We start from the raw sequence: 57,671 nt of genomic DNA, 5'->3' as shown, positions 1-57,671 counted from the left end.
CGGTCCGGTCGCGATCTATCATGCCCTTGTCGACGATTGGGGGCTGTTGTCGGAAGCCTTGCTGGTCACCTTGCAGATCACCGGCCTGGCTTTCGTCTGCGCCGTCCTCGGCGGGGGTCTGATCGCCGTGCTGTTCAGCCTGTCCCGGTCGGTGGAGACAACCTTGTTTCCCTATGCGGTCATCATGCAGGTGACACCGGTGGTCGCCATTGCACCCTTGCTGATCATCTGGATCGACAATGTGCGACTGGCCCTGCTGGCCTGCGCCTGGCTGGTGGCATTCTTTCCGATCCTCTCGAACACGACAGTCGGCCTCAACAGCTCCGATCACAACCTCAGGGACATGTTCCGGCTTTACGGTGCAACAACGCGCCAGACACTGTTCCGGCTGCGCATGCCCTCAGCAATGCCATACTTCCTCACCGGGGTGCGCATATCGGGTGGCCTGTCGCTGACCGGTGCAGTCGTTGCCGAATTCGTGGCCGGAACCAGCGGGCAGGGTTCGGGTCTCGCCTACCGTATCCTTGAGGCCAGCTATCAATTGCAGACACCGCGCATGTTTGCGGCCCTGCTGCTGATCTCCCTGACCGGCGTGCTCATCTTCCTTGCGACCAGCTTCATATCCCAGCGCATCCTGGGGCGGTGGCACGAAAGCGCCATGGAGCGCGAGAAGTAGTGCCCGGTCTGGTCGAATATATCGAAGCCAACGCGAGCGGGTTCCGGCTATGCCGGGCCCGCATTCCGGCCGATATGCTGTCGGTGCCAGTGGGGACACCTGTCGCGGCGGATGGCATGACGCTGGTCGATCTTTGCGTCGCCGGCGGCAGGATCACCACGGTTGAACCTGCCGGCAGCGGCCCTGAACAAGGCTACGACCTTGCGGGCGGCATGATCCTGCCGGTTTTCGCCGACATGCACACACATCTCGACAAAACCCATATTGCCCGCCGGACTGCCAATCCGGAATGCAGCCTGTTGGGAGCCGTCAAGGCCACTGCTGCGGATCACGGCAACTGGAGCGAAGAGGATCTTTATCACCGCGCCGACTTCGCCCTTCGGTGTGCCCATGCGCATGGGACCGCGTTCATGCGCACCCATCTCGATGTGCTGGGACCACAGGGGCAGGCCGTCTGGCAGGTCATGTCGTCGCTGCGCCAGGAGTGGAAGGGGCGGATTGACCTGCAATTCGTGGCGATGGCGCCGATCGGCTTCTATCTGGAAGAGGGCGCCGAGGCGTTTGTCAAAGAGGCGGCCCGCCACGGCGCATTCCTGGGCGGAGTTACGGTGCTGAGGAACGTGCCGGCAACTGAGAAGGACAAGGCGCTGGCCGAAGCGTTGAACGCCTTGTTCGAGCATGCGCGGGTCCACGATCTCGACATCGACCTGCATGTCGACGAGAGCCTCGATCGGTACGCCAACGCATTGTTTTCTGTGGCGGAAAGCACCCTGCGACACGGATGGCATGGTCGTGTGACCTGTGGACACTGCTGTAGCCTGTCGCAAATGGAAGACGTGCGGCGCGAAGCCATCCTGTCCCGGTGCGCTGACGCTGGCATCAGCATAGTGAGCCTGCCGCTGGTGAATGCCTGGCTCCAGGACCGGCAGGCACATCGAACACCTGCACGGCGCGGCGTGGCACCCCTCGCGGAAGCGAGAGCCCGCGGGATTGCTGTGGGACTGGCTAGCGACAATTGTGGAGATGCCTTTCACCCTTTTGGTGACTACGACCTGTTGGAAGTTCTGCGCGAAGCGACACGGATGGCACATCTGCCCGGCGATACGGGGGAATGGCTGCAAAACGTGACCACGGTCCCGGCTCGCCTGATGGGCGCCGATACCCGCCTGAAAGTCGGTGATGCAGCCGATTTCCTCATGTATTCGGCGCGCGGCATGGAAGAATTGCTGGCAAGACCTCAACATGATCGTGTGGTGATCAGAAACGGGCGTCCACAGGCGCAGCCATTGCCTTCATTTGCCGAACTCGACAGACTGTTTACCTGTCACACTTCAGAACGTCTGGGACTGCAATAGAGTACTGTCCGGTATGAGCGAATCGAGAACTTCCTTTCCTCGTGCGGGCGATCTCGTCGCTCCGCATGTGAATACACTGTCCAAATACCTGACCCGTGCAGCGGTTCAGGATGCGCGCAGTCGGTTCGGGCTCGGTCGGGTCGAATGGCAGATCATCACGCTTCTCGGTGTGTTCCAGCCGATTTCAGTGCGTGAGTTGACGTTTCACGCCCTTCTCGACCCCGCCCAGATCAGTCGGGCGATCCGGGGATTGTCGGAGCGCGACATCGTGGCCAAACGGCAAAGCGACCGGGATCGGCGCGAGGTTGAGGTGACCTTGACCGCAAAGGGTCTGTCCCTGCACGCCGATCTGACCATCGCCGCCATCAATCGCAACAAGGTGCTGACCGAAGGCTTTTCTCTCGAAGAAATCCGAAGTCTCAATTCGACGTTGGACCTGCTTGTGGAGCGCGCGAAAACGCTTGTGGACTCGGACTAAGTCATCTGCCGGCAATCGCTGACTTCCGCCGCCTGAGACCCACCGGCGCAGTGAGACAGAATGCCGAGACCAGTTCGAATTGCACTGACGGCACAGCAACCCACCCTGCACGTTTCCCTGTTCCCATGAGTTTCCCTGAATAGCGCCGCGTTTTCGGTGGCTTGGGATGTGATGCGTGGTTCCGCATGGACCACGGCGCGTAGCGCTCCAGATGATGCAGCGGAAATCACAGGTTGAGCGGAATAGACCGGCACCCTGCTTTCCACTGCAGATTTTCAGTCAAATAACACCTTGCTTGCAGACCAGAACCGTTTGCTCATGTCGCCTAGGCTGTGCGCATGGGAGGACGCGCCTTGGACACAAAGACCAATCTCGCGGATGGCCGCCATGGCTGAGATCACGGGCATGGGCGGGGCGGTTCGCGCCCGGTCCGGGCAAACTTGTTGCCGGATCGTCGGCCAATGGCATCCCGGCATCGGCCGGTTTGTCGTCTGACCCTCGGGGAGCGGACGATGTCGGCGGCAAAACAAGCGCTGGTCATTGGAGGCGGGATCGCGGGCATGTCGGCGGCCATCGTGTTGCGCGAATCCGGCATGAAGGTGCACCTCATCGACAGGGATCCGGAATGGAAGGTCTATGGCGCCGGCATCACCATAACCGGGCCGACACTGAGGGTCATGAAGCGGCTCGGCATTCTCGATCGCGTTCTCGCAGAGGGTTATACATCGGACGGCCTTCTGGTGTGCGACGCACAGGGAAACACTGTCGCCGAGATCGAGACGCGCGGCGAGGCGTTGAACGGCGTTCCTGGCGCCGGAGGAATCATGCGCCCCGTGCTGCACAGCATCCTTTCCGAGCGGCTGCGTTTGCTGGCGCCAAGGGTATCGCTGGGCACCAGCGTGGCATCGCTCATCCCGGGCCACCCGACCCAAGTCACCTTCACCGATGGCAGCACCGGCACATATGATCTGGTCGTCGGAGCAGACGGAATATTTTCCGCAACGCGGGCGATGATGTTCCCGGACACCCCCGAGCCGCACTATGTGGGACAGGTGTGCTGGCGGCTGATGACAAGCCGCCATCCCGCCATCGAGCGGCGCACATATTTTCTCGGCGGGCCGAGCAAGGTGGGCATCAACCCGGTGTCGCCTGACCAGATGTATATGTTCCTGCTCGAGCCGGTGCAGCGGTTCGAGCGCCGCCCCGAAGGTGACCAATACCGCCACCTCGACGCACTGATGGCGCCCTATGGCGGGGTGGTGGCCGATCTGAGGGCCGAGCTGAATGCGGGCTCTCGCATCGTGGCGCGGCCGCTCGAAACGATCTTCCTGCGCGCACCCTGGTATCGGCAGGGCTGCGTGCTGATCGGGGACGCTGCCCACGCAACCACGCCTCAGCTGGCCTCAGGCGCCGGCATGGCGATGGAGGACGGCGTGGTGCTCGGCGAGTGCGTGGCCGGGGAGGATAACATCGAGGCCGCGCTCGCACGGTTCATGCAACGCCGTTACCCGCGCTGCGCCCTGGTTGTGGAGAAATCACTCACTCTGGGGCGGCTGGAAAAAGCAGTGACCTCGCCAATCGAACAGGTGCGAGTCGTCGAACAGGCGCTCGCCCAGCTCAATCAGCCCTATTGAGGAGGCTTAATCAGTGTTCCTGCGTATAAACGAACATCTGGCACATATAGAGGTCGGCGGAGATCGTCAGGCCCAAGCCTTGGTGCTGCTCCATTCCCTGGGTACTTGCGCCCAGGTGTGGGACGCGCAGGCGGCTGCCTTTTCGTCGCGTCGGTTTGTCATTCGTCCCGATTTTCGCGGTCACGGGCTCTCCGAAGAGAGCCGCGAACCTTTGACCATCGAGCGCCTCGCCGCCGACGTCATGGCGATGCTCGATGCGCTCGAGATCAAGGAGTTTGCACTGGCCGGCATCTCGATCGGCGGGCTGGTGGCGCAGGCCACGGCCGCGCGCGCCGGGCAACGCCTCACCGCGTTGGCGCTGTTCGACAGCACCATTGCCACGCCCAATCCGGAAATGTGGACCAACCGTGCCCGGACCGTGCGCGCCAATGGACTGGCCTCGATTGCCGAGGATGTCTATCAACGCTGGCTGCCGCAAGGAGCGCTGGGCGCGGTGGAGTCCGCGGGTCTGTTGCAGATGCTGCGGCGTACCAGCGACGAGGGCTACGCGGCCGGCTGCGATGCACTGGCCGGCGCCGATTGCCGCGCGCTGGCCGGCGCCATCACCGCGACGACGGTGGTTGCCGTGGGCAGCGAGGACCTGGCGACGCCGCCCGCAGCAGCGAGCGCTCTCGCCGGTGCCATCGCAGGTGCGCGGCGCGAAGTGATCGAGGGGGCAGCACACATTCCGCTCTTCAGCCATGCCGATGCGGTCAATCGCATCCTTGAGACCACAATGTTCTGAGTGGGCGCCGGACGGAGAACGGGGGGAAAGCACGTCCGGCACATATGAAATCGTGTCAAACCGGGAGGACCAGAATGCGCATTAATCTCAAAAGTCAAATCGCCTGCTGTGCCGTTGCCTGCATGTTCGCCATGCCCGCAGCAGCGCAAACCGTCAACCTCAAGCTGGCCTCGCCCGCACCCGCGCCGGCCCTGATCAACCAGGTCTTCGCCGGCTGGGCCGAGCGGGTGAACGCCGCAGCCGATGGTGCAATCACGATCGAATTCATCCCCGGCGGGGTGCTCGGCAAGGAAGGCCAGATGCTTGACCGGGTCGCGGCGGGCGTTGTTGACATCGCCTGGGATTTCCAGGGCTATTATCCCGGCAAATATCCGAAGAGCGGTGTGGTCGAGCAGCCTTTCCAGTTCGAGACCGCCGAACAGGGGTCGCGTGCCTTGCAGGAGCTGTTTGAAAACGGCACCATTACCGGCGAGTATCAGGACGTGAAGGTGCTTGGGCTCTTCACCTTCCCCAATGCGTCGGTGATGCTGTCCGAACCGCTCGACGACCTGTCCAATCTGAGTGGACGCAAGATCACCGCGCAAAATCCCACAATGCAGGCCGCCGCCGGCAATTTGGGGGCGACACCGGTCAATATCGGCATTCCCGAATGGTACCAGGCCCTCAGCCGCGGCACCATCGACGGTGCGATCGTGACGTTCACCGCGGTTCCCGCGTTCCGCCTCAATGAGGTGATGCACTTCTATATCGACGTTTCGGTGGGGGGGAACCCCGGCATGTTCATCATGAACCAGGCCAAATTCGACGCCCTTCCCGAGGCAGGCCAACGGGCCATCGCCGCCAATTCGGGTCACAGCTTTGCGGTGGAGATGGGGAGCTTCCTCGACAATTGGAACACCAATGCCAAGGGCATGGCCGCCCAGGGCGACAACCAGCTCGTCGAACTCTCCGAGGCCGAACTGGCGATCTGGCGCGACGCACTGACGCCGCTGGGTGAAGCCTGGGTTGCCAGGACCGAGGACGGCGCGGCCATCGCCGAAGCATTCCAGGCCGAGATCGCGAAATGAGCATGGTCGCAAGCATGCGCATGGGGCAGATCCTGGCGCCGACCGACAGGGCGACCCGCCTGCTTGCGACCGTTGCGGTCCTGACGATCGTCTGCATCGCCTTCGCGACCATCGCGGATGTGGCGATGCGGGCAATTCTCAACACCACGATAACGGGGTTGAGCGAAGTGCTGCTTCTGGTGTTGGCGGTCGCGGTAACCGCCTGCCTGCCATTCGGCTGCGCGCGTGGCGTTCACCTGTCCGTTGATCTCGCAACCAGTCTCATGCCCCCCAGACTGGGGCAGGCCTTGAAGTTTGCCGGCGCCACCGTGCTCCTCATCTTCATCGCGCTGATCGGGATCAAACTGTTCGAGCTGGCGCACACTTTCGGAGCCCGCGGCCAGACCACCATCATTCTGGGCTGGCCGGTGGCGCCTTTTTACTTCGCTATGGCGGGGTTCGTTCTGTTGTGCGTGCCCATTCAGGCTTTGAACGCGATCAATTCTTTTTCGGAAGCCACGACGGACGCCCGTCGCGCCACAAAAGTGGTCATCTTGCTGCTGGCCTTCGCGATGGTGGCGGTCACCGCGGCGCTCTGGTCCGGCGGCATCACAATGCTGCCAGGATACGCCTGGCTCAAGAGTCTCAACCCGGCGGTCATGGCGCTGGTTTTCTTTGGCCTGATGTGGGTCATCATGCTGCTCGGTGTCCCCCTTGCCGCCGCGATGGGCCTGATCGGGTTTTTCGGCATCTCCGTCATGGTGGGCTTCGCGCCGGCCGGCACCGTCATAGGCGGCGAGGTGGGCAAGTTCCTGACCAGCCCCACGCTTTCTGTGCTGCCGCTCTTCCTGCTCATGGGCGCCTTCGCGTCACTGGCCGGGCTATCCGCCGACATTTACCGCTTCGCTCATGAATTGCTGAGGCCGCTGCACGGCAGTCTCGCCCACGCCACCATTGCCGGTTCCGCCGGCTTCGGCGCGCTGACCGGGTCTTCGCTCGCGACCGCCGCCACCTTCGGCAAGGTGGCACTGCCCGAAATGCGGGCCCGCAATTACGACCCCGCCTTGGCCGCGGGGGCCGTGGCTGCCGGCGGCACTCTCGGTAGCTTGGTGCCCCCCTCGACGGCCCTCATCCTGTTCGCGCTTTTGTCGGAACAGTCGATCGGCCGCCTGTTCATGGCAGCCCTGGTGCCTGCCATCCTCGCCATTGCGCTCTATCTGTTGGCCATTTGGGCCTTGCTCAGGTTCAGGCCACAACTGGCACCGGACGGCACGGCCATCGACGGCCCGGCACTGTTCGCGGCCGCCAAAGCCTGCTGGGGCGCGGTGGTGCTGTTCGGACTGGTCATCGGGGGCATCTATACCGGCATCTTCACCGATGCCGAGGCGGCCTCGGTGGGCGCGGGTGGCGCCTTCCTGTTCGCGCTGTTCCGCGGCAAGCTTGGTGGCGGCCGGCTATGGGAGGCCATGGCCGAAAACACGACGACGATCGCGTTGATCTACACCCTGATCTTCGGCGCCGTCACCTTCTCGTTCCTCGTCGCCTTCACCCAGGTGCCCTCAGTTGTCTCGGATTGGATCGTCTCCCTTGGCGTGGCTCCGCTGGGCGTGGTGATCCTGCTCATTATGGTCTATCTCGTGCTCGGCATGGTGATGGATTCCTATGCGATGATGGTGATCACCGTGCCGATCTTCCTGCCCCTCATCGTCCAGAGCGGCTATGACCCGATTTGGTGGGGCGTGCTGACCGTGATCTGCGTGGAGATGGGCATGATCACACCGCCGTTCGGGATGAACATCTTCATGCTCAATTCCATCGCCAAGGACATACGTCTCGGCACCATTTATCGCGGCGTCCTGCCCTTTGTCGGGGTAGACATCATCAAGGTTGCGCTTGTGATCGCCTTGCCGGTGCTGGCCTTGTGGCTGCCTTCGCACATGTGAACCCGGACCGCATCAGTTAAGCGGCAAGGCCAGCATGTGGTCGAGGCTGCACTGCGAGGCGTTGCGGAAACCCGTGGGGCTCATGCCGTATTGCGATTTGAAACTTCGGCTGAAATGGGCGGCGTCGCTGAACCCCCAATCAAAGGCGATTGCCGAAACGGGCTTGTGTTGCAAACCGGGATTGGTGAGGTCGCGCGCGATGAGCCGCAGGCGCTCTGCCCAGACCCAGCGCATCAGTGTCTGCTCGCGCCCGCTGAAAAGCTGGTGAACGTGCCCCACGGACAGGTTCACATGGGCGGCGATGTCTTCACAGCTGAGATCGGGGTTCGCGAGATTGGCGCGCGCGAAGCGCCTGATGCGGTCGATCAGCATGCTACGCGTCGCCGGCTCGGCGGCGCCGGGCGACACCTCGGCGACCATCGTCACCGCAAGGAGGTTGGCGAAACTGCCAGCCATGCGTTTGACCGTTCCCACGGGGTGGCTGTGGCAGGAGACGAAGAGTTGTTCGATCAACTGCGTGCAGATCCTGCCCATGTGGCTGTTGCCGGACATCGCAACGGCTGAATATTGAGCCCGCTCTGGGAACACCTCCTGCCAGAACTGGGAATCCAGGTAGACGGACCGCGTCCAGATGTCGTCCGTCTCGATCTCAAAGGGCTGTGAGGTGTCCACGAAGAAAAGCTCGCCTGAACGCACTTCCGTTTCGCGGCCGAATTGGCGCACCAGGCTGTTGCCCTCAACCTGCCAGGAGACAAGAAAGGAGTTGCTCGAGCGTGGCAGCTTGCCGGGCATGAGGCAGGTGGAATGGGGCGAGAACCGGATGTCGGCGAGCCGCAGCCCGTCCGTGATGTAGCTGCGCAATATCTCTCCCGCATAACTGCGCTTGCCCAGCGGGCTCAGCTGGAACCGGGTGTTCAACAACCCGTTCATCTGGTGCTGGAATTCCTGCCCATGCGCGCGGATAGAGGGCGAACCAAGGCGGATCGTGGATTGAGCCAATGCGTCCTCCCTGAAGCGCAATTCGCCCCGGACGCTAGCAGGCAGGTCCCCGTTGCGTCCAACGATTTGCGACCCCGAACGTGGTCAGATCGAGCCAACAAACGGTTGATCATGTTGGCCCCGGACCGGGCAAGATTGACCAGACGCGACCGTCCGATACTGGCCATCACGGCGCAGGCCCTCGGGACAACATGGCGCGGTTAGTTGCCGCTTGCTGCAACTCCATCATTGAACATGATCTAGCACAATTCAGCCCCCGAAACCTACTCTTTCTGTGGCCGTTTGTGTTCACATCTGCCCGCGACCTTCCAAACGCTCCCAACGCAAAAGTACAGGTAACTGGCGCAAAAATAAGGGTTTTAGCCCTGCGTTCCGGGAGTGTGCCTTGAGGCTCTGGATAAAGAACTTGACAAAACACTCCGTGGAAATCCTACTGAACACGCTTCAAAAAAATGAAGTTGGAGGAGAAAATGCACAACCCAACGAGCTCGAAAAAGAGCGCGGTTGCCCTGCTTGCCGCGACGGCTGGGCTACTGACGGCGACTGCGGCGTTCGGCCAGACGGAAATCGACATCGTCATGCCCGCCAGCGGCAACGGTGCCGCCATGGAAACGATGACGGAGCTCTACGCGAAAGAGCACGACGACGTGGTGTTCAACCTTCGGCGGTTGCCGCCGAGCGCGTCTTACCCCCAGACGCTGATCCCGCTGCTGCAAGGCGGTGCCGACATCGATATCTTCTTTACGACCACCGGCGGAAGCGACCTCACCTCGGTGCACATCATGGGTCCGCAGGGCGTCATCGCGGATCTCTCGGACTATGCGCTGGCCGATGAATACTCGCAGGACAATCCCATTTTCGAAATTCTGTGGGATGACGGCAAGCTGCTGAGCGTTCCAATGCCGATGACGGCTGCTGGACTGGTTTACAACAACAAGCTCATGAACGAGTACGGCCTCGAAGTGCCGACGACTTTCGAGGAGTTGCTCGAGATCTGCGACGTGGCCACGCAGCATGGCAAACACGCCCTGGCGGTGCCGGGTTCGAGCCCGGAATGGATGTACGGCATCGTGGCCGCTGGTCCGCTTCTGCAGGAGTCCCCGAACTGGAACGCCAGACATCAGGCGGGTGAGGTGACTTTCGCCACCTCCGAGGGCTGGCGCAAGGCGCTCGAGCGCGTGGCGACGATGCGTGACCGCGATTGCTTCCCGCTTGGGGTACAGGCCATCAACGTTCCGCAGCTGTTTGCTGAGGTTGCGTCCGAGAATGTCTTCATGGCGATCGGCCCTTCCGTGATGATGGGCGGCGCCAAAACCGTCGATCCTGATCTCGACCTGCGCATGGCGCCGTTCCCCGGCGGCGACACGGAAGCGGAAAATCTTGCCATCGGCCTGATCGAGGACGGCGTCAGCATCGCCGCCGATTCCGCCAACAAGGAAGCGGCTGTGGCCTTCCTTCAGTGGATGATCGAGCCCGCGCAGATGGACGTGTTCCAGCAGCAGAGCGGCGGCATTCCCTTCCACCTCGTTGGAGAGGGACGCCTGCCTGGCGACCTGACCGATCTCGCCGGTGCCTTCGAGGAGGATCGCGTCGGCACCGCCATCTACCACAACTGGCCGAGCGCCCGCGCGCTCGAGGCCCTCATCCAGCTCGGCAGCGGTCTTCTGGGTGGCTCAGTCACCGTCGACGAGATGCTCGCCGAACTCGACAAAGCCTGGGAACAGGGCTGATCGGAGGGCGCACCTCGACACCGGGACGCGGCACCTCGCTTCGCCGCGTCCCGGCGACCTCACCGATCAACGGGGGCGCCTCGGCAACGGACCCGCACTTGCAGGTGCCTTCCGGGGTGCAGCGGCCTCCTTGGCCGATTGACAACACTTGGCGGTTCAATGAAATTGATCGCGCTTCAATTTTTTGACCGGTGTGTGCGATCGGTCCCGGCTGGCCCGCGGGGAAACCCGGCCTGCGGAACAAGGGTTGCACCGGCGGTTTGGGAGGAGACACATTGACGGCCCCTCAGAGGCTGGATGCCGAGAAGCCGGGCGTTGCAGTGCCGGCGAAAACCTTGCGAACACGCGTGCCCCTGTGGTGGGCGATACCCGGCATCACCCTGGCCTTCCTTTATCACTACGTCGCCACCGTCGCGGGCGGTTGGTACGCGTTTACCACTTGGGACGGACTGAGCGATCCGGTCTTCATCGGGCTGGATAACTTCATCGAGATCTTCAGCTCCCCCAAATCCTACGGCGCCCTGATCAACACGGTGGTGCTGGCGTTCGTCTTCGTGGCGGGCGTGAATCTCATCGGGCTGGCGCTGGCCGTCTGGCTCAATGCCAATCTCAAGTTGCGCGGCTTCCTCAGGGCGTTGTTCTTCGCCACGGTGGTGATGAACCCTCTGGCAACCTCGTATATCTGGAGCTACCTGCTCGCGGCGACGGGACCGATCAACATCGTGCTGGGCGCGCTGGGGCTGCACGGCCTTCAGAAGGTGTGGCTTGGCGATCCGTCCGTGGCTCTCATGTCAGTGTGCCTCGTCATGATCTGGCAGTATTCCGGCCTGACCATGGTGCTCTACCTGTCAGGCTTGCAGACCATCCCGGTAGAACTCAACGAGGCGGCAGAAGTCGACGGCGCATCGGCCTGGCGGCGTTTCCGAAAAATCTCCCTGCCGCTGTTGATGCCGGCAGCCACGGTGAGCATCACCTATACCACGATCACCGGATTGCGGGTCTTCGATCAGGTCTATGCCCTGACGCGAGGCGGGCCGAACTATTCCACCGAAACGCTGGCGACCAGCATCTTCAAGGAAACCTTCGTTTATGGGCGCTTCGGATACGGGGCGGCACTGGCAACGGTGCTGACCGCGCTCATTCTGCTGATTTCACTCGTGCAAATCCTGCTTCTACGTCTGAGCGACAGGAGGTTCCAATGAGCGACTCGCGCTACGGCCCCAAAGAGCTGGTCAGGGAAGCCCTGCTTATCTGTGTCGCCATCGTCTGGTGTGCGCCGTTCTATTTCCTGGTCATGGTGTCGGGAAAGTCGGACACCGATGTGTTCCGCGCGCCCCTGGCATGGCCCGAGGAGTTCATGTTCGACAATTTCAGACGCGCCTGGGCCGGCACGAACCGGGTAACCCTGGGTGAAGCGCTGATCAACAGCGCCGTCGTGACTGTCGCCACGGTCGCCATTCTCATCCTCGTCGGATCGATCACCGCCTATGCGGTGACCCGGGCGCGGGCGACATCCCGCGAATGGATCTACATCTTCTTCGTCTTTGCCATCATCACGCCGTGGCAGCTTTCCGTTGTGCCCCTTTACACGAGCTTCAGGCAGATGGGGCTGGTGGGCAATCAGCTGGGGATCATCATCTTGTTCTCGGGTCTGCTCATGCCCCTGGCGGTGTTCCTGTATGTCGGCTTTCTGCGCGCCATGCCCATGGAATACGAGGAGGCCGCCGAGGTCGACGGGGCAGGGCGCTGGCGCATCTTCTTCCGAGTGGTCTTTCCTCTCCTCACGCCCGTTACCGCAACGGTCGCGGTGATGACCGGGCTCATCGTGTGGAATGATTTCTTCATGCAGCTCATCTTCCTGACCGGCAGCGACGTGCAGACGCTACCGATCTCGATATTCGGGTTCGTCGGGGAATATGCCGCCCGGTGGAACCTGGTGTTCGCTGCCGTTTGCGTCGCGCTGGCCCCGATCATCGGCTTCTACGTCTTCGCCCAGAAAGAGCTCATCCGCGGATTTTCCGGCGGGATCAAAAACTAGTCCTCAGGTGATTGAAATCTATGGTTCAGATCAACTTCAAAGACGTCGCCAAGCGTTACGCCGACGGGACCGATGCCGTGCGCAGCCTCAACATCGACGTGAGAGACGGCGAGTTTCTGGTCATGGTGGGGCCCTCGGGCTGCGGCAAGACCACGGCCCTGCGCATGGTGGCGGGGCTCGAAAGCATTACCGGTGGCGAGCTTGTGGCGGGTAACCGCGTCATCAACAATCTGGCGCCCCGGGACCGTAACTTCGCCATGGTGTTCCAGAATTATGCGCTTTATCCACATATGACGATCTTCGAGAACATCGCATTCCCGCTTGAATGCGAGGGTGTCGCGAAGGCGGAAATCAAGAAGCGCGTAGAACATGTGGTGGGGATGCTCGATCTCGAGCCTCATCTCTACCGGAAGCCCAAAAGCCTGTCGGGTGGGCAGCGCCAGCGCGTGGCCATGGGACGCGCAGTCATCCGCCGCCCACACGCATTTCTGATGGACGAGCCGTTGTCCAATCTGGACGCCAAGCTCAGGGTGCAGATGCGCTCCGAGATCACCCAGCTCCAGCACGATCTCGGCACGACGACGCTCTACGTCACACACGACCAAGTCGAGGCCATGACCATGGGCGACCGCATCGCAGTGATGAACAAGGGCGTACTGCAACAGGTCGGCACGCCGCTGGAAATCTACGAGCGCCCCTTGAACATGTTCGTTGCCGCTTTCGTCGGCTCGCCATCCATCAACCTGTTGTCGGCCCGGCTGGAGCGGACCGGTGACGGTGTCATCTGCGTGGTGGGCGAACAACGCTTCGGCATCGGGGCTACGCCGGAACTCGAGGCCTGGATCGACCGTGGCATTGTCTTCGGTGTGCGTCCCGAGGATGTCTCGCTCAGATCGGATGCTGCCGGCAAGGGGGCCACGCTCAAGGCGGAATTTGTCCTGTCCGAAATGGTGCCGCCCGAACAGCTCGTTCACCTTGACCTCGGCGCCGACGTCGTCGTTGCCGCGACGGAGGAGTTCGATGGTGACGGCACCCCGCGAAACCTGCAGAATGGCAAGATAATCGCGCGCATCCCCAGCGAATATGCGATTTCACCTGGCACCGGCGAATGGGCGATCAGAAAGGGCCATTTCTTTGATCCGGCCAATGGTGCCCTTATTGCAAGTGTAAGGTTCGATCTAAACTGACGAGATGAAATGGTGGCTATGCAACCCAAGGAAACCGTGCCGACAACCCGCCGGGAAAGGAACAAGGCGGACAAGCTGCAAAGAATTCGGGACGCGGCGTTGGCGCTGTTTCTGACCAAGGGATACGACGCTGCGACCACCCGCGAAATCGCCAAAGTCGCCGGGGTGGCCCTCGGTACGCTGTTCGTCTACGCGGAAAACAAGCGCGATCTGCTGTTTCTCATCGTCAATGATGACCTCGAAGCCGTGATCGATGAAGCCGAACTGCTGGTCAATTCCAGGCGCGGCTTTGTCGCCAATGCTGTCGCCGTCGCCGAGCTGCACTTCTCGCGTTTTGCACGCAAGCCCGACATTTCGCGGCTCGCCCTGCGGGAAATGTACTTCTACGACACCGGCACCCAGTCCATGCGCTTCCATCAGACCAGGGTGGATTTGAGGGGCATTTTTACCAAGATCGCGACCTACAGCACCGAAACCGGCGAGACCAGCTGTGACGATGTCGGCACGGTGGGCGACATTCTCTTCGCCCTCTATCAGGTGCAGGTCAGAACGTTCCTCAACGACAAGGAACTGGACATCAACAAGGCACGCAAGAACTTCAAGGCGCAGTGCGAACAGCTGATCAACGGGCTGCGGCCGCGGCCGTAAAAAGCTGGTCCCCAGGGTCCTTGTTGTTCTTCGACTGCGTGCCACAACTCTGACAAGGAGGTCCCATGAAGGCCGTTCGCCTGCAGGCATACGGGGATGTTGACCAATTCAAGCTCGAGGACGTGGCCACACCTTCGCCCGGTGAGGGTGAAATACTCATCCGCGTGCTGGCCTCGGCGGTCAATCACCTGGATCTCTTCGTGCGCAAAGGCCTCAGGTCGTCGCAGTTCCCGATGACCCTGCCCGCCATTCTGGGCGGCGACGCAGCCGGAATCGTGGAGACCGTCGGTCCTGGTGTGAACGGATTCGCTGCTGGCGATCGCGTGATTGCCCATTTCAGGCCGCTGGGCAGGGGCCCGCATGCCGAATTGGCGGTGGCGCCGAGGGAAGGGGTCGCGCACCTGCCTGAATCGGTCGATTTCCTGCAAGGCGCCGCCCTGCCACAGGTCGGCCTGACGGGGCGCCAGATCGTCGACGTCATCGAGCCGCAAGGCGGCGAGCGTGTGCTCGTCGCCGGGGCGGGCAGCGCTGTCGGCCGCGCCGCCTTGCAGTATCTCCAGGAACTCGGGGCGACACCTGTTGCCGCTGTCCTGCCCGACGAGATGGAGGAGTTCCGCGCCCTGGTGGGTGAGGTGATCGACATCACACTGCCGCCCGCCGAAGCCGCGTATGACAAAGCCGTGGTCACCGTGGCTCCGGCCATCGAGAATGCTCTCGGCCATGTCGTTTCGGGCGGCAAGATGGGAGCCCCGATTCTGCGACCGGAAGGACAGCGCGAGGACGTGGAATATTTTCGCATCGCCCATTTTGACGACCCGCGCACGCTGCAAAGGGTCGCCGACGCCGCGGGGAGAGGAGATCTGGTGATTCCGATCGCGGCCGTCTTCCCGCTGGAGAATCTTGCCGATGCCCACAAGGCCCTGGCTCGGGGCGCGCGCGGCAAGATAGTGATTCAGCATTCGGCGTTTCCGCCGCAATAGTCCCGCATCCGGCCGGACGTCCGGCCTGCCGCATGCTCCCGGATTTCCGCGAAATTAACCCCCCGCAAAGGCCGTCGGGAGGCGGCCGTGACGTGGCGCAAGCCCCTGTTTCTGGCCGAAATGTGGATTGCCAATGCCAGGGAAGTCTGATTTATTGAACGCGTTCAAAAATGTGAGGGAGGCGAGCTTGGGCGAATTACAGGGGCCGAGGTCTCTTGAGGACGCAAAGAAGTGGATGCTCGACCGCCTGCAGCGGCGCGTACACCCGTTGGGACTGACGGATGTCGAATGTACACGCGCCGTCATCAACGAACTCGAAGGGCTCGATGGCGAAACCTGGGCGCGCGCCTGGTCGAAAGAGGGGGAGAGGTTTTTCGCTCTCGCCACCGATCTCGAGGCGCGCGGCGAAACCGGTAAAGCGCGCGATAACTACTACCAGGCCTATGGGTTCTTTTTTCTCGCGCGGTTCCCCTCGCCGACGCACCCGGACAAACTGGCCGCGTATCAGCGCGAGCTTGATGCCTATGCCGCCTATGGGAGGCTGTGCACGCCATCCCTCACGGTCCATAGACTGCCCCTGGAAGGGGAGGGCGAGGTCACCTTCTATTTTCGCCAGCCCGCCACGGGCGGTCCGTTTCCCGCCGTCGTCATGTGGGGCGGTGTGGATGCCTGGAAAGAGGAAATGACAGCACTCAGCGAGGCCTTCCTCGCCGAAGGCATCGCAACAATCGCCCTCGACAATGTGGGCACTGGCCAGTCGCCGATAAAGGCGGACCGCTCGGGCGAGCGACAATTCCTGCCGGTGCTGGACTGGGTGGAGGCCAATAGCGATTGCCGCGATGGAGCACTCGCCATTCTCGGCCGCTCATTCGGCGGGCACTGGGCCACCAAGCTGGCCCATCAGTTTCCCGGCCGTTTTCGCGGCGCGGTGAACTGGGGCGGTGGCGTCCACCACATGTTCCAAAGGGACTGGATTGAGAAATCGCGGTTTCCCGACACCTATCTCATGGACCTCGTCGAAACACGCAGCCGCATGCTGGGCGCGACCAATGACGAGGAATACGCCCTGGGGTTCGAACAGCTCTCCTTGCTCGACCAGGGCCTGCTCGATGGGCCTTGCGCCCCGATGCTGCTGGTCAATGGCCGCAACGACACACAGTGTCCGCCTGCCGATATCGACATCCTGCTCGACCACGGCGACCCCAAGGCGGTGCGCCTGTTCCCCGGCGGTCACATGGGCTTCGGGCCACACACCGTGCCGACCATTGTGCGTTGGGTGAAGAAACAACTTCTGTTCTGGGACCAAGCGGAGACCGATCATGTCTAACTGGCGGCAATTGATGCCCGATACCAGGGCCTATCTGATGGGAAAGGTTCTCTACCAGCTGCATCATACCGAAGGCGATCTCGAGAAATATCTCGACGATCCGGATGCCTATCTGAACCGGTTCGGCCTCGAGCCGGACATGGCGCGCGCCATCCGCGACAACGATGTCGCCGAGATCTACAAGAGCGGCGTCAATCCCTACCTGCTGAGGGCGCACTGCATAGGGGTGAATATTCCCGAGGACGAATCCCTTAAGGCGTTGCGCAGCGTCCTCGAGGAGAACAACCATAATGGCTGAGATCAGCGGAATTTACGTGGCCAGCCATACGCCGGTGATGCTGAACTTTCCGGACCGCATACCCGAGAAACTCAGAACCGAGATCTTCGGTGCCTACAAGGCCATGGGCAACGACTTCGCAGCCGGTTCGCCAGACCTTTTGATCGTGCTCAGCAACGACCATCTGCACAATTTCTTCCTCAACAATTTCCCGGCATTCTGCATCGGTTGTGCCGAGCAGTACGAAAGTCCCATCGAGCACTGGCTGAACGCCAAGCGGCGCATGTTCACCGGCGATCAGGCCTTTGGCAGCTATCTGCTGCAGGCTGCGCTGGAAGCCGATTTCGACCCGGCTTTCTCCATGGAAATGACCCTTGACCATGGGTCGCTGACGCCGCTCGAACTGGCGGGGCTCGACCCCAACCTGCCGGTCGTGCCGGTGCTGATCAACTGCGTGCAGCCGCCAATGCCCACCATGAAGCGATGCTACAAGCTGGGTCAGTTCCTGGCCGAGGCGATCGCGGCCTACGACAATGTCGAGCGGGTGGCCATCCTGGCAACCGGCGGCATCAGCCACGATATTGCGACGCCCCGGATGGGCATGGTCAATCAGGAGTTCGATGAACGCCTGCTCGATCTCATGGAGGCCGACGATATCGACGCGGTGCTCGATCACGCCAGTTCGCAGGTCCACACTGCCGGCAATGGCGCGGAAGAAATCCGCATGTGGATGGCGGCGATGGGTGCCGCGTCCGGGCGCCAGTTCAAGCGCACCTACTATCGCAGTGTGAACGACTGGTACACCGGCATCGGCATCGGCCATTTCGTCGGCTGAAGTCTGTCGGCGTCGGGGCCGAACCGGCGCTTTGTCTCTGACATCCGGTTCCACGCAAGGGTCTTCGCGGGCGCACGCGGCTTCTCGTGGAATCGCAGTGTGGGCAGCAAGTTGCTTACCCAGGTGGCGGTGGGTTTCCGTCGGCCGGTCAACCCTCGGTGCCGGACCAGAAGTCCAGCCTGATCAGCGCTCCACCGGGCAGCCCGGCCGACATCACCACGGGCTCGGGCGCGCCGATGGGGAGGGCGGCCTGGAGCATGGGTTGGACTGAGGACCAACTGGTGAGGTCATTCAGCACGACATCGATCCGCAAAAGCTGTTCCGGAGCGCCGCCCCCTGCGCATAGCTGATCAAACGCGCGCTCGATGGCGCTGCGGGCTTGTGAACGGAGATCGGCGTCCGGCTCCGCCGGCAAACCCGTGGCGACCACAAGGCCGGGCCGGCCTGGCCCGGACCCTTCGGTCCGGGGCGAGGGGCGCAATTGCGGAAAGGAACTGGCAGTGCCGTCTGGATTGAATTTGGGTACCGACGCCGGCGTCCCCATCGGGTTGGGCAGATAGCCGATAAATGATGCGATCAACCAGCGGCCCTGGCGCTTCTTGCAGAAGTAGATCGTCTGCCAGTTGAGAACCTCAACCCCGCCATCAGCCAGCGCGATCGTGCCGTCGAACTTCTTGTGTGCGACGGCGAATGAACCATTGATCTCGATATCCCTGAGCGTCGTTGCCCGAAAATGCGCCTCCACAGGGTTCTCAGCATATTCTGTCTCGGCAGTCTGTTTGGCGAAGGCCACCCAGTTCGCCGCATAGGCATTGAGGTCGCCAAATGCAGCACTCCAGGAATCGGGGTTGCCTGAATTCCCGCTGTTCACGCCGAAGAATTCTTCGCGCAGGAAATCGGCCTCATGCGCTGACCAGTCCTGCGCCGCAAAGGCGGTGATATCGCGCCGAACCAGCATTTCCCACAACTCGAAACGGTCTGAGTCAGCCACGTTGAACGGGTTTTCCACCTTGTGCATGCCCAATCCCCTGTGCAGGCAGTTCGTCACTTGAGGTAGTTTTACAACATTTCAGCGTGCTCGGGTCAATGAATTTGCGAAATTATGCACCGTATCCGACCGGATCGTCGAAAAAGCGTAGCAAAATAACGTAGTATCGTGATATTCGGGGGAGGGTTGGGTGGCAACGTTGTGCGCGTAATTGTTCTACGCCAAACCGGCAGATAGATTGCGGACGGAGTGTTATGGAAGACGGGTCGGAACAGGACGATACCGAATTGGCCGAATCCGCAGATCCGAAGCGCAAGCTGATGGACCGCAGAACGGAGATCCTGCGGGGGTTTCCGATCCGTGCCAGTCAGGATGTTCTCGATCACCTTCGCCAGCTCGTCCCGCGGCTGCACCGCGCCGAACAGGAAGTCGCGCGCATTATTCTCGATGAACCCCAATGGGTGATCAACCAGCCGATCAAGGCGCTTGCGCATCGGGCAAAGGTAAGCGAGCCGACAGTCATGCGGTTGTGCAGAAAGCTCGATCTTGAAGGGTTTTCAGCGTTCAAGATCAAGCTGGCCCAGGATCTCGTCGTATCCGACATGCTGGTTCTGGCCGAGGATTCGACCCAGTCCGGACACACATCGATCGCCGAACGGGCGCAGAAACGGGCGGCGCAAGCCATGCATGGCACCGTCCGTGCGTTGACCGATACCTTGCTGTTCCGGGCCGGGGAGCTTGTGGTTTCTGCCAATCGGGTGTTTTGCCTTCCGCTCGAGGCCCAGGCCCTGCACATGGCAGAGGATGCACAGAACCGGTTGTTCGGGCTGGGGATCGCATCCCAGACCGTCACCGATCCGCTCCGGCAAGAAGCGGTCGCCAGCGCGGCGGGGCCGGGGGATCTGTTCGTGTTCTTTGCCACCGATGGTGGTCGGTCGTCGGGCAAGGAAAGTGCGGAAAGCGCCAAGCGGAGCGGTGGATCAATACTGGCGCTGGTGCCCGGTGAGCATGAGCTCGCCGGGATCGCCGATCTCCTTTTGCCCATGGACGGGCTGAGTAATCGAAGTGGAGAGCGGCGCGCAGACGAGATCCTGCACGCTCAGCTGCTGGCGGTCACCTGCCTCGAATCGGCGACCCGAAACGTGCAGCAGGCCCGCGCCGCCGAATAGCACCCGAACTTCCCGGGTTGCCACGCCCCGAATTTAAGTTTTCCAGCCGAACTGTTTGGGATCGCAGGTCATTTCTGCGGGTTCTACCTAGCCTATTGCGCATAGTGAAATTTTGCGATATCGATAAACACGTTGCTAAACTACGTCAAATCGGCGAAGCGAGGCAAATCCGGAAAACCAGGGGTTTTGGCCGGTTTATCAACGAGGGAGGACAAAATGAGGATTGAATTCGCTACGCGCGGTAACAGAATTGGGCGTGTTGGCAGGTTGATGAGTAGTAAAACTCCGTCACTTTGCCGCACTGGTGTCGCTTCCGTGCTGGTCAGCATGGGTCTTGCCATTTCAATCGGCACTGGCGCGATCGCCGACGATCACCTGTCCGGTGACATCACCATGATCAAGGGCCCGCATTCGGCTGACGAACATCGCTTCGAGCAGATGATCATTGACGACTTTGCTGACGTCGCCCCGAATGTGAGCGTGAATTTCACGACGTATGACTGGGCCAACATGAATGCCCAGCTGACCACGGGATTTGCCAGCGGCAATCCGGCCGATGTTCTCTACCTGGTCGACCTGATCTACCCCAACTACATCGAAGGCCGTGCGCTGCACGACATGAGTGCCCTGGTGGCAGACCCCGACTGGGCGGGCGAGCGGGCGGCGATTGCACCGTTTGCCTGGGACCTCGCGACATCCGACGAAGGCGTCTGGGGCGTGCCCGTGCTCGGCGCGGTCTACAATATCTTTATCAACAAGGACCTGCTCGAAGCCGCCGGTGTGGCCGACACCTGGCAGAACTCCTATGCCGACATGCTCGATGCGGCCAAAAAGACGACTGCGGGCGATGTCTACGGCTTTGCAGCCCGCACCCGGACCGCGGACTTCGCCTTTTGGGACTGGCTGCCCTATGTGCACAATGCGGGCGCAGATCTTCTCAATGATGATTGGTCGGGCTGCGGCCTCGCCGGCGCGGGAGCGGCGACCCAGCACCTGATCGATCTGCATCAGGCCGGCGTCACTCCGGCCGTGGGCTCCATGGGTACTCAGGAGCCTTTTGACCTCTTCAAGGCCGGCAAGATCGCCATCCTTCACGGCGAGACACCGCAAATCAATGAACTTCTTGCCAACCCGCCGGCCTTTGACTGGGACGTCGCCATGGCGCCTCCGGGCGAGAAGGGGCAAACCGTCATGGGCAATTTCGGTATCCTGTCGATCGCCGAAGCGAGCGAGAACAAGGATGCCGCCTGGGCATTCATTCAGCACTGGGCATCAGGACCGCAGGTCGGACGCTTCGCCGAGCAGGTCAGCCTGCAAGTGGTGCGCGAAGACATCGTCGGCGATCTGTTCGCGGACAACCCGGCGATGAGCAAGATCCAGACCGAGTTCGTCCCCCGCGTGAAGGGCATCCAGCCCCATCCCCAGATCCTCAAAGTCCTGCAATCGATCTGGCCGGTGGCCGAGGAAGCCTATCGCGGCAACCTCACAGGCGAAGAGACCATCGGTAAGATGTGCGAGATTATCGACGGGATCGTCGGCTGATGTGAGGAGGTGCGGGGAAGGGCAGGGGGGCATCCTTCTCCGCACCGTCGCTTTGTGCGGCCAATCGGGAAGATCGATGAACAGGGAACGGACGAGATGAATTCCGGCAATCGGATTGCTGAGGCGGAGCACCGCCGCTTGAAGGCAAGCTACAAACGGCGGCGAAACATCGTCGCCCTGATCTTTCTGCTGCCCAACCTCGTCTTCTTCCTGGGGTTTCTTCTTTTGCCCGTGATCTCGCTCTTCTGGCAGACCTTTCACGATGGTGGCGTCCTGTCGCCTATGCGGTTTGTGGGATTAGAGAACTGGCGCAAAACCTTCGCCGATCCCCTGGTTCTGACGACAATCCGCAACACGATCGTCTATTCGCTGATCGCGATTCCAGCAGTCTTCCTCCTGGCAATGATCGTCGCTCTCGCCATGCGGACGGCGCAACATGGCCGGAGCTTTTTCAAGGCGGTCATCTATTTCCCGACGCTTCAGCCGGTGCTGATCGCGGCCCTGATGTGGACCTTTGTCTTGCATCCCGATTTCGGCGCACTCAATCTCGTGATCCGCATCTTCACCGGCGAGCCTGTGAACTTCCTCGGCGACCCCAATCTCGCCTTGCCGACGATTGCGATGGTGGAGGTCTGGAAAGGACTTGGGTTCTGGGCCCTGCTGTTCTTTGCTGGTCTGGCGGCGTTACCGACCGAGATATTTCAGGCGGCGGAACTCGACGGTGCGGGACCTGTGCGCCGCTTCTTCCAGCACGCCTTGCCGTTGATGAAGCCGACCTTCTTTTTCTCGGTGATTTTCGCAACCATCGTCAATCTGCAGCTCTTCGACTCGGTGTTCGTGCTGACCGATGGCGGGCCGTCCAACGCGACCGCTACGGCGACCTGGTACGTCTATCGCAGCCTCTTCACCTTCAATGAACCGGGCTTCGGCGCGACGCTCGCTTTTGTGCTCGTGGCGGTCGTTCTCGTCCTCACCGCGGTTCAGACAATCCTGCTCAAGGGAGGTGGCAAATGATCGCCGGGCTATTCCGCAGGCGGCCGGCCCGCTCGCTTCGACCGACCGTTTCGATGCTCGTAATGTCTTATGGGGTGCTGGCCATCGCCTGCATCGTGTCGCTCGTTCCGTTCTTCTATGTGCTTTCGACATCGGTCAAACAGACACGGTCCTTGTTTTCCTATCCCCCCGACTGGATCCCCGAGACCCTGTTCTGGGGCAACTATCAGAAGATCCTGTTCGAGCATCCGTTTCTGATCTGGACCTTCAACACCTTGTTCGTGGCGCTGGCGGTCACCCTCATCAAGCTGCTCATCGATGCCATGGCGGCCTATGCGCTGGCCAAGCTGAATTTCACCGGCAAGGCTGCGCTGACAGGTGTGTTGCTGATGTCGGTCGCCATTCCGGTCGCCGCTTTGATCATTCCGCTGTTCTTCCTGATCCGCGACCTGGGGCTGCTTAACAGCTATTGGGCTCTTATCCTGCCGCCGCTGGCCAACCCGCTCGGGATATTCATGATCCGCAGCTTCATCGTGTCGCTGCCGGATGATCTCGGTCACTCGGCCCGGCTCGATGGTGAAGGCGAGTTTGGCATCTTCTTCAAGATCATCCTGCCGCTGATCAAACCCGGCCTGGTGGTGCATGCGATTTTCACTTTCATGCTCCAATACACCAATTTCCTTTGGCCGCTGGTTGCGATTCAGGACGAGCGCAAGCAGGTGCTCACTGTCGGAATCTCCAGCCTCAAGGCCAACTTCGTCGTCGATTGGGGTTTGATCAGCGCTGCCGCGCTTCTCTCGGCGGTTCCCATCACATTGTTGTTCATCTTCCTGCAACGGTTCTTCCTCGCGCAGAATCTTGCCGGCGCGTTCAAGGGTTAGGTCAGCATGACACAGAAGACTCCCGGCCTACATCCGGCCATCGAATTTGTCGGTGCGAGCAAGCACTACGGCGACCTCAAGGTCGTCGACGACCTTTCCTTCAGCATTGCCCAGGGCGAGTTCGTTGCCCTGCTCGGACCTTCCGGATGCGGCAAGAGCACGCTCCTCAAGCTCATCTCGGGCATCGAGGACCCGACGGGCGGAGAGATCTATGTGGATGGAAAGCTGGTGAATTACACTCTGCCGCGCGACCGCAATGTGGCGATGGTGTTCCAGAACTATGCGCTCTATCCGCATATGAGCGTTGCCGAAAACATCGCCTATCCACTCAAGACCGGCCTCAAGCGCAGCGTGCCCGCCAAGGACATCGCCAAACGGGTGAAATCGGTTGCCGCTGTCGTCGATATCGCCGACCAGCTCGAAAAGCGCCCTGAGCACCTGTCGGGCGGTCAACGTCAACGGGTCGCACTGGCGCGCGCTATCATCCGCGAACCGGCCGTATTCCTGATGGACGAGCCACTGTCCAATCTCGATGCGCTGCTGCGCGACGACATGCGGCATCAGCTGATTTCACTGCATCGCAAGGTTGGCCGCGCAACGGTCTATGTGACCCATGACCAGCTTGAAGCGATCACCATGGCGGATCGGATCGTGGTTCTGAACAAGGGACGGATTCAGCAGGTGGGTACGCCGGCAGATGTCTTTCAAAAGCCCGCAAATACATTCGTTGCCAATTTTGTCGGCAGTCCCAGCATGACCATGCTGTCAGGTCAGGTTGTTGCGCGCGACGGCCGGGTGATTACCGGGGACGGGGTCGAATTCACCACTGCGCCGATGCCTGATGTCGAGATTGGACAGCCCGTGACGATCGGGTTGCGGCCCACCGATGTCGGTATTGCCGAGGGGGGCAAGGGTGAGGGTGAGCTGGCGGGCCTGATCGAGACCATCGAATACACCGGGCCGGACTATCTATGCAGCGTAAGGCTCGACCAGCGTACGATCGTTCGTGCCAGACTGAACGCCTTGCGGTCGCCGGAAGTCGGCGACGAGGCCACTGTCAGAATTGCGCCTGAGCATGTCCATATCTTCGACGAACACGGTCGAAGGGTGAACTGAACGCCGCAAGCAGCGGGCAAGCAATGCTTCACCTCTGCGAAACTGCGTCCTGCCGATCGCCGGATGCGCGTCCGCACAGTCTAAGGTTGCAGCGAGATAACCGAGTTGCTGTCCGATACGAAGCCTGCCGGCGCCAGTGACTTGGTCCGATTGGTACCCAGCAGCGTCACGCTCTGGCTGATCACAGTGGCTTGGGCGAATGTTTTCGGGCGCGGTCGGACAAATGCCGGGGCCGAGACATCCGGCAGCAGGTTGGGAGCGACACCGTCCGGCAGGCTGTCAAACTCCGTCAGGCCGCCAGGTGAACTGCTGTTCTCCGGCGCACCAGGAGCGGCGTCCGCAACCACCAGCCCCGAATTGGCCCCACCGAGATCGGGACTTCCCGGTTCGCACTGGTTCACCACGAACTCAACGCGGATATCGTCCGCGGCGCCCGCGGGGCTCGCGGTGTCACCCGTGACGGCATCATCGGCGCTCTGCCCGATCGGTGCTGTCGTTGCCATCTTGGAAAGCCATTCAAGGATCGGGTTGTCCGTCGAAAGGCTCGATGCCGTCGACACGGAACCCAGCCAAAGGCCCGATGCGAGGAGCAAGGGGCCAGCCAGACGCGTGGCCAGTTGATTGATCGTGACGATCATTGTTCAAGCCTCCATGGGTTTGGCGGGTCCTGTGGAGCGAGGCCCGGCCAGCATTGACCGGAGGCCGCGCCAGCCGCGCCAGGCGCGGATCTTCCAGGAAGTGACCGGGGCCGCCCTGCGCAGGTCTTTGCCGGTCAGATACCGGGCAAGCGTCTCTTCGGTCTCATTCTCTGTCATGATGATCCGGGCATGAGCAAAACGGTCTTCCGACACACCCGAAAGCGCATGGGCCACCCGGACAGCGGAATCGAACCCGCTCTGGTTGACCAGTTCGCGTACGGTCTTTGAGGAATAACCGTGCGGATAGGCAAAGCTGCGCACCTTCATGCCGGTCTTGTCTTCGATCAATCTCTTGCCGCCATGGATTTCATGACGCGCCTCTCTGGGCGAAAGCAGGTCGAGCTGAGGATGGGTCAGCGTGTGGGCGCCCACCTCGACATTCCGGTGCTTGAGACCCGCAATGCCTTGCCAGTCCATCATCGGGCGGTCGCCTTCCCCGAGGTCAGACAGCCACCGCGCGGTCCCGCCGACGTAGCCCGCCGCGACATAGAGCGTAGCGGGGAAGCCAAAACGATCGAGGATCGGAAGCGCATGCTGCTCGAAATCCGCCAGCCCGTCGTCAAAGGTGATCGCCACCGGCCTGTCCGGCAGTGTGCCCTTGTCGATGGCATCGGTTAGCCCGGAGATGGTCATCGGGGTCATGCCCAGGCCATCGATAACACGCAGATGGGCCCCGAAAACCTCGGGGCCGACACACCAACGCGCATAGGCCGGAGCGCAGCGTGCATCAATGCTGTGATACATCAGGATGGGAATGGGCCCTTGCATGCTCAGTTCCCCTTCCAGACAGGGTTTTGGGCGAACTTTGCTGCGCCCTCGCTGCGGCTGGCATGCAGGGCGCGGCGGCTGCGCCAATAGGCGAGCGGACCGCCGAGAATGCCCTTGAACTCGGCGCGCACGAAACGGCGCGGATAGGCAACCGGCAGGCGTTGCATCTTTTCGGATTTGCCGCCGAACAAGTGCTGCAGCGCCAGCGGCGCCATTGCGATCAGGCGGAGCCCTGCAAGCGGATGATCGAGCATGGCCTTGGTCAGATAGGCGCCGAGTCCCATGCCATAGCCATGGGCTTGTCGCTCCATGCCCTCGGCACTGCGCCGGTGGTGATGCCAGACCAGCGCATCCGGTGTGTAGACCACGGTGAAGCCGGCGCGGACCGTGCGCAACAGGGCGTCGAGATCATCGCCGCCTCGGGCAATTGTGCCTGCACCCAGCGCGGGGTCGAAAGATCCCAGCTTTTCAAGAGCCTCGCGGGAGAATGCCATGTTGGCGCCCGACCCCATCATGCCCGCGGTAAAGGGGAACAGAGGCGAACGGGGTTTGTTGTCGGCCAGATCGAAGAGCTGCATCTGTGTGCCCTTGAGGAACCCGCCATGGGATTCCGTCCAGTACTGCGCCTCGGTTTCGAGTTCCGCCGGCAGAATGGCCCCGGTGACCGCACCAACCTCCGGTGCTGTGTCGAATGCCTCCGCGATGCGGCTGAGCCAGCCGCGATCCACCAGAACATCGTCGTCGGTGAAGGCAATCAGCTCCCGGGTGCAGCCGGCCAGACCGGCATTATGCGCCCGCGCCAGGCCCGGTTGGCCTTCATGCACATACTGAACCCGGGGGTCGTCACCGAACTCGCGATCGATCAGGTCCCGGGTGGCGGACGTCGAAGGCGCGCTGTCGACGATGACCAGTTCGAAATCGGGATAATCCATGGCCAGCACGGAACGGACGCAACGCGCAAGCATGTCCGGGCGGTCCCGGGTGGCCACGATCACACGGGCGGGACGGGTCGCCGCGGCCGGAACCGGGTAGGCGGCCGGTGCCGTCGGGATCACGGCCTCGATGTCTCGGCGAAGCTGATCGTCGGACACGGCCTCGCCATAGGTCGGGATCTCGATCGTCGTGACCAGCCGTGACTGTTGGCGGACGACACAATGCAGCGCGCCATAGGTCTGGCCGTCTTCATTGGCCGATTGGCGCGCGGGCAGGGCGCGGGAAAGCTCGACATCGAGAACCTGGCGCGGCAGGTACCGCGCCTCGGGCGTGACAGGTTTCACCCCGGACAGGCGCGACCAGAGATAGGATGTGCCTGCAGCGAACAGGCCAGTGACGATCGCCGCGGATCTGTGCAGGCCCCAGCGGTTCCTGCCACTGATGAATTGCCCCAGATTGCGCAGGACCGCCCCGCCAAGCGTGTTGAGGGCATAGCTGCGTTCACGCGAAAGGCCGCTGCCGCGGATCGCGCCGGCTGCGATCATAGCCTTGGAAACACCCTCGGCCCGGCACCTTCTGACGAAATAGGAGAAGCGATCCCGCCCGGCATCGATCCGGTGCGTCACCTCGGCGCCGTCGATGAAACGCAGCCGGGAGGCGGGAAACATGGCCCGGGCGCGACGGGCCAGCTCGGTCTCTTCACAACCGGCAGCATTGCCGCCGCTGCGGCCAAGGTCTTCATCAAAAAGACCTGCCAGCACAAGGGCATTGCGGCGGTACGACATGTTGCAGCCGATCAGGTTTTCGGTGCTGCCATCCGTGATCTGCTCGCCCTCATAGGAGCATCCCACAACCCAATCGAATTCGTGAGGCCACCAGGCAGGCCGCTCGCTCGGCCAATCCGGGTGGATCGGGCCGCCCGCCCCGAGTGTGAACTGCGAGCTGTATGCCTCTTGCAGTGAGGCGAGCCAGTGCGGCGACGCCAGCGCATCATCGTCGAGAAACGCGACGACAGAGCCGCTGGCGGCCAGAACGCCGGTGTTCCGGGCGCCCGAGAGCCCCTTCCGTCGATCGTTCGAAATCACGCTGACGTCAGGACGGGCTTCGGCGATGCGAGTCTTGAGCGGTTCGTTGTGGTCGACCACCACAATGATTTCGTGCGCAGAGGCTGACTGGTCGCGCACGGAATCGACGGCGTCGATGAGCCGGTCCAGACGGTCGTCATGACAGGTGCAAATGACGACCGATATGGCGGTCTCGTTACTCATTCGGCATCCCGATATGGCGGTTCCAGCCCGCATTCGGCCGCGTGAAATCGATGCGTCGGCGCGGGCGAGCGGTTCGGTTGGGATTGGGTTGCAGTCCCATCGTGATGATGGTGCGCAACACGCGCCAGCCATCGGGAATGGTGCGCAGGTTGGATTTTCCGTGAATGCGCGGATGCTCGAGGCTCGCGACTTCCTGAACCTGAAGACGCTGGCGCAGAACCTGAATGTTCATGCTGGTCTCGACCTCGAAACCATCAACCTTTTCCAGGTCGATCTTGTCCAGCACGTCGCGCCAGAACGCGGCATAGCCATAACAAAGGTCGGTGTAATGGCCGCCGAACCGGAAATTGACCAGCTGCATGAGGCCCCAATTCCCGAAGCGCCGGTACCACTCCATGTCATCGGTGCCGCCGCCCTGCAAAAAGCGCGAGCCCTTCACGAAATCCGCGCCTGACATCAGCGTACCGACATAGGCCGGGATTTCCTGCGGATCGGTCGAGCCATCGGCATCGATCATGACGATGATATCGCCGCGAGCGGCACGGAAGCCTGCACGCAGGGCCGCGCCTTTGCCTTTGCGGTCCTGATTGACCACGATGATTTCGGGCAGGATGGAGCGGGCGACTTCGACGGTACGATCCTTGGAATTGCCGTCCACCAGAATGACTTCATGAACCCAGTCGGGAATCCGCGGCAATACGTGCTCGAGGTTCTTTTCTTCGTTCATGGCGGGGACGACCACACTCACACGCGCCAGGGACAAAGGAAGCGCTTCCCTGCTCCGTGATCGAGGCTTGTTGATCGAATGCATTGCGACCTCCTTCAGTCCGGCCAGGGGGACAAGGTTTCCGTCCCGGCTGCGGCGGCCCCACAGGATCTGTGCAGTCGACGCGGACAACTATTGCTGGCAAAACTGCCGATTGGTCGCAGATTTACGAATTGTTAATGACGATACAACCGATACAACTATAGATGGTGCATATTAATAGTTAATAGATAAAGTTGTATCTAAATAGTGTCTCATTATTACTTGGTGTCGAAAAGGAAGTGTTCCATTCTGGAAAGAAACTGTTCCATTTCGGGACACTTGAGTCGGGATCGCCGCCTCGGGAGCCCGGCATCCGGGTTGCGCCAGGCAGTCTGGGAACAGGAACGGAGAGGGGAGTTGGATATGTCCCGCTGACGTCAGGCGGGTCGGCTCAATGACCGGGGGTGGACGATTGTCAGCCGAGCGTGGCGGCGCGCAGAATGACCACGCCGATCGAGGCGAAGGCGAGAAGACCCGCAGGAACCCGGAACATGATGAGGTGTGTGAGCGGACGCCGATCACGCCGAAATCCTGTGATCATACCAAGAGCAATCACCAGCAGGGCCGCCGCGAACACGCCGACACCCGTTCGCGCGATCGGGTCGTCGAATATCGCCGGGGGATCGTGGCGGGCGCTGACCACGAGATCGAAGGTGCCGCCTGGCGCCGGCCGGATTTCGAGATCGCTTCGATGGACATGCGGGAGATCGTTCAGGGCGGCCCGCATGGTGTCAAACGCCGACCGTGTAAACGGCTCCCCGGGCGAATATGGCGTCAGCGCAAGCGCCGCGTCTTTCAGGTCCGCGGGAACATCGGACACATCGGTTTGCCTGAACACGGCCGCGATGCCCGGAGCGATGGTGATGGACAGTTGCGCCGTCGCATTCGCCGGATCGGGCAGGTAAGTGGCCGAGACGATCTCTGCAAACGAAAAGCCGGATTCGGCGGCCTGCCACTCAATGCGGTCGCGGGCTTCGGCGAGAATGTCGGCATTCGCCGGCTGCCCTTCTGCAAAAAGAGCCGCATCTTCCAGCCGGTCGGTCAGGGCGCTGTCCGCAGCACCTTCGACGCTGATCTCGACGGGGCCAATGACATAGAACGGGCCAGGACTGATATTGACCCGCAGCGCGCCATTGCCCGCAGGTTCCATGACCGGAGCCTCGATGCTCAAATCTGCGTCGAGGTATCCCACGGCAATCAGAAGATCATTCAGCCTTGCTTCTTCGAGCGCGACTTCGGCGGGGCGCTCTCCTGCCCTCAACGCACGGCGGATGCCGGCGTCGCTCAGCACTTCGGGCAGGTTTGTGCTTTGGTCGAGTATGGCGCGGAAATCAGGCGGGACAATTGCGCTCTCCTCGGGCGCCGCCTCCTGCGCATGCGCAAAAGGCGCGGGCAGAAGTGCCAGCGCCAGCGCGAATGCGGCGAGGAGGTGCGGGGCAGGTTTCACTGTACCGTATCCTTAAAGCCGATCAACTTCTTGACGGTCTCTCGCGCCGCCCGGTCGATTTTCGAAATTGGCAGGCGCTCGAACTGGTATTCGGCATAGTCGACCGGCACCGCTCCGAACTTCTCCTTGAACCGGGCCAGGGTCGCCGATGATCCGGTTTCCCCCATGTGATAGTGGGAACAACCGGCCTCGGCTGCGCAACGGATGGCATGGGTTTGCAACAGTTCGTTTGCGCCCGAATTGCCGACCAGAGAGACATCCATAGCACCGCGGGAATAGTTGGCATTGCGGCCAAGCAGAAGAATGACACCAGCCATTGGTTGCCCGTCCTTGCGCGCAATGCCGACCTGAAAGCCTTCGCCCAGCGCCGATGCGGCGGCTTTCATTTTGTGCAAGGGATCGCGGCGCCGACCGCGCCAGCGCGCCAACCAGGCCGGCTCGTTCTGCTTGGCGGCCCAGCGAACGAGTGACTGCTCGTAAAGCCCGTAATAGGTGTCGAGCAGGGCCCCGGTTCCGTCAAACTCGATCGAGACGCCGTTTCTTTCGGCCTTGGCAGCCATCCGGCGGCAGCGCGAATTGAACTTCTCCGCGCGCACGGTCTCGAAGCCCGGCGTGAGATCGAGAATATGGGCTCGCCGATCAATACGCGTGACCTCAACAGGGGCTGCGGCGGCCCAGATGCTGTCGTGCCGGGGATTGGGCCTGATGCGAACCGAAAGCAGCCCGAGGCTCTTCAGATCTTCGAACACGGCCCTGACCAGATCGCCGGTGGGTTCGGTTTCGCCAATAAGGCCGCCAATTCCCCAGGCCGGGGGCATCGAGTACGCACTGGACAATCGCCGGGGCAGACGCGCCTGACGCAGGAGGGGCAGAACAAAGTCTGCGCCATCGGCCGTGCGGTAATGGCGGGTGATGCTCATAAACCCTGCCGACCGGCATGCTGCGTCTGCCCATTCGGGAGACTGGTAGGGAATGGCCTCCGGGTCCGCTTCCATGAGATGTTGCCAGATCGAGCGAGACGCTTCGCCAACCCGAACCCCGCCGGGTAGCGTTTTCGGCTCCATCATCGATGCTCTCACGCGCATGGTCGCCAGATCTGATCGCTTGACGGCATCAGTCGGCTGTACGGTCATGAAGCATCTCCTGTGGGGCGGTGTCCTCCATGTTTGCGGGATGGCTGCCAAGGGCAACGCAATCCTTAAATTAACGTAAACAGCAAGGCTCGCGCACAACCGGGCCGCCAGGGACTATTGTGCAATGCGCGGTCACACCCTGCGCACTCTCAAACGCCCAGATAACCAGGCATCCCGGCACATGCAGCGACCCAGAATTTCGTACCCGTCAAGCTCGCCCACGCTTTTCAACCGGGTTCTTTTTGCCGCTCGCGAAACTGCTCGAATTTTCTTCAAGATTTATCGGTCGGTCCCGGCCCGCGCCTATGTGTGGCTGGCGGTGGCCTTGCTGCTGTCAGGCCTGGGTGTGTTCGGCTTCCTGCGCTGGTCAGAAAAGATCCCGGGCCCCATGGCCGATGGTGGCGACTGGCGGGCGGTGTTTGCAGACGAATTCTCCGGCAGTTCACTCGACACCGGCCGGTGGACATACTGCTATTGGTGGAACGACGGCGGCTGCACCAATCTCGGCAATAATGAACTCCAATGGTACGTGGAGCGGGGCGTTGAAGTGTCCGACGGCGTGCTGCGTCTGATTGCCCGCGAGCAGGACATCGACACGCCTCAGGGCGAATACGCCTATACCAGCGGCATGGTCACGACCGGCCGCTATGGCGATGAAGGCGAGGACGCTTTCAGTTTCACCCATGGCTATGTCGAGGTTCGGGCCAAGGCGCCGGCCGGGCAGGGCCTCTGGCCTGCAATCTGGATGCTTCCTTCCGATCAGCGCTCGACGCCGGAAATCGACATCATGGAGATGCTGGGGCACGCGACCGATACGCTCGAGATGCACTATCACGTGCGGGTCGCGGACGAGAAACGCTCCTTTGGCAGCGATGCGCTCGTGCCCGACCTGTCGGCTGACTGGAACGTCTACGGCGTTGAATGGCGGGAAGACGCGATCATCTGGTTCCTCAACGGCGAGGAGATGTGGCGCTTCGAAGACCGACGGCTCATCTCCGACGAGCCGATGTACCTTTTGATCAATCTGGCAGTGGGTGGCGACTGGCCCGGTGACCCGGACGAAGACACGCGCTTCCCGGCCAGTTTCGAAATCGACTACGTCCGCATCTGGCAGGAGGCCGGTTGATGGTCGACGCTCCGACCACCGCAGCCCCCCGGCACGACCTTGCCCCGGTCAAGGTTTCGGGTGGCATAGCGGGCTGGATTCTCCGGCGCACCAGACTGGCCTCGCTGGCCGGCAATGGTTTGGCGCTTGTTCTCGCCGTTGGCATCTCGTCGGTGCTGGGTTTGTTGTACTGGATGGTGGCAGCACGATTGCTATCGCCTGCCGAGGCCGGAATTGGCGCCACGCTTGTGGCCACGATGATGGGCCTTAGCCATGCGGCCCAGCTCAATCTTCGCAACATTGCCCACCGCTTCCTGCCTGCTTCCGGCCGTGACGCACCGCGTCTCATCCGGCGGCTTTATGCACTGGCGGGCGTGGTCGCGATTGTCCTGGGCCTGGGCTTCGTTTTCGGGGCCGGGCACTGGGCGGAAGATCTCGCCTTTGTCTCCCGGTCGCCACTGGTCGCGTCGGTCTTTATCGCCGCGCTCGTCGTTTGGACGCTCTATTCCATGCAGGAAGCGATCCTGACTGGATTGAGGCTCTCCGGGCTGGTCCCCGTTCAAACGCTGACATACGCAATCGCCAAGATCCTGCTTGTCTTCGCGCTGGTGCTTTGGGTTTCACAAACCGGGCTTGCGGTGCTCGCCGCCTGGGTCATCCCCGCCGCGGTGCTGGGCCTGGTGGTCCACCGGATGGCGCGTCACGAACTAAGCCAAGGCGAGGTCTGGCAGGCCGCGCCGACCGAGGTCATCGATCGCGGGCACTTCTTCCGGTTCTTCGGCTGGGACTATGCCGGCAGCCTGGCGACCAGCATCGCGCTCGCGGTGGTTCCGATGCTGGTGATTTCCATTTCCGGCGCGGCAGCGAGTGCGCATTACCAGATCGCCTGGTCGATTGCCTATTCCCTCTATCTCGTCGGTCGGCAGTTGGGGGCGGCGTTGCAGGCTGAGGCCGCACTCTATCCGGATCGGCGCCAGAGCATCTACGCCAGCACTTTCGCCTACGCGCTGGCGCTGGTGGTGCCGGCCTGCCTGGCCCTGTTGGTTTTTGCCCCCTGGATCATGCTGCTTTTTGGCGAGGCCTATGTGGACCAGGGCAGCCATGTGTTGCGGATCTTTGCGCTTGCCGCGGTGCCGCTGACGCTGGTGACCGTTGGCCTCGCGGTGGCAAGGGCTGAAAAGGCCTATCCGCTTCTGACTCTGGTGCAGGTCCTCACGCTCATCGCGACGGTCGGCCTCGGTGCCGTCTGGCTCCAGCAGTTTGGTGTCGGTGGCATGGCATGGGCCTGGCTGGCGGCGCACACCATCGCCCTCGCATTCATGGTGCTCTATGCCCTGCGCCGAACCGGCGTCGCCGCACTGCCGGCCTTCGGCATTGCATTCGTCGATGCCTCAATCGGTGCCGTCAGAATGGTTCTGACCCGGCTGAATGACCTGCGGGGTGGACGGATGTTCAATGGCCACCCCGCCATGGAGCAGGGGCTCAGCGGGGCTTCGGTCCAGCGTGTGACACGTGATGGGCGTCCCATCGTCGAAAAGCAGGCCACAACACCCCGCGCGATCACTGCCCTCAAAGCCGAGAGCAATGCCCTGCAGCAATTGCGCTCGGATGTGCGGTCGGCTGCCCCAATCGATCTGCTGCCTCAGTGGCTTGGTTTTGACCTCGAAAAGGATGATCTGTCGCGGGAAATCAAGGCGAGGCTCGCCATGTCCGCCATGCCGGGCAAGCGCGTTCATCCCGACGCCGAACGGGCCGTCTCGGTGTGGCAGGCGGCTGCCAGGGCCGTGGCGGCCCTGCGGCAACTTCAGAACGCGATCCCGGGATCGCGTGCGACGCCCGACACATTTGCCTATTGGGTGCATGACGCGATGGACGAACTGCGCAAGCGCTTTTCGGTGCGCCCAGACACACGGGCCGGACGTTGTCTCGCGCCGATGGAACAGGATCTCGCGCAACTGGTCCGTGATCACCCCGCTGAGACGGGGCTTGGTCATGGCGATTTCTGTCTCGACAATGTGTTGTTCGATCCCGAAACCGGTGACGTATCCGCCATTGTCGATTGGGGGCAGTTGAGGATGGACGCCCCCGTCTGGCTCGATCCGCTCTTCATGATCCTGGTGACGCGCAGCAATGTCACCCAAAGCCAGTTCGGGGTCGCGGTTGCCGATCTGCTGCGCCGGCCGGTTCTGACCGGCGCCGAAGCTGCGATGCTGGACGACGTTCGGCTCGCCTCCGATCCTCGATTGCTCCGTGCCGCGGTCCTGCTTGCCTGGGTCCATCACATCGCCGCCAACACCGGAAAGTCTGAGAGCTACCGGGCGCAAAGCTACTGGTCGCTTGTCAATTTCAACTATGTGGTCCGCGCCTATGACCATGTCCGCTGACATCGCTGCCCGGCGGCGGCAATACCGCCTGGCATTGAGCCAGTCGCATCACGCCCGCCCGGCTGCCTGGTGGCGGTCGGTGATTTGCCTCGGCCTGCTCGTGGCCAGCATGGCGCTGTGGTGGGCAGGGCTTGGCTATGTCGATCCTGCCAGGATGGGCGGGCTCGGTCTGGTTACGATCCTCCCGACCATGCATTTCGCGGGGCTGGGGCTGGTCATTGTCGGCTTCGTCGTCAGCGTTGGCGGTGAGCGGCCTGTACGCGTCTTGCCGGCACTTTTTCTGGGCGTACTGATTGCCTATCTGCACGCCACCCCGGCGATTGCCTATGAGACCCTTCGCTACTCCTGGGCGTGGAAGCATATCGGCGTCATCGATTTCATCATGCGCACCGGGTCGCTTGATCTCGATGCCCAGTTCCTCAGCGCTTATTTCAACTGGCCGGCCTTTTTCGCCGGCGCGGCCTGGCTGGCTGCTTTGCTCGGCCTCGGCCCGCTCGAGATCGCCAACGCCGCGCGATTCTTTCCGATCCTGCTCAATCTGGGATACGCCGCCCTTTTGCCGGGCATCTTTTTCAATCTCGGCGCAAGCCGGCGCATGGCGCTGGTCGGCACGGCGCTGTTCATCCTGGGCAACTGGGTGGGGCAGGACTATTTTTCGCCGCAGGGCACGGCCTTCCTTTTCTATCTCGCCGTCGTCTACCTCGCGACAGGGGTATTGGCGCTCGAGCCCGCCGGGTGGCGCATGCGGTTCTACGGTTTGATTGCAAGGAACACCGGATTTGAGATTGTCACCGGCAGGACGCGATCGGACCGTTCGGGAGCGGCACTGCTCGGCATTTGCGCCCTGGTGCTGATCGGGCTGATTATCGCCATGCACCAGTTGACGCCGCTGCTGGTGCTTTCGGCCACCTTCGGACTGTTCGTCATCGGGCGCTTGCGGATCGACTTGTTCGTTTTTGCCCTGCTCGCCGAACTGCTCTGGCTGTTCTATTTTGCCGACAGTTTCCTGGCACCCGAGCTGCGCGACATCATCGAGGGATTTGGCGCGGTCGGAGAACAGACCTTCGGGCGGCTGGTTGACCTGCACATGGTCAGCGATGAACAGCGGATTGTGGCGTTGGCTTCCCGGCTTCTGAGCGCCGGGATTGGCCTGCTCGCCGTTCTGGGCGGCATCATCCGGCTGTTTCAGCGCAAACTCGATCTGGCCGCACTGGTTCTTCTGGCAGCGCCTTTGCCGCTGGTTGTGGCCACGCCCTATGGGGGTGAAGTCATCTTCCGGGTCTACTTCTATTGCCTGCCCTTCCTGGCCTTCTTCGCCGCCATTCCCTTTGCCGGCAGACAGCGGATGGGCTTTTTGTCCGGTTTCGTCTTGATGGTTGTGATGACCGTCTTTGCGGGCGGGTTCATTCTGGCCAATAACGGCAAGGACGCCCAATACCGGTTCACGCCACTGGAGGTTGAAGCGTCAGACTGGCTCTATTCGCGGGCCCAACCCGGTGAATTGCTGATCGAGGGTGCGCGCAACTATCCCTCGCAGTTCCGCAATTACGAGAACTTCATTTACGTCCCTCTCTCTGAGGAACTACCCGAGGCCAACCAGGAGCTGACCAGCGATCCCGCCGGGCTGGTAGTGCGGTGGCTGTCCGAAGCCCAGCATGGCGGATATGTGATCATCACCCGCAGCCAGAAGAACATGTATTACAGTCTCGGCCTGCTCTCCGAAGGGGGACTGGACGCTGTGGAAGCCGCATTGCTGGCCTCGCCCGAGCTTAAGGTCGTCTTCGCCAACCGAGATGCGGCGATCTTCACGCTCCGCTAGCGCCAGGGGAGAGACAGGGATCGCGGCGCCCTACCTTTGGCGATCCGCCGATATCCAGTCTGCGACCCTGCGGGCATCGCGCCCGACACCGCCGACCATTGTCGATGACACGGCATACTGGAAATGGAGGCCCGCAAAATAGAGACCGTCCATCGCGGTAGACTTGCCGTACTGCTGACGCGGCAGGCCGCTTTCGTCGAGCACGGGCAGGTCGATCCAGTCGAAGCCTGGGTGGTAGCCGGTGCACCAGATGACGGTTGCACAGGAAATCTCGGTCCCCTCCGCAGTGACGAATTTCCCGTCTTTGAATCCGGCGATCCGGCCGACTCTGCGGACGCCAGCGGCTTCGAGCTGGCCGGGTCGGGTGCGGATCAGCGGCATGCCGTGCCCGTGCATCTTTTTGCGGAACTTCCGGCCCATGGGCGTCTTAACGGTCAGGATGCGATGAAAAAGCCCGCGCACGACAAGGCGCACGAGGATTTTTCGGCCCAAGAACCCCGAGATATCGAATGGAATATGCCCCACTTCCCGACCCGATAGCGTCACCGTGTGGGTGCCGACGAGATCCATGGCGATCTCCGCACCCGAATTGCCGCCGCCCACAAGAAGCACGGGACCATCGGGGATCTGCCCGGGATTGCGATATTCATGCGAGTGCATCTGTTTGATGTCCTCATCTACCGTGCCTGCGAACGCCGGGACGCGTGGCTTCTGATAGCTGGCCGCGGCAACAACCACCTGGTCCGCGTCAATGGTGCCACCCTCTGTTTCCACCCGGAACCGGCCATCGACCCGGTAGAGCCGTTCCGCGCGGGCATTCAGGCGCACGGGCAGATCGAACTTTCTGGCATATGCCTCCAGGTAATCGGCCATCTGGTCCTTGGTGGGAAAAGTGTCCGCATCGCCCGGAAAGCGGTAGCCGTCGAGACCGTCGAATTTTGCCGGCGTAAAGAGCCTGAGCGAATCCCACCGGTTGCGCCAGACATCGCCAATCCGTGCCGCGCTCTCGAGCACGATATGGCCAACGCCCTTGCGGGCCAGGTGATAGCTCACGGACAGCCCGGCCTGCCCGGCGCCGATCACAATGACCGCGTACCGCTCCGTTTCGACGGGGGCACGCGCTGTCGCCGATGGCGCCGGTGCCAGGTCCGGCTGGGTTCTCAGCAGGTTCCCGGCTTCCACAAGGTCCGCCGGATGCCGGTCGGCCCGCGTGCCGTTTGGCCCTGTGCCGGTGTGCGAATGAGCCATGATGCGTCTCCAGTCTGGTGATCCTGAAGACGAGGCTAGAGTGAAGGCGAAATGCCTTCATCGTGAGGATGACCCACGCGGTACGAAATTCCGGTGGGTCGTTTGGCCCATGGGCCGGGGGTTCAGATGACGCCGGTCTTGAGCGCCTTGGCCACGGCGGCGGTGCGTGAGGAGACCGCCAGCTTGCCGAGAATGTTCTCAACGTGACGGTTCACCGTTTTGGGGCTGAGACCGAGCTCGGCGGCGATGGCCCGGTTCGATCCGCCTTCTGCCATGAGAGCCATGACTTCACGTTCGCGGGCGGACAGAACGGTGTCATCCGCGCCCTCTGCCGGGGCGCCGGACAATTGCTGAATTGTCCGCAGGCGTTCGAGATCCGGCTGGGCACCCAGGTCCTTGAATGGTTTCCGGGCCGCCTCCAGTTCGAGTTTGGCATCTTCTGTGTCACCGAGTTCAAGGCACGCGCGCGCTATATCGAGTCGCAGCCGGGCGGCGAGATAGGGGGCGTCGAAACGCGACCAGAACCGGCGGGCGCGGCCAAGCGATGCAATCGCATCGGCGAACTCGCCCTCTGCTAACGCCACCTGGCCCCTGCACTGGTCGGCCACGCGGGCGAGGACTTCCGAACCGAAGGTGGTGGCAATGGAATCCATCTCGGCGCAAAGCTCCCTTGCCGCCCCCGGATCATCGCAGGCGATGAATATTTCGACGCCGGCCGGCAGCAGGAAGTGCCGTTGCGTCACGTCGGTGGTTGTATCAAGCGCGCGGCGGATCATGGCTGCCGCGTCGGTGCACCGGTCCTGGGCAAGTCGGAGCAATGCCAGTCCCGGCTGCGGGTCTATGGCGATTTCGCCAGCCCGGCGGTATTCGGCTTCCGCTGCCGCGAATTCTCCGCGAAGCCGCAATATTTCCCCGCGCCGATAAGCGGCATTCGCCATTGCAGTTTGTTCGGTTGTTCCCTTGAGGCCGCTGCCCGCGCGTTCTGCCTCTGAAAAGGCGGTGGTCCAGTCTCCCTTGAGTTGCAGAACTTCGGCTCTGTGAACCTGGCACACGCCATTGAAGGCCTTGGCCTGCGGATTGAGCCGGCACCAGTCATTGAGAATTCCGGTCCATTCCCGAGCGCGGACGATTTCAAGGATCCGGCAGCACGAAGCCACAATCTCGCAATAAACGACACCGCAAACCAGGGGCGACAAGCGCTCGGCATTGGCCAGAAGCATGGCCTCGTCGATCGGAACATATCCATCCTCAATCCGCCCCAGACGGAACAGCAGTCCACCCTTCAAACTGCCTGCAAGCGCAACGAGATCGGGATCTCCCGCGGACTCACCGAATTGCATGGCTTTGTCGGCACATTCAATCGCGGACTCAAACTCGCCCTTGCTCCGAAGCCGGTATGCTTCAGGCAAAAACAGATAGCCGCGTTGCACGCAATCCGGCGCAGTCTGTTCGGCGTGTCTGGCCGCTCGTTGAAGCCAACCGGCGCCAAGCCCGACTTCGCCGATCATCATGTGACGCAGCCCGCTCCAGAACGCGGCCCGCGCACAGGCTTCATCGTTGTTCCCGGATGCCTGTTCTTCATAAAGCCGTTCGAGCGCCGAGAGCATTTCACGGTCTCGCGCGGCGATCCCGGCGGCCCAGGCGAGCCGGTCGAGATCTTCAGTCTTCAATCGGGACTGTTTGTCAGCACGCAAAAACAGATCGGTCGCGTCCGCCCATGCGCCTCGCGCGTAAGCGTCCCTCGCGTCCTGGAGTGTCGCGTCGTCCGTCATCGCTGCCGAAAGCCTACACGAAGACATCGAATTCGGCACGGGCAATTCGCTTGCCCATGACGGATCGCGAACGAGGTTTGCGGCTTAGCCCTCGTCGCGCTCGAAGATGTGCCGCTCGAATCGGTCGAGCAGGGTGTGCATCGTCTTGCGGGCGTTTTCGAACTCGGGAGACTGCCGGCGCGCAGCAAGGTCGGCCTCGAACGCGGCCTGGTTCTCGAACCGGCACTCCCAGCGCACATCAGGGCCTTTATCGCCTTGTCGGATAAAAATCTCGCCCTCGGGCAGGCCCAGTTCCGCTCTCAGTTTGCTGGCTTTGCGCCGCTGGGCGAGCACGGCCTTCTGATTGTCCGGGGCGGCGAAGTAGTTGGTGATTTCGACGATCATTTCCTCATCTTTCCAATCGGTTGGGCGTCCGGTTGTGCGTGCGGGGCACAAGTGTGTTGACGCATGGTTTCGATGATCATAGTGTGTGATCACAGTAAGTGATCTCATTGTAGGGATGAGGTTGCGGCATGCCAACCGAAATAAGGGTGAACGACCTTGCCGACGATCAAATCCATTGAAACCATGCTGGTTCAGCTGCCCACCCGTCGCGAGCACAAATGGGCGGGGCTGACCGAAGTCATCGGGCGCTATGTGATCGTCAAGGTAACCGATAGCGACGGCCGCGTCGGTTGGGGCGAGGCGCCGGCTCTCAAGGATTGGGGCGGCGAATTCGGACGCTATTTCGGCGAATCAGCGGCCATCACCCGTACGGTTATCGATCAGTATCTGGCGCCCGCCGTGATCGGGGTCGATCTCGGGGACATGGCAACACTGCATGCGCGCATGGACGCCATCATCAAGGGCTATCCCTATTCAAAGGCCGCCGTCGAATTCGCGGTCTATGACGTCACGGGCCGTTGGCTCGATGTTCCCGTGCACATCCTGCTGGGTGGCAAGGCGCGCGATCGTGTGCCGGTGACTCACTCGATCGGCCTGATCTCCATCGAGGAAGCAGTCGCAGAAACCCGCAAACTGGTTGCGGAAGGCATTCGCACCATCAAGGTCAAGGTCGGGGTCGATCCCGAACGGGACGTGAAGATGGTCCATGCGGTGCGCGATGCGGCCGGTGATGCTGTCGACATCTGTATTGATGCCAATGAAGGCTACAAGACCCCCGGCGAGGCGGTGCAGATCATCCGCCAGATCGAGGAGTGCAGGCTCAAATATGTCGAACAGCCGGTCATGGGGATCGAGCGGATTTCGACCGTGGCGCGGCGGATCGATGCCCCGGTCATGGCCGACGAATCCGCCTGGAACGCCCATGACGTCGTGCAGATCCTCGCAGAGAATGCGGTCCAGATCGTTTCGATCTACACCACCAAGGCGGGCGGTCTTTACAAGGCCATGCAGGTCGGCGCCGTTTGTCAGGCCGCCGGCATCATCTGCAACGTCAACGGCTCGATCGAAACCGGTATCGGCAACCTCGCCAATGTGCAGCTTGCCGCCGCATCCCCGGCGGTCACCCTGTCCTGTGTGATTCCGGTCTCGGTGCCTGCCTCCCATATCGGCGATCGGGTTGGCGGCATCTACTACAAGGACGACTTCCTCACCGAGCCGATGGGTTTCGAGGATGGCGCGATCGTGGTGCCGTCCGGTCCCGGCATGGGGATCGATGTGGATATGGCCAAACTCGAAAAATACCGGGTCCAGGACTAGGAACCGGCGCAGGAGAGCTCGATGCACAAAGAAATCATCGCCAAGCAGAAGAAGGCCATGGCCCAAAGCGGGCTCGATGCCATCATTTCGGTCTCGCCGGAGAACTTCGCCTATGTGGCCGGGTTCGTGGTGCCCTCCCAGCCTCTTATCCGGCACAGGCACGCCATGGTGATCACCACCGCCGATGGCCGGGCCGAACTCTTCGGCGTCGATATGGAGGCTTCGACCATCGGGCGGAACGAGCCGGACACCCCGACGACGATCTGGGCCGAGTTCTCCGACGATCCGATGCTCGTCCTTGCCGGCCAGCTCCGTGACATGGGGCTTGAATCCGCGCGGATCGGCATCGAGATGGATTATCTGCCGGCCGGTGATTTCAACCGTCTTCAGGCCGATCTGCCGAAGGCCTGTTTCGAGCCCGCCGAACACATCCTGGCTCGCCTCAGGCAAATCAAGACCCCGCGCGAGATCGAGCTTCTGCGCAGGTTGTCCCGTATTGCCGATCAGTCGATCACCGATGCGCTGGCCCAGGTCGATGCAGGCGACAGCGAGATGGATATCGCGGGGATGTTGACCCGTAACGTCTATTCGCTTGGCGCCGAGCACTTCAAACTGCTGATCGTTGCCACGGGCGACCGCAGCGTTCTGCCCAATGTCGGCCCCTCCGACCGGGTGCTCAAGCATCGCGACGTCTGCCGCGTCGAGATCTTCTCGGTGATCAATGGCTATCAGGCCGGGGTTTGCCGCACCGCGGTTGTCGGCGAGGCGCCCGAGCATGCCGAGCGCATCTGGGCCCATCTGGTTGAGTGCAAGTATGAAATCATGGACAAGGTGAAACCCGGCGCGAGCTGCCGCGAGATCTACGATTCCTTCATTGCCAAGCTGGCCAAGCTCGACCTACCGCCGATCTCTTTTGTCGGTCATGGCATCGGCCTGCACCTGCATGAGGATCCTTATCTCGGCTTGACCCCCGAGATCGGCAAGCCCGGCGGCGATGCCGAGATCGAGGAGGGCATGGTGCTCGGTTTCGAGCCGCTCTGCTACGACACCGGTTACGGCTTCGGCATGCAGAACAAGGACATGCTGTTGGTCACGGACAAGGGCAGTGAATTGCTCTCGGACTATGCCGACACGGATCGCCTTATTGTCTGTGGCACGGCGCGCGATGGCCGCAAAACCGCTGTAGCCTGAACCCGCACAAATTGAATCGGCGCCCGGCGCCTAAAGAGGTCGGAACTGATATGCGTACCCTCATCAAGGATCTGGATTTCCTGTTCACGGTCGACAAGAACGACACCGTGCTGCGCCAGGCGAGCATCCTCATCGAAGACGACCGGATCGCCGATCTCGGTCCGGCAGATGAGGTGGCCGGCCGGGTCGACGAGAACAATGTCGACAAGGTCGTCGATGGCCGGATGCTGGGCATGTGCCCGGGCTTCGTCGACAGCCATGTGCACTTGTCCGAAACCCTGTCTCGGGCCGTGTTCCCGGATAATCTGACGACCCGCGCCTGGGTCTTCCACTGGGCCAAGCCCTTTTATGCACACATCACCGAGGAAGACGAGTTCTGGGGTGCCTCGCTCGGCATCACGGAGATGCTGCGCTGCGGCACAACCTGTTTTCTCGACATGGGGTCACAATACGACCCGGGCATCGTCATCAAGGCGATGGAGCCGACGGGGATCCGGGGGATCACCGGCCGGCATGCGGCGGACAACCGTCCCTCGGAACTGCCGCGTGGCTGGACCGAGGAAATGGCGGATCATCACTTCTTCCCCGATGCGCAAACGGCACTGGCGGAACTCGAGGCCTGTGTCGAGAAATACAACGGCGCCCTGGATGGCCGGGCCCGGTGCTGGGTGAACATCGAGGGCAAGGAACCCTGTTCGCTCGAACTGCATGTCGGCGCCGTCGCGCTCGCGGAAAAGCTCGGTGTGGGCACGACCTATCACCTGGCGACCTCCATCGAGGAAGCGAAGGTCTGCGAGAACAAGTATGGCGTCTGGCCCATCACCCGCATCGACCAGGCCGGCGGCATTCGCAAGAATCTGGTGATCGCTCATGGTTCCGCGGTCACCGACGAAGAGGTCGCGCTCCTTGCCGATCGCGGAGCGGCAGTCGCATTTTGCCCGTGCTCGTCGCTCAAGCTCGGCAAGGGCGCGTCCGCCATCGGCAAATATCCCGAAATGGTCCAGGCCGGCGTCAAGCTGGGGCTGGGGACCGACGGCGTTTCCGCTGCCGGGAATATGAACCTGATGCGCCAGATGCTGATCGTGGCCGGCCTGTTCAAGGACGCCCGCGTCCAGCCCGACATCTTCACGGCACGCGATGCGCTGCGGGCGGCCACCATCGAAGGCGCCCGCGCCCTGATGTGGGACGACGAGATCGGCTCGCTCGAGATCGGCAAGAAGGCGGACTTCATCCTCTTCGATCTCGATCACGTCGAATGGACCCCGTTCCACGATCCGCTGCAGGCACTGGTGTTCTCCGCCTCGACCGCCTCGATCACCCAGACCTGGGTCAATGGCAAACCGGCCTATGCCGATGGCAAGGTGATCGGTGTCGATGAGACCGAAATCCGCCGCAAGGCCCGCGAACTGGCTGCCGAGGCGGTCAAGCGTGCCGGCCTGCATGAAGAGGGCGTGGAAGTGACCACCACCCTTTATGACGAAGGTAACTGAGGCAGTTTCTGCGCTGTCCGGTGAGACGGACAGCCAAAGGGAGGATCACCGGATGAAAGTTGCCTTGCTCGGAGCAGGTGGCGGTGGGGCGTCGGCCCTGGTTGAACTTGGCCTTGCCGGCCATCAGGTCAACTGGTGGGCTCGGTCCGAGGAAACGCTCGATCCCCATAAGGAGATTGGCGGCGTCGACTATGAAGGGGTGTTCGGTGAAGGCCGCATGGAAGCGGCGCTGATTACCACCGCACTCGATGAGGCAATCGCCCATACCGAAGCCGCAATCGTCACGCTCCCGACAACCGCCCATGCCGGCGTGGCGCGGGCGCTGGTTGCTGCTGGCTGGCCCGCGGACAAGCCAGTCATTCTCAATCCCGGCCATACCGGCGGAGCGCTGGAATTTGCCGAGGCCTGGCGCCGTGCCGGCGGCACCGTGCCGCCCATCGTCGAGTTCTCGACCCTGACCTATGTCGCCCGCAAATATGCGCCGGGAAGTGTGACGACCACCGGCAAGGCCGGGCAGGTCCGTTCCGCCGTTCTCGGCGGAGGAGACGCGGAGCTTGAACTGGCCTCGGCACTGTTCGCCGCCGCGACCCCCGTCGCCGATGTACTCGCCTCCGACCTGTGCAACGTCAATATGGTGCTGCATGCCCCCGGCGCCGTTCTCGGCGCCTCCTGGGCGGAAGCGACCGGCGGCGACTTCACCTTTTATGTCCAGGGGCTGACCGATGGCGTGGCCCGCGTCATGGAACAGCTTGACCGCGAGCGCCTCGCCGTCGCCCGGGCGTTCGGCCATGAACTGCCGAACCTCATTGGCGAAATGCAGCGCATCGGTACTGTCGAGGCTGATGTGACCGACCTGTCCGACTACCGCGCGGCGGTATCCGGCGGGGTGGCCAATGCAAAGATCAAGGCGCCGGACTCCCTCGAGCACCGCTACTATCGCGAGGATTTCGGCCACGGGCTGCTGCCCTTCATCGAACTGGCGGCCATCGCCGGGGTCGAGGTGCCGATCGCGCGATCGCTCTACGCGATAGGCGCAGCGGCGACGGGCAATGACTATCGCAAGACCGGGCGCACGGCAGAGGCCATGGGCATTGCCGGGATGAGCAAGAACCAATTGATCGAAAAGGTTAGAGGTCAATGAGCTGGAAAGATCTGACCATCGCCGTTGTTGCCGGTGATGCCCGCGAACAGGAAATCGCCCGCTGCGCCGTCGCAGCCGGCGCCAAGGTGCGCGCTTTCGGCTTTCCCTGGCCCGACGGCGGCATCGACGGTGTCTATCATGCCAGCGACGCGGCAGACGCGCTCAAGGGTGCGGATATCGCCCTGTTCCCGATCCCCGGCATTACGCCTGAGGGTGCACTGTTCGCGCCGAAATGCCCTGAGAAGATCATTCCCGATGCCGAAATGCTGTCCGGCATGAACAAGCCCGGGCACATCATTCTCGGCTGGGGCGATCCCAACCTCAAATCCCATGCCGAAGCGCTGGGGATCACGCTGCATGAATATGAGTGGGACGTCGACCTGATGTTGCTTCGGGGCCCTGCCATCGTCGAAGGCGTGCTCAAGGTCATCATCGAGAATACCGACATCACCATCCACAAGGCCAATATCTGCCTTGTGGGGCAGGGGACCATCGGCACCCTGTTGACCAACACCCTCATCGGGCTCGGCGCCCATGTGCATGTTGCCGCGCGCAACCCGGTTCAGCGGGCCGCCGCTCATGCGGCGGGTGCGACCTCGCACACGCTAGAGGAACTGCCCGATCTCCTGCCGGATATGGATATAGTCATCGGCTCGGTGCCCAAGCAGCTTGTCGCCGGTGACTTGCTCGACAAGCTCGCGCCCGGTGCGCTGTTGGTCGACGTTGCGGCCCCGCCAGGCACCATCGACCGCGATGCTGCCACGGCAAAGGGAATCAAGGCGATCTGGGCCCGCGGCATGGGTTCGCGGGCGCCGGTGACGGTCGGCCGCAGCCAGTGGAGCGGCATTTCGCGCCGCATCGAAGAGATTATGGAGAACGCATCATGAAGGTGGATCTGGTCGTCAAGAATGCGCGCGTGGTGCGCCACGATGGCGAGTTTTTCGGCGGTGTCGCGGTCAGCGATGGCAAGATCGTGCTGTCGGGCGCCAATGATGCGCTGCCCGACGCGACCCGTGTGATCGACGCCGAAGGCAAGGTACTGATCCCGGGTCTCATTGACCCGCATTGCCATCTGGGCGTGAAGTTCCCCTATGACGAGGATATGCGCACCGAGACGGCCGCTGCGGCGTCCGGCGGTGTCACAACGGCGCTCCTCTATATCCGCAATCTCAAGGAATCCTACCTGCCCTTCTACAAGGAGCGGCGCGACATCGGCGAGCAGAACGCCATGATCGATTTCGGCTTCCATTTCGGCATACAGCGCGAAGAACATATTGCGGAAATCCCCCAGATCGTGGCCGAGACCGGGGTCAAATCCTTCAAATGCTATTTCGGCTACGAGCCGGACAACCCCATCGGCATCGTCCCGGCGACCGATGGCTGGGTTTATGCCGCCATGCGCATACTCGCCGACATCCCCGGCGGTGTGATCAACGTGCATTGCGAGAACACCCAGATCGCCTCCTGGATCAAGAAAGAGATCGCGGCGACGGGTCGCCAGGACCTCGGGGCCTATACCGAATCCCGCCCGGCCTTTTGTGAAGTCGAGACCATCCGCCGGATGATCTTCCTCGCCGAGCGCACCGGCTGTCCGCTCCACCTGGTGCACACCTCGGTGGGCATGGGGCCGGTTCTTGCCGCTGAAGCGCAGTCCAAGGGTCTCAACGTGACCGTCGAGACCTGCCCGCACTATCTCACCCGCACGTGCTACGATGAAGATCTCGACATGCGGGCCAAGATCTCCCCGCCGCTGCGCGACCGCAATGAGCTCGAAGGTCTCTGGGCCGGCATGCAGAACGGGTCGGTCTACAGCCTTGGCACCGACCATGTGCCCTTCTTGCCGAAGAAACTCGAAGACATCTGGACCGAATTCCCTGGTGTTGTCAGCTTCCCCTGGGAACTGGCCCTGATGCTGCATTTCGGTGTGCGTGAGCGCGGCCTGCCGCTGTCCCGTCTGGTGCAGCTCAATTCCTTCAATCCGGCCCGCCGCTTCGGCCTGTGGCCGCGCAAGGGCGATATCGAGGTCGGGTTCGACGCCGATATGGTGCTCATCGATCTCGATGAGGAACGCACCGTCGAACATACCGGCAAGGGCACCTGCATCTATGAAGGCTGGAAGCTCAAGGGCTGGCCGGTGACGACCATATCGCGCGGCGAAGTCGTCTATGAAAACGGCGAAGTCACTGACAATCTCTATGGCCGCGGCCGCTGCGTGACGGTGCCTGCATGACACCCGGACGTCCCGACACGGCAGGATTGGAGCTCGCGGGCCGCATTCCGCTGATGCGCGAAAGCGAGCCCGTCGAAGCGCTCGTTGCCTCTCTGGCTGAGCGTGCCGGCACCTATCGTGCCGAGCGTCTGTCGGGGCTGCATAATCCCTGGGGCTTTGCCCATGGGCTGACCGACCCCTGGCCGTTCCTCGATCTGTGCGAGAGCCGCGAGGTGGTCGAGTTGGCCACCGGTCAAATCGGGCCGGATGTCCTTTTGTGGGACAGTGAGCTGTTCACCGATCCGACCCGGTATCGGGACTTTGTGGAGGTGGGCCGGGAAGGGCGCTACTGGCCGGTGGAGCCGCTGGTTGGGGCGCTGGTATTGGTTTCGTTCGGGCCAGGGGGCAGGCAGATGACCGGCGTCCGGCTCGATACGTTGATGGAACAGGGCCTGCCCGCCATCGACATGGACAGCCCGCTTTACGTCATTCGGTTGATGTCCGCGCAAAGCCATTTCGTTCGCGATCCTGATCATCCCGCGCATCAGGCCTGCATGCGCGAGCAGGTGCTCATCAACTTTGTCGAACGACCCCTTTGGCTGCTGGGCGGCGAAAACGCCGGCGGCAGCGATCTGACACGCGGTTTTTCGCCGGCGACCCCGACCTGGGCCCGGTCGGCCGCACATGGTTCAAACGAGGAGAATTGAGATGCCCTTTGTTGTTGTCGAGATGTGGGAAGGGCGCACCGTGGAGCAGAAGCGCAACCTGGTGCGCGCGATCACCGACGCGATGGTCGAAGAGGCTGCCTGCAAGCCCGAGCACCTGCATGTGGTGATCCACGAAACCCCCAAGGATAGCTGGGGCCGCGCTGGCGTCCTCGGTATCGATATGGAGGAGAACAAGAAATGAGTCTCGACCAGCTCGAAGCGCGCCATTCCGCGCTGCTCGTCATCGATCTTCAGAACGCCTTCATTCACAAGGAAGGCACGCTCGGCGTTTCCGGCGTCGACACCGATCGGCTGTCTTCGATCGTCTCGCCGCTGGCCGACATGATTCCCAAGTTCCAGGAAGCGGGCATCCCCGTCATCTGGACCGTGCAGGAACATTTCGCCCGCGACCACAGCCGCGCCCGCAAGAAGCTGGCCGGGCACACCGCCAAGCGCAAACAGGTCTCGGCTCTCGCCGGCACCTGGGACGAGCAGATCGTCGACGAGCTCAAACCGCTCTCGGAGGTCAATCCCGAGTTTGTCATCCGCAAGCACCGTTTTGGCGCGTTCTATGAGACGCGGCTCGAAATGATGCTGAAAATGCTCGGCACCCGGCATCTGTTCGTCACCGGTGCGACCACCAATGCCTGTGTCGAAACCAGCATTCGCGAGGCCTATCTGCGCGACCTCGATGTCGTTGCCATCGATGATTGCATCTCAGGGGTCAATGGCGATTGGGAGGCGACGGCAAAGCAGGTCTGGCAGCAATACTTCTGCGAAATCTCTGATTCCGCTTCCGTTTCGCAGTGGGTGGCCGACCAGCGTGAGCCGCGGGTGCTCGAATATGGCCACCAGCTCATCATGGTCGATGACATGGACAAATCGGTGGAATTCTACACCGGCCAACTCGGGTTCACGATCCGCCCGGCCAAGCCGCTCGCCGATGGCCGTCCCTTCACCGCCTTCCACCAGGGCATCGCCCTCATCAATGGCCGCGAAAGCGGACACCGGCAGCTCGATCACATCGCCTTTGAGGTCAATGATGTGCGCGCCATGTCCGACAAGCTGAAAAAGGCCGGTGTGCATTTCTTCAACGAGCTGCATGACGGGCCCTACGGCCTCACCATCTACATTGCCGATCCCGACGGGACCAAGATCGAGCTTTACGAGACAGGCGCGTCCGCCTGAAGCCTGGGCAGCGCACCTCCCCCCTACCCGGGTGCGCTGTCCTTTTCTCCCCCTGGAGCGGTCCTCCCTGCCCGCTCAAGGACTGGCCGGACGTTCGCGTCCGGCCCTTTTCATTTCACGAGCGGATCGAGTTCTCGATAGTCGGGCAGGGTGGTTTCATTCGGCCGGCCGGCCTTGAGGACGATGCGATTGCTTTCGGGACGCGAAAGCACCTCGTGCCACGCCCGCCCTTCGAAGATGATGCAGTCCGCCGACCCGCCCACATCGAGCCGTCCATGCCCGGCAAGCCCCATGGCCCGCGCCGCACGGTGCGTGGCCGCACTGATCCAGTCGCCATGCGGATGATCGAGCTGCAGGATGCGGGTAGCCTCGCGAAACGTCTCGAGCATGTCGAGATCGCCATAGGCGAAGAACGGATCACGGGTATTATCGGACGCGACGGCCGTGTTCACGCCGGCATGCGCCAGTTCCTTGAGCGCTGTGACGCCGCGCAGCCGCGGCGTGCGGGCCGGGTCTTGCCGATCCTGCAGATAGAGATTGCACATGGGCAGGCTGACGACCGATAGCCCCCCTTCGGCGCATTTGCCGATGATGCGAGCGGCATCGGGGGGCGACAGTTGGGCCAGCGAACAGCAATGCCCGACCAGAACCCTATCGCCATAGCCGTGCCGCAGGGTGGCATCCGCAATGACCTCGAGCGCTCTGGCGCCGGGATCGAGCGTTTCATCGGCATGGAAGTCGAGCCGTAATCCGCGATCTTTCGCCGCCACGAACAATTGCTCGACATGAGATACGAGGCTGTCGCAGGGATAGGCGACGGCTCCGAGCGCGCCATCGGCCTTCGCCACAACCGAGCACAACCGGTCGAAATGCTCTGTATTCCCGACCATCTCGATGGGGATGAGGGCGGCGGCTTGCAGGTCGATCCGCCCGGCCCATTCGTTTCTCAAGGCCTCGAGGACCGGCCAAGAGATTTCGAGCTGGCCGGGATGTGAATCGAGATGAGTCCGGATCGCGCCAGTGCCATGATGGAAGGCGGACTTTAGTCCGAACTCCATCCGCTGACGGACATCGTCGGCATTCCAACTGGCCTCCCTGTCCGCCTTGACGGTTGAAAGGGCGGTGCCGAACGTCCCGTTGGCCATTGGTGTGCGTGGCAGGATATGCCCCTTGTCGAGATGAGTATGGCAATCGACCAGCCGGGGAAGGATCATGCGCCCTTCAAGATCGACAAAATCCTTTGCCTCATCCTCGGAAGTGGTTGGAGTGTTGTCCTTTTCAATGCGGTGGAACTGACCTTGCACGACTTCGATGATGACTTTTGAGACAAGGCTCGATCGGTCACCGGAAAGGGCCTCGCCGATAACGCTGTTCGGCAGGCAAGCATTGGTGAGTACGAGGGGGCGGGTCGGATCGCGGTCGCGCAGTATTGAGCGCAAACGGGCCTGATCGAGTCTTGGAAGGGGGGTTATCAACCTGTGTGAACTCCTCAAATCTGTGAAACCGGGCCCGACTTTGCTAGACTCGGCACGCCCATTCCCGCCTGTCGCCCGCGCTCGCTCTGCACCCGCGCCAAGCCGATCCCGCCGAATTTGGTGCGCAACCTTGCTGTTTGCGGGAAATTGGCCTATTGATCACATTGTGAGATCACACTTGGGAATGTCAATCGGCATCCCCATTTCGATTGCAGGAGCACGCAGGGGGAAGCAGATGCCGAGCACGACAAATTCGACCAAGGAGACAACCGCCAACGGAGCGAAAGCGCCGCCCAAGAAGGAGCGGCGCCAGGTTCACGAACGGGTCTTCTCCCACATGCGGCGCGGTCTGATGATCGGCGCCTTCCTGCCCGGGCAGTCCATGAGCCTCAGAAAGCTCGCCGAACGCTTTGGCACCAGCCCGATGCCGGTGCGCGAAGTGCTCAGCCGCCTGGTCACGGCCAATGCTCTTGAGGAAATGCCCAGCGGCTCGGTGCGCGTGCCGCGGCTCAACAGTGAAAAGCTCGAGGATCTTTTCTCGGTGCGCGAATTGGTCGAGGGAGCCGCAGCGGAGCGCGCGGCCGGAAACGTGACACCGGAGCTGATCGCGACTCTGCACGACATCAACAACCGCCTGATCGAGACCATTGAGAAGCGCGATATTCTGGGGTCGCTGTCTCTCAACCAGGAGTTTCATTTCACGCTCTATCATGCATCGGGCTCGGACGTGCTGATGCCGATGATCGAGTCGCTGTGGCTGCAGTTCGGACCGACCATGTACATGTCGCTGCTGATTCCCTCGGTGCCCTGGAACGCTGAAGATCACGAGCGGATCCTCACTGCGCTTGAGAAAGGGTCCGCGACCGAGGTCAGGAAGGGCATCGTCCACGATATCCGCACGACGCGGGATGCTTTGCTCAGCGTGTCGAGCGAACACGGACTTGCTGAACTGCCCTTCGTCTCGAGCGCTGAATTCTCCATGAACTACTGATTGAACGTCCAACTGAGATCCAAGGAAGACCGCTTTATGTCCGGAACCGTCAAGGCAAGACTGGCTGAACTCGGCATCGACCTGCCCGAAGCCAAGCCGCCTTTAGCCAACTATGTGCCGGCCCGCCGCACCGGCAACACCATCTATATATCCGGACAGGTGCCTGCCGTCGGCGGCGCGGATCAGTTCACCGGCAAGCTCGGGCGCGAATTCTCGGTGGAGGAAGGTCAGGCCGCCGCCCGGATTTGCGCCATCAATATCCTGGCGCAGCTTTCCGCTGCGCTCGATGGCGATCTTGACCGGGTAACCGCCGTTGTGCGGCTGGGCGGCTTCATCAATGCCGACCCCGAATTCACCGACCATCCCAAAGTGCTCAATGGCGCCTCCGACCTGATGGTCGAGGTATTCGGCGATACAGGCCGCCATGCCCGCGCAGCGGTCGGGGTCTATTCCCTCCCGCGCAATGTTCCGGTCGAAGTGGACGCGATTTTCGAGATCGCCTGATGACCGGGAAGACCACCGCCGCACCGGATCCGAGGCGTCCCGTCCATATTCTGACGGGGTTCCTCGGCAGTGGAAAAACCAGCCTGCTCCGGCATTGGCTGGAGCAGCCCGATTTTGCCGATACGGCGGTGATCATCAACGAATTCGGCGAGGTCGGCCTCGATCAGCTTCTGGTTCACGAGGTCAGCGAGGACGTGGTTCTGCTGTCCTCCGGCTGCGTGTGCTGCACGGTCGGGGACGATCTGGTCTCAAAGCTGATCGAACTCGACGAGCTGGCCGCCTCGGGCCAGATCGCCCCGTTTGGCCGTGTCCTAATTGAAACCAGCGGCCTTGCCGATCCGGCGCCGATCGCAACCGCCGTCATGGGGGAAGCGCGGCTGGCCCGGCTCTTCCGCCTCGGCAGCATCATCACGACGATTGATGCCGTGGCCGGCGCAACCAGTCTCAAGCGCCATGTCGAGGCGCGGCACCAGCTCGCGCTCGCCAATCATGTGATTCTCACCAAGGCGGATCTGGTGGACGAGGGCGCCCAGGCGCCTCTCAAATCTCAAATCGCCAGCATCAACGGCGTGGCCGACATCTCGGTTTCGAACCTCGGTCATCCACCGCCGGCCGATCCGCTCTTTTCGGCCCAAACGTCCGCCTTCGACGCGCTGGGTGAGCTCGGCGGGAATCACGGGGGTAGTCATGGTCATGACCATGAGCACAGTGACGATGTCGGGAGCTTCGTGGTTGAAGTCGAGGGCGATCTTGATTGGGACGGTTTTGTTGATTGGCTCGAACTGCTGCTTGCCGCCCGCGGTGATTCCGTTCTCCGCGTGAAGGGGCTTCTGGCCGTGTCGGGTCAGCCGCTTCCTGTCGTGGTGCAGGGGGTTCAACACACGGTCTTTCCGCCAGAAACCCTGCCGGCATGGCCCCGCGGCGAGCGCCGGACCCAGCTGGTTTTCATCGCCAGCCATCTGACGCGCGACGCCATAGAGACGTCCCTGGCATCGGTGCGCGCGCCGCGCCTCGTTCCGGAGCAGGCTTGATCCGGCCCGGACCCGAATTTTTGAAAAATCAGCAAAAATTTCTCTTCGGTCTTTGACGCTTCAAAGCCCGAAAAACCCCGGAATTCGGGTGATTCCGGGCATTCCCCAAGGTGGGTTTCTATAATCGGTTTCGCTTGACAATCTCATTTTGTGATCACACTATGAGATCAAGAAAAACGAAGTGCCGCGTTCAAGCGGTCCAAAATCGGGTGCATTCAAGCCCCGCAATCCGGCATCATCGCCGATCGAGGAGGATTATTTCGATGAAGACACGTGCGATTATTCATGGCCTGGCCGCTGCCGCCTTGCTGGCGGGTAGTGTGTCCACTGCCATGGCAGCGGACGAGATCGACGTCCGCTTCAGTTGGAAGCTCAAGGGCGAATACGGCCTGTTCTATTATGGCCAGTCCGAAGGCTTCTATGAGGACAACGACATCACGCTGAACCTCGGCGAAGGCGCCGGGTCCCAGGCCGCGCTCGGTGCGCTGGTGCAGGGGCAGGAAGATGTTGTCGTCATGCCGGCGATCTTTGCGATCTCCGCCATTCAGCGCGGCATGCCCGTCAAGATTGCGGCGCTCTACCAGCCCGCGGCGGCAATTGCGCTGATTTCCCATCCGGACAACCCGGTGCTTGAGCCCAAGGATCTCGAAGGCAAGTCGATTGCCCATTCCGTCGGTGAAACCGGCACGTCCTATCTCGGCGTGTTCTGCGCCGCCAACAACATCGACTGCGACTCGATCAACAAGGTCCAGATGGACTCCGGGTCGCGTGTTCCGCAGTTCATCCAGCGCCAGGTCGACGCGGTCAGCGTATATATGACCAACGATCTGCCGGTGCTTGAAGCGCGCCTCGATACCGAGTTCCCGACCCTGGTCCTGGCTGACCACGGTCTGGCCGTTCCCGGCATGGCGGCCGTCGTCTCCAATGACGGCATTGCCGAAAACAGTGATGCGCTCAAACGCTTCCTGGCTGCCACGGCCAAGTCCATCGAGGCCACCCGTGCAGACCCGATTGCGGCAACCGAAGCGCTGAAATCGGTCTGGCAGGCCGGACCCGACAACGAAGTGGTTCTGGCCCAGATCGAAGCGACCTCGGATTCCATCCCTGAAGCCAGCGAGCACCCGGTCGGTTGGATCGATGAACGCCTGATCGCCAAGTCGCTCGAAATGCTTCAGACCCAGGACGATCTCGGTGAGCTGCGGCCGCTGGGCGAGTTCTACACTAATGAACTTCTGAGCGAGTGAGGGTAACGTGGCCAGAACCGATACAGCCGATATCAGTGTCGCCAAACAGCAACGGAAGAAATCCATGGCCAATGCCAAGCGCAAACGGAGCCGCGAACAATTCGCCGAACGTTATTCGGCGTTGATGCTGGCCGCCGCCATCCTCGCCATCTGGCAGGTGATGGTGCCGATTTCCGGGCTTTCGGAATTCATCCTGCCCACCCCCTGGGCCATCGCGACGCGGATCGTCAGTGAGTATCAGCTTCTGGCCACGCATGCCTATATCACCCTGTTTGAGGTGTTGGGCGGATTTGGACTGGCCGTCGTGGTCGGTGTCACGCTCGCCCTCACCATCTTCTATTCCAAGCCCTTCGAGCGGGCGATCTATCCGCTGCTCGTCGCCATGCAGACCATCCCGAAAGTGGCTCTCGCGCCGATCCTGGTTCTTTATCTCGGCTATGGCTGGGCACCCAAGATCACCCTGGCGTTCCTGATCGCCTTGTTCCCGATCGTGATTTCGACCGTTGTCGGGCTTCAGTCCCTTGACCGAAATCTGGTCAGCCTTGTCCGCTCCATGGGCGCCTCGGAGATCCAGACTTTCTTCAAGGTCCGCTTGCCCGCAGCGCTGCCGAACATCTTCGGCGGGTTCAAGGTTGCCATCTCCTTGTCGGTGATCGGCGCGGTGATCGGTGAATATGTGGCTGCCGAACGCGGTCTGGGTTACCTGCAGCTTCAGGCCAATTCCCTGTTCGATACCACGCTCAACTTCGCCAGCGTGGCCACGATTTCGGCCCTGGGCGTCACACTCTATTTCCTCCTCGACTATGTCGAGGGCCGGGTCGCCTACAAGCGCGACGCCGCCAAGTAAGTCAACGGCTGGAGCGGCACCGCCGCTCCCCCCGCCAAGCAATCAAAGGCTAGTGTGATGAATATGACGGCACAGCACAAAGGCGCCGAGATCGGCATCTCCCAACTTTCCAAGGTCTATCATACCCGTGAAGACGAGGACATTCTCGCTCTCGACAACATAGACCTGACCATCGAGCGCGGCAGCTTCGTTGCCGTGGTGGGCCCCAGCGGCTGCGGCAAGAGCACGCTGCTCTCGCTTCTCGCCGGCCTCATCCCGCGCTCCAGCGGTGAAATTTCCATCGACCGGGAAACGATCTCCAAGCCGCATCCCAAGATCGGCGTCGTGTTCCAGCAGGACCTGCTGCTCTACTGGCGCACCGTGATCGACAACATCCTGCTCCCGATCGAGATCAAGAAGCTCGACATCGCCAAATATCGCGACCATGCGGAGGAACTTCTGGAACAGGTGGGGCTTGGCGGCATGGCCAAGAAGTTCCCCTCCGAACTCTCGGGTGGCATGCGCCAGCGCGTGGCCATCTGCAGGGCCCTGATCCAGGAGCCGGGTCTGCTGCTCATGGACGAGCCTTTCGGGGCGCTTGACGCCCTTACCCGCGAGCAGATGATCATGGACCTGCAGTCCATGTGGTCCCGGTTGGGCAACACGGTCCTGTTCATCACCCATGGCATCGATGAAGCCGTGTTCCTGGCCGACCGCGTGCTGGTGATGTCACCGCGCCCCGGCAAGATCGACCTCGATCTCAAGATCGATATGCCGCGTCCGCGCAAATGGGCCGAGACCCATGAGGATGCGACCTATCACGGCTATGTCCGCGAGATCCGCAAGATCTTCGAAGCCAAGGGCATCCTGGTCGCTCACTAGAAGCATCGTGCGAAAAGGCGAATGCCGGTTTTTCGCGAATACGATGCGGCCATAAAAAAATAGAGCGCCAGCGTGATTTAACGAATACGCATGGCGCTCTAGACCGACCGGTTTCCTCACCTCACAGACTGCTTCGGTGCTGACCTTCAGCACCGCCAGGCGAGGTGTGTCTGCCGTTCTGGGAAAGGATCGCAAATGAGCATTGTTGTTTCGGCTTTGTCGGAGACGGATGGGGGAGAGCCCCGCGTGGCGCTGACCCCGGAAATCGCCAAACGGCTTGCGGGCCTTGGGGCCGAGGTGCGGATCGAGAAAGGCGCGGGCGGTGGCTCGCGCATACCCGACGGGGATTACGAGGCTGCTGGTGCGAGTGTCGGCACGCGGGCATCGGTGTTGAAAGATGCGGATGTGCTGCTGACGGTGCGGCGGCCTGTGGCGAAGGATCTGGCGGCGCTGAAGAAGGGCGCCCTGGTGATCGGCATGCTCGATCCTTACGGGCATGAGGACGAGGTGGCGGCGCTGGCCAAGTCTGGCGCCAACCTGTTCACCATGGAATTCATGCCGCGGATCACGCGGGCCCAGGTGATGGACGTGTTGTCCTCCCAGGCCAACCTTGCCGGCTATCAGGCGGTGATCGAGGCGGCGTGTGCGTTTGACCGGGCGATGCCGATGATGATGACGGCGGCGGGCACGGTGCGCCCGGCCAAGGTGTTCGTGATGGGGGCCGGTGTGGCCGGTCTGCAGGCGATCGCGACAGCCAAGCGGCTTGGCGCGGTTGTGAGCGCGACCGATGTGCGGGCCGCGGCCGGCGAGCAGGTTGAATCGCTTGGCGGCAAGTTCATCATGACCGAGGCTTTGAAGGATGCCTCGGGCGAGGGCGGCTATGCGCGCGAATTGACCAAGGACGAGCAGGCGGCGCAGGCCGAACTGGTGGCGGCGCATATCGCCAAGCAGGATATGGTGATCACCACGGCGCTCATTCCGGGGCGTCCGGCGCCGAAGCTTGTGAGCAAAGAGATGGTGGCCTCGATGGCGCCGGGATCGGTGATTGTCGATCTGGCGGTCGAGCGGGGCGGCAATGTCGA

52 protein-coding genes (1 of these 52 running past the window's edge) are annotated in these 57,671 nt (G+C 61.9%); 40 read left to right on the top strand and 12 right to left on the bottom strand.

All coding sequences use genetic code 11. The features are described from left to right. The 7 genes from G489_RS0109445 to G489_RS0109410 all read left to right on the top strand — a co-directional run. Positions 1-676 carry the 3' portion of an ABC transporter permease gene (locus G489_RS0109445; RefSeq protein ID WP_029041343.1) on the top strand. Its footprint begins 116 nt before the window's first position, so 676 of the gene's 792 nt are visible here — the last part of the coding sequence; its start codon lies beyond the left edge, outside the window; its stop codon occupies positions 674-676. Beyond that, entirely contained in the window at positions 676-2,031 is a 1,356-nt protein-coding gene (locus G489_RS19885) for a cytosine deaminase (RefSeq protein ID WP_051332489.1), read from the top strand. Before G489_RS0109445 ends, G489_RS19885 begins: the two co-directional genes overlap by 1 nt. Positions 2,032-2,044: 13 nt before the next feature. Next, entirely contained in the window at positions 2,045-2,509 is a 465-nt protein-coding gene (locus G489_RS0109435; protein WP_029041342.1) for a MarR family winged helix-turn-helix transcriptional regulator, read from the top strand. Positions 2,510-3,021: 512 nt separating this feature from the next. After that, the gene (locus tag G489_RS0109425; protein ID WP_029041341.1) at positions 3,022-4,143 is read left to right on the top strand and encodes an FAD-dependent monooxygenase; all 1,122 of its coding nucleotides are present in this window, start codon (positions 3,022-3,024) and stop codon (positions 4,141-4,143) included. Positions 4,144-4,156: 13 nt separating this feature from the next. Beyond that, complete coding sequence (locus G489_RS19880; protein WP_035872203.1) at positions 4,157-4,927, top strand: alpha/beta fold hydrolase; 771 nt, start codon at positions 4,157-4,159, stop codon at positions 4,925-4,927. Positions 4,928-5,001: 74 nt separating this feature from the next. Then, positions 5,002-5,994, top strand: coding sequence for a TRAP transporter substrate-binding protein (locus G489_RS0109415; protein ID WP_029041340.1), 993 nt, complete (start codon positions 5,002-5,004; stop codon positions 5,992-5,994). Beyond that, a complete protein-coding gene (locus tag G489_RS0109410; RefSeq protein WP_081691491.1) occupies positions 5,991-7,916 on the top strand; it encodes a TRAP transporter large permease in 1,926 nt (641 codons plus the stop codon). Before G489_RS0109415 ends, G489_RS0109410 begins: the two co-directional genes overlap by 4 nt. A gap of 12 nt (positions 7,917-7,928) precedes the next feature. Here the strand turns inward: G489_RS0109410 and G489_RS21820 are convergent, their stop codons facing one another. After that, positions 7,929-8,915, bottom strand: a complete 987-nt coding sequence (locus G489_RS21820; protein ID WP_029041338.1) for a helix-turn-helix domain-containing protein — start codon at positions 8,913-8,915, stop codon at positions 7,929-7,931. Positions 8,916-9,385: 470 nt separating this feature from the next. Here G489_RS21820 and G489_RS0109400 point away from each other — a divergent pair, with 470 nt between their 5' ends. The 9 genes from G489_RS0109400 (at position 9,386) to G489_RS0109360 (ending at position 17,937) form a co-directional block, all read left to right on the top strand. Beyond that, positions 9,386-10,645, top strand: a complete 1,260-nt coding sequence (locus tag G489_RS0109400) for an ABC transporter substrate-binding protein (RefSeq protein ID WP_029041337.1) — start codon at positions 9,386-9,388, stop codon at positions 10,643-10,645. Between the two features lie 275 nt (positions 10,646-10,920). Then, positions 10,921-11,847: a carbohydrate ABC transporter permease gene (locus tag G489_RS0109395; RefSeq protein WP_029041336.1), complete on the top strand. Its 927-nt coding sequence runs from the start codon at positions 10,921-10,923 to the stop codon at positions 11,845-11,847. Then, positions 11,844-12,683: a carbohydrate ABC transporter permease gene (locus G489_RS0109390; RefSeq protein WP_035872200.1), complete on the top strand. Its 840-nt coding sequence runs from the start codon at positions 11,844-11,846 to the stop codon at positions 12,681-12,683. The genes G489_RS0109395 and G489_RS0109390 overlap by 4 nt, the downstream gene beginning before the upstream one ends. A gap of 20 nt (positions 12,684-12,703) precedes the next feature. Then, positions 12,704-13,870 (top strand): ABC transporter ATP-binding protein, encoded by a 1,167-nt coding sequence (locus G489_RS0109385; protein ID WP_029041334.1) that lies wholly within the window; start codon positions 12,704-12,706, stop codon positions 13,868-13,870. Between the two features lie 9 nt (positions 13,871-13,879). After that, complete coding sequence (locus tag G489_RS21815) at positions 13,880-14,518, top strand: TetR/AcrR family transcriptional regulator (protein ID WP_081691489.1); 639 nt, start codon at positions 13,880-13,882, stop codon at positions 14,516-14,518. A 65-nt stretch (positions 14,519-14,583) separates the two neighbouring features. Continuing rightward, positions 14,584-15,498 (top strand): NADP-dependent oxidoreductase, encoded by a 915-nt coding sequence (locus G489_RS0109375; RefSeq protein ID WP_029041332.1) that lies wholly within the window; start codon positions 14,584-14,586, stop codon positions 15,496-15,498. 187 nt (positions 15,499-15,685) lie between these two features. After that, entirely contained in the window at positions 15,686-16,825 is a 1,140-nt protein-coding gene (locus G489_RS19865; RefSeq protein ID WP_245578863.1) for an alpha/beta hydrolase family protein, read from the top strand. Continuing rightward, entirely contained in the window at positions 16,818-17,123 is a 306-nt protein-coding gene (locus G489_RS0109365) for a subunit of meta cleavage enzyme (RefSeq protein WP_029041331.1), read from the top strand. Before G489_RS19865 ends, G489_RS0109365 begins: the two co-directional genes overlap by 8 nt. Then, positions 17,116-17,937, top strand: a complete 822-nt coding sequence (locus tag G489_RS0109360) for a DODA-type extradiol aromatic ring-opening family dioxygenase (protein ID WP_035872193.1) — start codon at positions 17,116-17,118, stop codon at positions 17,935-17,937. Before G489_RS0109365 ends, G489_RS0109360 begins: the two co-directional genes overlap by 8 nt. Before the next feature lie 148 nt (positions 17,938-18,085). Here the strand turns inward: G489_RS0109360 and G489_RS22875 are convergent, their stop codons facing one another. Further along, the gene (locus G489_RS22875; RefSeq protein WP_342667639.1) at positions 18,086-18,955 is read right to left on the bottom strand and encodes a hypothetical protein; all 870 of its coding nucleotides are present in this window, start codon (positions 18,953-18,955) and stop codon (positions 18,086-18,088) included. 224 nt (positions 18,956-19,179) lie between these two features. Between G489_RS22875 and G489_RS0109350 the strand changes: the two genes are divergently transcribed. The 5 genes from G489_RS0109350 to G489_RS0109330 all read left to right on the top strand — a co-directional run bounded on the left by G489_RS0109350 (position 19,180) and on the right by G489_RS0109330 (position 24,626). Continuing rightward, on the top strand, positions 19,180-20,094 hold the full coding sequence (locus G489_RS0109350; RefSeq protein ID WP_029041329.1) for a MurR/RpiR family transcriptional regulator: 915 nt from the start codon (positions 19,180-19,182) through the stop codon (positions 20,092-20,094). Between the two features lie 270 nt (positions 20,095-20,364). Further along, the gene (locus tag G489_RS0109345; protein ID WP_162142420.1) at positions 20,365-21,636 is read left to right on the top strand and encodes an extracellular solute-binding protein; all 1,272 of its coding nucleotides are present in this window, start codon (positions 20,365-20,367) and stop codon (positions 21,634-21,636) included. A gap of 96 nt (positions 21,637-21,732) precedes the next feature. Then, positions 21,733-22,650: a carbohydrate ABC transporter permease gene (locus tag G489_RS0109340; protein ID WP_029041327.1), complete on the top strand. Its 918-nt coding sequence runs from the start codon at positions 21,733-21,735 to the stop codon at positions 22,648-22,650. 53 nt (positions 22,651-22,703) lie between these two features. Then, positions 22,704-23,510 (top strand): carbohydrate ABC transporter permease, encoded by an 807-nt coding sequence (locus tag G489_RS0109335; protein WP_162142419.1) that lies wholly within the window; start codon positions 22,704-22,706, stop codon positions 23,508-23,510. Positions 23,511-23,516: 6 nt separating this feature from the next. Beyond that, a complete protein-coding gene (locus G489_RS0109330; protein ID WP_029041325.1) occupies positions 23,517-24,626 on the top strand; it encodes an ABC transporter ATP-binding protein in 1,110 nt (369 codons plus the stop codon). 80 nt (positions 24,627-24,706) lie between these two features. Here G489_RS0109330 and G489_RS0109325 read toward each other — a convergent pair whose 3' ends face one another. The 6 genes from G489_RS0109325 to G489_RS0109300 form a co-directional block, all read right to left on the bottom strand. Continuing rightward, a complete protein-coding gene (locus G489_RS0109325) occupies positions 24,707-25,264 on the bottom strand; it encodes a hypothetical protein (RefSeq protein ID WP_029041324.1) in 558 nt (185 codons plus the stop codon). 3 nt (positions 25,265-25,267) lie between these two features. After that, positions 25,268-26,092, bottom strand: coding sequence for a polysaccharide deacetylase family protein (locus G489_RS19855; RefSeq protein WP_051332485.1), 825 nt, complete (start codon positions 26,090-26,092; stop codon positions 25,268-25,270). 2 nt (positions 26,093-26,094) lie between these two features. After that, complete coding sequence (locus G489_RS21810; protein WP_051332484.1) at positions 26,095-28,293, bottom strand: glycosyltransferase family 2 protein; 2,199 nt, start codon at positions 28,291-28,293, stop codon at positions 26,095-26,097. Further along, positions 28,286-29,056, bottom strand: a complete 771-nt coding sequence (locus tag G489_RS19845; protein ID WP_245578861.1) for a glycosyltransferase family 2 protein — start codon at positions 29,054-29,056, stop codon at positions 28,286-28,288. The genes G489_RS21810 and G489_RS19845 overlap by 8 nt, the downstream gene beginning before the upstream one ends. Positions 29,057-29,516: 460 nt before the next feature. Continuing rightward, positions 29,517-30,548: a BamA/TamA family outer membrane protein gene (locus G489_RS0109305; RefSeq protein ID WP_029041323.1), complete on the bottom strand. Its 1,032-nt coding sequence runs from the start codon at positions 30,546-30,548 to the stop codon at positions 29,517-29,519. After that, a complete protein-coding gene (locus tag G489_RS0109300) occupies positions 30,545-31,681 on the bottom strand; it encodes a GNAT family N-acetyltransferase (protein WP_035872192.1) in 1,137 nt (378 codons plus the stop codon). The genes G489_RS0109305 and G489_RS0109300 overlap by 4 nt, the downstream gene beginning before the upstream one ends. Before the next feature lie 325 nt (positions 31,682-32,006). Here G489_RS0109300 and G489_RS19840 point away from each other — a divergent pair, with 325 nt between their 5' ends. From G489_RS19840 to G489_RS21805, 3 genes are read left to right on the top strand one after another with little or no spacing between them, the layout of a single operon-like run. After that, on the top strand, positions 32,007-32,807 hold the full coding sequence (locus G489_RS19840) for a glycoside hydrolase family 16 protein (protein ID WP_162142418.1): 801 nt from the start codon (positions 32,007-32,009) through the stop codon (positions 32,805-32,807). After that, positions 32,807-35,170: a phosphotransferase gene (locus tag G489_RS0109290; RefSeq protein ID WP_029041321.1), complete on the top strand. Its 2,364-nt coding sequence runs from the start codon at positions 32,807-32,809 to the stop codon at positions 35,168-35,170. The genes G489_RS19840 and G489_RS0109290 overlap by 1 nt, the downstream gene beginning before the upstream one ends. After that, positions 35,154-36,989 (top strand): hypothetical protein, encoded by a 1,836-nt coding sequence (locus G489_RS21805; protein WP_029041320.1) that lies wholly within the window; start codon positions 35,154-35,156, stop codon positions 36,987-36,989. Before G489_RS0109290 ends, G489_RS21805 begins: the two co-directional genes overlap by 17 nt. A 30-nt stretch (positions 36,990-37,019) precedes the next feature. Here the strand turns inward: G489_RS21805 and G489_RS0109280 are convergent, their stop codons facing one another. From G489_RS0109280 to G489_RS0109270, 3 genes are all read right to left on the bottom strand, one after another. Further along, positions 37,020-38,237, bottom strand: a complete 1,218-nt coding sequence (locus G489_RS0109280; RefSeq protein ID WP_081691485.1) for a flavin-containing monooxygenase — start codon at positions 38,235-38,237, stop codon at positions 37,020-37,022. 122 nt (positions 38,238-38,359) lie between these two features. Further along, the gene (locus G489_RS0109275; protein ID WP_162142417.1) at positions 38,360-39,907 is read right to left on the bottom strand and encodes a helix-turn-helix transcriptional regulator; all 1,548 of its coding nucleotides are present in this window, start codon (positions 39,905-39,907) and stop codon (positions 38,360-38,362) included. A gap of 186 nt (positions 39,908-40,093) precedes the next feature. Then, positions 40,094-40,393, bottom strand: a complete 300-nt coding sequence (locus G489_RS0109270) for a hypothetical protein (protein WP_029041317.1) — start codon at positions 40,391-40,393, stop codon at positions 40,094-40,096. Positions 40,394-40,549: 156 nt separating this feature from the next. Here G489_RS0109270 and G489_RS0109265 point away from each other — a divergent pair, with 156 nt between their 5' ends. From G489_RS0109265 to G489_RS0109225, 9 genes are read left to right on the top strand one after another with little or no spacing between them, the layout of a single operon-like run. After that, the gene (locus G489_RS0109265) at positions 40,550-41,710 is read left to right on the top strand and encodes a mandelate racemase/muconate lactonizing enzyme family protein (protein WP_029041316.1); all 1,161 of its coding nucleotides are present in this window, start codon (positions 40,550-40,552) and stop codon (positions 41,708-41,710) included. 21 nt (positions 41,711-41,731) lie between these two features. Further along, positions 41,732-42,901 (top strand): M24 family metallopeptidase, encoded by a 1,170-nt coding sequence (locus G489_RS0109260; RefSeq protein WP_029041315.1) that lies wholly within the window; start codon positions 41,732-41,734, stop codon positions 42,899-42,901. Positions 42,902-42,951: 50 nt separating this feature from the next. Next, positions 42,952-44,391 (top strand): amidohydrolase family protein, encoded by a 1,440-nt coding sequence (locus tag G489_RS0109255; RefSeq protein ID WP_029041314.1) that lies wholly within the window; start codon positions 42,952-42,954, stop codon positions 44,389-44,391. Between the two features lie 52 nt (positions 44,392-44,443). Continuing rightward, the gene (locus G489_RS0109250) at positions 44,444-45,532 is read left to right on the top strand and encodes an NAD/NADP octopine/nopaline dehydrogenase family protein (protein WP_029041313.1); all 1,089 of its coding nucleotides are present in this window, start codon (positions 44,444-44,446) and stop codon (positions 45,530-45,532) included. Further along, complete coding sequence (locus G489_RS0109245) at positions 45,529-46,419, top strand: dipicolinate synthase subunit DpsA (RefSeq protein ID WP_029041312.1); 891 nt, start codon at positions 45,529-45,531, stop codon at positions 46,417-46,419. The genes G489_RS0109250 and G489_RS0109245 overlap by 4 nt, the downstream gene beginning before the upstream one ends. Further along, positions 46,416-47,762 (top strand): dihydroorotase, encoded by a 1,347-nt coding sequence (locus G489_RS0109240; protein ID WP_029041311.1) that lies wholly within the window; start codon positions 46,416-46,418, stop codon positions 47,760-47,762. Before G489_RS0109245 ends, G489_RS0109240 begins: the two co-directional genes overlap by 4 nt. Further along, positions 47,759-48,448 carry a hypothetical protein gene (locus G489_RS19825; RefSeq protein ID WP_051332480.1) on the top strand — a complete coding sequence of 230 codons (690 nt, stop codon included), beginning with the start codon at positions 47,759-47,761 and terminating at the stop codon, positions 48,446-48,448. The genes G489_RS0109240 and G489_RS19825 overlap by 4 nt, the downstream gene beginning before the upstream one ends. A 1-nt stretch (position 48,449) precedes the next feature. After that, the gene (locus tag G489_RS0109230) at positions 48,450-48,650 is read left to right on the top strand and encodes a 2-hydroxymuconate tautomerase (protein ID WP_029041310.1); all 201 of its coding nucleotides are present in this window, start codon (positions 48,450-48,452) and stop codon (positions 48,648-48,650) included. Further along, positions 48,647-49,636 (top strand): isochorismatase family protein, encoded by a 990-nt coding sequence (locus G489_RS0109225; RefSeq protein ID WP_029041309.1) that lies wholly within the window; start codon positions 48,647-48,649, stop codon positions 49,634-49,636. The genes G489_RS0109230 and G489_RS0109225 overlap by 4 nt, the downstream gene beginning before the upstream one ends. A 110-nt stretch (positions 49,637-49,746) precedes the next feature. On the opposite strand, the gene G489_RS0109220 is transcribed toward G489_RS0109225, so the two are convergent. Then, entirely contained in the window at positions 49,747-51,075 is a 1,329-nt protein-coding gene (locus G489_RS0109220) for a cytosine deaminase (RefSeq protein ID WP_029041308.1), read from the bottom strand. Between the two features lie 271 nt (positions 51,076-51,346). Here G489_RS0109220 and G489_RS19820 point away from each other — a divergent pair, with 271 nt between their 5' ends. The 7 genes from G489_RS19820 to G489_RS0109185 all read left to right on the top strand — a co-directional run. Next, positions 51,347-52,102, top strand: a complete 756-nt coding sequence (locus tag G489_RS19820) for a GntR family transcriptional regulator (RefSeq protein WP_051332479.1) — start codon at positions 51,347-51,349, stop codon at positions 52,100-52,102. A gap of 36 nt (positions 52,103-52,138) precedes the next feature. After that, positions 52,139-52,606 carry a RidA family protein gene (locus G489_RS0109210; RefSeq protein ID WP_029041307.1) on the top strand — a complete coding sequence of 156 codons (468 nt, stop codon included), beginning with the start codon at positions 52,139-52,141 and terminating at the stop codon, positions 52,604-52,606. Next, positions 52,606-53,637, top strand: a complete 1,032-nt coding sequence (locus G489_RS0109205) for a CobW family GTP-binding protein (RefSeq protein ID WP_029041306.1) — start codon at positions 52,606-52,608, stop codon at positions 53,635-53,637. Before G489_RS0109210 ends, G489_RS0109205 begins: the two co-directional genes overlap by 1 nt. Before the next feature lie 263 nt (positions 53,638-53,900). After that, positions 53,901-54,881 (top strand): ABC transporter substrate-binding protein, encoded by a 981-nt coding sequence (locus G489_RS0109200; RefSeq protein ID WP_029041305.1) that lies wholly within the window; start codon positions 53,901-53,903, stop codon positions 54,879-54,881. A 7-nt stretch (positions 54,882-54,888) separates the two neighbouring features. Then, positions 54,889-55,728 (top strand): ABC transporter permease, encoded by an 840-nt coding sequence (locus G489_RS0109195; protein ID WP_029041304.1) that lies wholly within the window; start codon positions 54,889-54,891, stop codon positions 55,726-55,728. Between the two features lie 57 nt (positions 55,729-55,785). Continuing rightward, positions 55,786-56,589, top strand: a complete 804-nt coding sequence (locus G489_RS0109190; RefSeq protein ID WP_029041303.1) for an ABC transporter ATP-binding protein — start codon at positions 55,786-55,788, stop codon at positions 56,587-56,589. A gap of 195 nt (positions 56,590-56,784) precedes the next feature. Further along, on the top strand, positions 56,785-57,671 hold an 887-nt coding region (locus G489_RS0109185), incomplete at its 3' end, for an NAD(P) transhydrogenase subunit alpha (protein WP_029041302.1).

Source organism: Cucumibacter marinus DSM 18995 (assembly GCF_000429865.1).
Lineage (GTDB): Bacteria > Pseudomonadota > Alphaproteobacteria > Rhizobiales > Devosiaceae > Cucumibacter > Cucumibacter marinus.
Note: the sequence above shows the minus strand (reverse complement) of the source record. Positions and strands in the feature narration are given on the sequence as shown.

Excerpts from the sequence above, each read along its gene's own strand:
- G489_RS0109435 (WP_029041342.1), top strand. The coding sequence starts at position 2,045 with ATGAGCGAATCGAGAACTTCCTTTCCTCGTGCGGGCGATCTCGTCGCT.
- G489_RS0109425 (WP_029041341.1), top strand. The coding sequence starts at position 3,022 with ATGTCGGCGGCAAAACAAGCGCTGGTCATTGGAGGCGGGATCGCGGGC.
- G489_RS0109415 (WP_029041340.1), top strand. The coding sequence starts at position 5,002 with ATGCGCATTAATCTCAAAAGTCAAATCGCCTGCTGTGCCGTTGCCTGC.
- G489_RS0109410 (WP_081691491.1), top strand. The coding sequence starts at position 5,991 with ATGAGCATGGTCGCAAGCATGCGCATGGGGCAGATCCTGGCGCCGACC.
- G489_RS0109400 (WP_029041337.1), top strand. The coding sequence starts at position 9,386 with ATGCACAACCCAACGAGCTCGAAAAAGAGCGCGGTTGCCCTGCTTGCC.
- G489_RS0109390 (WP_035872200.1), top strand. The coding sequence starts at position 11,844 with ATGAGCGACTCGCGCTACGGCCCCAAAGAGCTGGTCAGGGAAGCCCTG.
- G489_RS0109385 (WP_029041334.1), top strand. The coding sequence starts at position 12,704 with ATGGTTCAGATCAACTTCAAAGACGTCGCCAAGCGTTACGCCGACGGG.
- G489_RS21815 (WP_081691489.1), top strand. The coding sequence starts at position 13,880 with ATGGTGGCTATGCAACCCAAGGAAACCGTGCCGACAACCCGCCGGGAA.
- G489_RS0109375 (WP_029041332.1), top strand. The coding sequence starts at position 14,584 with ATGAAGGCCGTTCGCCTGCAGGCATACGGGGATGTTGACCAATTCAAG.
- G489_RS0109365 (WP_029041331.1), top strand. The coding sequence starts at position 16,818 with ATGTCTAACTGGCGGCAATTGATGCCCGATACCAGGGCCTATCTGATG.
- G489_RS0109360 (WP_035872193.1), top strand. The coding sequence starts at position 17,116 with ATGGCTGAGATCAGCGGAATTTACGTGGCCAGCCATACGCCGGTGATG.
- G489_RS22875 (WP_342667639.1), bottom strand. The coding sequence starts at position 18,955 with ATGCACAAGGTGGAAAACCCGTTCAACGTGGCTGACTCAGACCGTTTC.
- G489_RS0109350 (WP_029041329.1), top strand. The coding sequence starts at position 19,180 with ATGGAAGACGGGTCGGAACAGGACGATACCGAATTGGCCGAATCCGCA.
- G489_RS0109345 (WP_162142420.1), top strand. The coding sequence starts at position 20,365 with ATGAGTAGTAAAACTCCGTCACTTTGCCGCACTGGTGTCGCTTCCGTG.
- G489_RS0109340 (WP_029041327.1), top strand. The coding sequence starts at position 21,733 with ATGAATTCCGGCAATCGGATTGCTGAGGCGGAGCACCGCCGCTTGAAG.
- G489_RS0109335 (WP_162142419.1), top strand. The coding sequence starts at position 22,704 with ATGCTCGTAATGTCTTATGGGGTGCTGGCCATCGCCTGCATCGTGTCG.
- G489_RS0109330 (WP_029041325.1), top strand. The coding sequence starts at position 23,517 with ATGACACAGAAGACTCCCGGCCTACATCCGGCCATCGAATTTGTCGGT.
- G489_RS0109325 (WP_029041324.1), bottom strand. The coding sequence starts at position 25,264 with ATGATCGTCACGATCAATCAACTGGCCACGCGTCTGGCTGGCCCCTTG.
- G489_RS19855 (WP_051332485.1), bottom strand. The coding sequence starts at position 26,092 with ATGCAAGGGCCCATTCCCATCCTGATGTATCACAGCATTGATGCACGC.
- G489_RS21810 (WP_051332484.1), bottom strand. The coding sequence starts at position 28,293 with ATGAGTAACGAGACCGCCATATCGGTCGTCATTTGCACCTGTCATGAC.
- G489_RS0109300 (WP_035872192.1), bottom strand. The coding sequence starts at position 31,681 with ATGACCGTACAGCCGACTGATGCCGTCAAGCGATCAGATCTGGCGACC.
- G489_RS0109290 (WP_029041321.1), top strand. The coding sequence starts at position 32,807 with ATGGTCGACGCTCCGACCACCGCAGCCCCCCGGCACGACCTTGCCCCG.
- G489_RS21805 (WP_029041320.1), top strand. The coding sequence starts at position 35,154 with ATGACCATGTCCGCTGACATCGCTGCCCGGCGGCGGCAATACCGCCTG.
- G489_RS0109280 (WP_081691485.1), bottom strand. The coding sequence starts at position 38,237 with ATGGCTCATTCGCACACCGGCACAGGGCCAAACGGCACGCGGGCCGAC.
- G489_RS0109270 (WP_029041317.1), bottom strand. The coding sequence starts at position 40,393 with ATGATCGTCGAAATCACCAACTACTTCGCCGCCCCGGACAATCAGAAG.
- G489_RS0109260 (WP_029041315.1), top strand. The coding sequence starts at position 41,732 with ATGCACAAAGAAATCATCGCCAAGCAGAAGAAGGCCATGGCCCAAAGC.
- G489_RS0109255 (WP_029041314.1), top strand. The coding sequence starts at position 42,952 with ATGCGTACCCTCATCAAGGATCTGGATTTCCTGTTCACGGTCGACAAG.
- G489_RS0109250 (WP_029041313.1), top strand. The coding sequence starts at position 44,444 with ATGAAAGTTGCCTTGCTCGGAGCAGGTGGCGGTGGGGCGTCGGCCCTG.
- G489_RS0109245 (WP_029041312.1), top strand. The coding sequence starts at position 45,529 with ATGAGCTGGAAAGATCTGACCATCGCCGTTGTTGCCGGTGATGCCCGC.
- G489_RS0109240 (WP_029041311.1), top strand. The coding sequence starts at position 46,416 with ATGAAGGTGGATCTGGTCGTCAAGAATGCGCGCGTGGTGCGCCACGAT.
- G489_RS19825 (WP_051332480.1), top strand. The coding sequence starts at position 47,759 with ATGACACCCGGACGTCCCGACACGGCAGGATTGGAGCTCGCGGGCCGC.
- G489_RS0109230 (WP_029041310.1), top strand. The coding sequence starts at position 48,450 with ATGCCCTTTGTTGTTGTCGAGATGTGGGAAGGGCGCACCGTGGAGCAG.
- G489_RS0109225 (WP_029041309.1), top strand. The coding sequence starts at position 48,647 with ATGAGTCTCGACCAGCTCGAAGCGCGCCATTCCGCGCTGCTCGTCATC.
- G489_RS19820 (WP_051332479.1), top strand. The coding sequence starts at position 51,347 with ATGCCGAGCACGACAAATTCGACCAAGGAGACAACCGCCAACGGAGCG.
- G489_RS0109210 (WP_029041307.1), top strand. The coding sequence starts at position 52,139 with ATGTCCGGAACCGTCAAGGCAAGACTGGCTGAACTCGGCATCGACCTG.
- G489_RS0109205 (WP_029041306.1), top strand. The coding sequence starts at position 52,606 with ATGACCGGGAAGACCACCGCCGCACCGGATCCGAGGCGTCCCGTCCAT.
- G489_RS0109200 (WP_029041305.1), top strand. The coding sequence starts at position 53,901 with ATGAAGACACGTGCGATTATTCATGGCCTGGCCGCTGCCGCCTTGCTG.
- G489_RS0109190 (WP_029041303.1), top strand. The coding sequence starts at position 55,786 with ATGAATATGACGGCACAGCACAAAGGCGCCGAGATCGGCATCTCCCAA.